Here is a 57,671-nt window from a genome sequence, read left to right on the forward strand (position 1 = left end):
AAGCGCGTTTTTGTTGCGCTGCAAATTAAGCAGCAGCAACGACATTAACCACCAGTTTAGCAACAACGTCGCTGTGAACCTGGAAATTAACTTCGTATTCACCGACAGAGCGCAGAACGCCTTCCGGTAAACGCACTTCGCTTTTAGCAACTTCAACGCCAGCCGCAGTCACTGCGTCAGCGATGTCGCGTGCGCCGATAGAACCAAACAGTCTGCCACCGTCACCGGCTTTAGAATTGATGGTTACAGTACCCAGTGCATTGATTTTCTCTGCACGGGCGTTGGCAGCAGCCTGAGTTTCAGCTTGTTTAGCTTCCAGCTCAGCACGACGAGCTTCGAAAAACTCGATGTTGGTTTTGGTTGCAGGGACAGCTTTACCCTGTGGAACCAGGAAGTTACGAGCATAGCCCGATTTTACGTTAACCTGATCACCCAGGTTACCCAGGTTTGTTACTTTATCAAGCAGAATAACTTGCATTACCTTATCCTCTCAAAGTCGTTAATGGACAGTGGCCGATTACTGATGACGATCAGTGTACGGCAGCAGAGACAGGTAGCGCGCGCGCTTGATAGCACGGGCCAGCTGACGCTGGTATTTTGCGCGAGTACCGGTAATACGGCTCGGTACAATTTTGCCACTTTCAGTGATGTAGTTTTTCAGCGTTGCGATATCTTTATAATCGATCTCTTGAACGCCTTCCGCGGTGAAACGGCAGAACTTGCGACGACGGAAATAACGTGCCATTAGGCTAGTCTCCAGAATCTATCAATTCAATCTGCTCGGCATGTAACACTATTCTGCTTTGTCCTGTTTTTGCCTGATGGCAATGCAGGAAACCGTCAAGAATGAGTGACGTGCCGACCGTTATATGTTGAGTAATCTGCAGATGTTCAGTACCACTGATAATGACAGGGATACGACACCGTGCATGCCGGGATAATCCGGCTTCCTCCTGCAGTGACTGGTGCTCAAGCACGAACTGACAGTGAGGAATTCCTGAGGGGCTGGTCTTTCTGACAACATTGCCACAGACAGTGCCGGACAAGCGCAGATGATTAGCCGCCGTCATGGATTACTCTTCAGAATCCTCAGCATCTGAGTCATCAGAGGTTTCGTTAGCAAAGTCTTCACGACGATCACGACGTTCTTCTTTTGCTTTAACCATTGGTGACGCTTCAGTTACCGCGTTTTTAACGCGCATAACCATGCTACGGATAACGGCGTCGTTGAAGCGGAAGTTAGTTTCCAGCTCATCGATAACACTCTGCGGTGCTTCAACGTTCAGCAGAACGTAGTGTGCTTTATGCAGTTTGTTGATCGGGTAAGCCAGCTGACGGCGACCCCAGTCTTCCAGACGGTGGATCGTGCCTTCAGCACCGGTGATAGCACCAGTGTAACGCTCGATCATACCTGGAACCTGCTCGCTCTGGTCAGGATGGACCATAAATACGATTTCGTAATGACGCATCGGTTGCTCCTTACGGATTATTCAGCCTCCTGTCAGGGTCAGCCGCGGCCCATGGAAGCAAGGAACGTTTTTAAGTGCGGCTGAAAAATTGACGCGTAATAATACTGGCCGGGCGGGTGAAACTCAAGCAAATAAATCAGTCTAACGACAGAAAACAGGTGACTGGCTGACAACAAGCGGCTGAAGCCACATCATTACAGGGCACGCAGTTCCGTTAGCCTCTCTGCAGGCCACCATAAGCAACGCCAGCAGGTGAAAAACGCGCCAACGTGCTATGATTTTCGGGTCACCCACAGCAATTCAGAAATGGCTGCTGACTAAACAGGAGTAAGTGATGAATATGATATTCCGTAAAGCCTGTGCAGTCGCACTGCTCTCTGCGACTGCCCTGCCCGTTGTTGCACAACCGCTGCCAGGTCTCAGTTCCCTTATCGATAGCCAGCAAGGTCGCCGGGCCTTTTCACAGCTGATTGCCGGACAGCATTTACCGGGCTGGATAAAGAAGGGAGGAGTCGAAACGCCGATGCAGGAAGTGACTCTCAACAATACCACTTACCAGGTTTACTACAGTTGCAAACCCCATGACTGTGCCGCAGAACGTTTTGCCCTGATCTATTCACCGGCAGACAATAGCATGAGCGGATTATGGTCGCGTAATGATGAAAAACATAACAAAGAGCAACTGCGATGGTTAAATATCAGTGATAAATTTTCAATAGATGGTAAGACCGTACTTTATGCAGCCATTAGCGGCAGTCTGGCTAATCATCCGCATGACTTTAATTTTTCCAACCAAAACTAAGCCCACTTTTCCGCAGTGCGGCAGCAGATTCCTGCGGCCGCCACTGGATAACCGCAAGCCACACGGTGATTGCTGCCATTTGTTCTGCCAGGGTGAGTGATAAAATGCCGCTACGTGTACTGTTCATATTTTCTGCGCTACTGCTGAGTAGCTGTGCTCTGGTCAACCCCACGCCGGTGCCACGTCCTCCGCTAAAGCCTTATGCCCAGGAACTGAGTCTGGCCCAGACGCTGGATTTGTGTAAAACAGCCAATGTGCACGTCACTGTCTACGGATCGCCGGATGATGCCGAACGGACAATTCATGCCATGGCTAATCAGGCCGGAGTTCGCTGGTATCGGATTATTATGGTGAGTGATACGGTAGTACCAGGCAGGTGGTATAGTGAGGCAATCTTTTACAGTACTCACCCCGCAGCCCGCAGTGCCGGGAGCACAACGGGCGGGGGCTGCTAATCAGGAAGTCTGGCGCTGGCGCACGGCTTCAAACAGACAAATGCCGGTGGCGACCGACACATTCAGTGACGATACGCTGCCTGACATAGGAATACTGATCAGTTCATCGCAATGCTCGCGGGTCAGGCGGCGCATACCATCGCCTTCTGCCCCCATCACCAGTGCCATCGGCCCGGTCATTTTACTTTGATACAGGTTGTGGTCTGCTTCACCCGCAGTCCCCACAATCCAGACGTTATACTCCTGAAGCAGACGCATGGTACGCGCCAGATTGGTAACCCGAATCAATGGCACAGACTCTGCGGCGCCACTGGCTACCTTTTTGGCGGTCGCATTCAGTGAAGCGGAGCGATCTTTCGGTACTATCACAGCGTGAACTCCGGCAGCATCAGCACTCCGCAGACAAGCACCAAGGTTATGCGGGTCAGTGACGCCATCAAGAATCAGCAGGAATGGCTGTTCGATTTTTTCCAGCAGATCGGGCAGATCCCCTTCCTGGTAATGACGGCCGGGCTTCACATTGGCAATGATTCCCTGATGTACCGCCCCTTCGGCTTTGCTGTCCAACCACTGACGCGTAGCCACCTGCACCACAATACCCTGCCCCTCCAGTGCAGTGACCAACGGCTGCAGACGACGATCATCGCGTCCTTTCAGAATAAATACTTCCTGAAAACGTTGGGGATCACGCTCCAGTAAGGCCTCGACGGCATGAATACCAAAAATAATTTCGCTCATAACTCAGTTCAATGGTTGGACGTTGAATAACAGACATCTGTCGGGGGAGCGACAGATGTCCTGGAATAAAGGCCGTTAGTCAGCTTTTTTAGCCGCCGACTTTTCCTTTTTAGCTGCACGTTTCGCTTTAGTGGCAGCGGCGATTTTACGTGTTTTCTCCGAGACTTTTTTGACTTTCTTTACCGGAGCCTCAACATTACTGCTGTTTTGCGCGGTTTTCTTTTTTGTAACCGCGCTTTTTTGCCGGTTTCTTACTGTCGGTGCGGAAAGCACTGTCGGGTTCGAAGTTAGCCGCAGAACGGACTTCGCGACGACGTTTACCGGCAGCCCCGGTGGAGGACGTTTTTTTCGCTTTTTCGCGGGCGGTTTTACCGGCCCCACGGGGCTGACGCTGGCTCGAGACTAACGCAAAGTCTATCTTACGTTCATCCATATGCACGGCTTCAACCCGAACTTCGACAATATCGCCCAGCCGGTAGGTATGGGCACCGGACTCACCGATCAGCCGCTGCCCAATCGCATCAAACCGGTAGTAATCATTATCCAGCGTCGAAACATGCACCAGACCATCGATAAACAGATCATCCAGCCGTACGAAGAAACCAAACCCGGTGACACTGGAAATGACACCGTTGAAGGTATTACCGACCTGGTCCTGCATAAAATCACATTTCAGCCAGTCAGCGACATCACGGGTCGCTTCATCAGCACGACGTTCAGTCATAGAACAGTGCTGACCCAGTTGTAGCATCTGTTGCAGATCGTAATGGTACCCCCCGGTCGGGGTCGTATTCCCTTCAAGCTCACCGGCATTTTTCGCCAGTAAATACTTAATCGCACGGTGCAGCAGCAAATCGGGATAACGACGGATAGGTGAAGTGAAATGTGCGTAAGAAGTCAGGGCCAGGCCAAAATGGCCGCGGTTTTCCGGATCATAAACGGCCTGCTTCATGGAACGCAGTAGCATAGTCTGAAGCATTTCGGCATCCGGCCGATCGGCAATTTTTTCGAGCAATTCTGAGTAATCCAGAGGTGCTGGCTTAGTACCGCCGGACAGGCTGAGTCCAAGTTCGCTCAGCACAGTGCGAAAACTTTTAATGCTGTCATCAGACGGACGGTCATGATCACGGAACAGTGCCGGTTCCTGATATTTTTCGACAAATTTCGCCGAGGCAATATTGGCCAGAATCATGCACTCTTCAATCAGCTTGTGCGCATCATTACGGGCTGTACGTTCGACCCGCTCAATCCTGCGCTCGGCATTAAAAATAAATTTCGCCTCTTCGGTCTCAAACGAAATGCCACCGCGTTCGGCCCGCGAAGTTTCCAGCACCTGATACATACGATGTAATTCTTCCAGGTCCCCAACCAGGGGCGCATATTGTTCCCGCAGTTCCGGATGGCCCTGCAGAATGCTCCACACCTTGTTATAGGTCAGACGGGCATGGGAATTCATGACAGCTTCGTAGTGCTTATAGCCACTGAGTTTTCCTGAAGCAGAAATGGTCATTTCGCAGACCATACACAGGCGATCCACCTGTGGATTCAGTGAACAAAGACCGTTAGACAGTACTTCCGGCAGCATTGGAACGACCTGCGAAGGGAAGTAGACCGAGGTTCCGCGCAGCTGAGCTTCATTGTCCAGTTCAGTACCAGGGCGCACATAATAGCTGACATCGGCTATGGCCACCCATAACCGCCAACCACCACCACGTTTTTTCTGGCAATAGACGGCATCATCAAAATCACGGGCATCTTCACCGTCGATGGTGACCAGAGGCAGCTTGCGCAGATCAACACGACCGGCTTTGGCTTTTTCCGGGACCTGCTCACTCATGGCAGACATTTGCTGTTCAACAGCTTCCGGCCAACTATGAGGAATTTCATGGGTCCGCAGTGCCATATCCACAGCCAGACTGGTGCCCATGGTATCGCCAAGAATCTCGATTACCCGACCGATAGCTTTGGTACGGCGGGTCGGACGTTTCTCCAGCTCCACCACGACCACCGCCCCCATCCGGGCATTGAGGGTAAACTCCGGTTCAATCAGAATATCGAAACTCAGACGGCTGTCATCCGGCACCACAAAACCAGCGCCGGCATCGACAAAATAACGCCCGACAATCTGGCTGTTACGGGGTTCAAGCACCCGTACGACCCGTGCTTCACGGCGGCCTTTACGGTCAGCGCCTCCCGGCTGAGCCAGGATAACGTCGCCGTGCATACAGAATTTCATCTGTTCGGCCGATAAATAGAGGTCGTCTTTGGAATTTTCTATCCGCAGAAAACCGTAACCATCACGGTGGCCAATAACTTTGCCACGTAACAGGTCCAGACGCTCCGGTAAGGCATAGCACTGACGGCGGGTAAAGACCAACTGTCCGTCACGTTCCATGGCTCTCAGACGGCGACGCAGAGCTTCTGTCTGCTCTTCGCCACTGATATCCAGTTCGCGGGCCAGCTCTTCGCGGCTGGCAGGTTTTTCCCTTTTATCTAAATGGGCAAGAATAAATTCCCTGCTAGGGATCGGATTTTCATATTTCTCCGCTTCCCGTTGCTGAAAAGGATCTTTTGACATAGGTTCCTCCAATGTCATGAATGTGTATTTACCACAGCGGCATCCGTGATAAGAATCTTATATAAATTGTCGTTATTTCGAACGATATCCGCCAGCGTATAGTTATCCAGTTCGCTCAGAAATTGTTCCATTGCACTATTTAACGCTGCTTTCAGGCGGCAAGCCGGGGTAATAGCACACTCCTCACAATTCACCAGTTGCAAAGGTTCCAGTTTCCGCACCACATCACCAAGATTAATCGCCTCTGCTGGCATTCCAAGGCGGATCCCACCATTTTTGCCCCTGCTGGCACGGACAAAGCCTTCACGACTTAACTGATTAATAATTTTAACCATATGGTGCCGCGAAACACCATAGACATCCGTCACCTCAGTGATACTGGTCATCCGGTGTTCCGGTAACGCCGCCATAAAGATGAGTGCCCGTAGGCCATAATCTGTAAAGCTGGTGAGCTGCACTGTTTCCTCGTCGTTTCTGCCGGACAAAAACTGTGTAGTGATTAAGAAAAAACCTCTGTCTACTGATAATAAACCAGAGCGCGGGGTTACGGAGAATTATTTAAAAAACCAGAGAACCAGGTCAGCAAACGGGGAGAAAAGGAAAATGCTGGCAGGAAAGACAAAGGCCGGAAATATTCCGGCCTGAGTATGATTATGCATCAAACGGGTCGCGCAAAATCATAGTTTCACTGCGGTCAGGACCGGTTGAAATAATATCAACCGGAACGCCAGTCAGTTCTTCAATACGGCGGATATAATCATGTGCTGCTTTCGGCAGACCTTCCGGTGTTTTCACACCAAAAGTACTTTCACTCCAGCCAGGCATGGTCTCATAAATGGGTTCAATACCTTCCCAGCGTTCAGCAGCCAGTGGCGTTGTCGTGACTTCACGGCCATCCGGCATACGGTAACCGACACAAATTTTCACGGTTTCCAGGCCATCCAGCACATCCAGCTTGGTCAGACAGAAACCAGACAGAGAGTTGATTTGCACTGCACGGCGTACCGCAACCGCATCCAGCCAGCCGGTACGGCGGCGGCGGCCAGTAGTTGCACCAAATTCGTTACCTTTTTGACCCAGGAACTCACCGATGTCATCAAACAGTTCTGTCGGGAACGGACCTGCACCCACACGGGTAGAGTACGCTTTCACGATACCCAGTACATAGTCAACATAACGTGGACCCAGGCCTGAACCGGTCGCCACGCCACCCGCGGTAGTATTAGAAGAAGTAACATACGGGTAAGTACCGTGGTCGATATCCAGCAGGGTCCCTTGAGCGCCTTCGAACATCACCAAATCACCGCGTTTACGCGCATTATCCAGCAGTTCAGAAACATCTACCACCATACCGGTCAGGATATCCGCAATCGCCAGCACATCATTCAGGACAGTCTGATAATCAACCGCTTCCGCTTTGTAGTAATTCACCAGCTGGAAATTGTAATACTCAACAATCTCTTTCAGCTTGGTGGCGAAAGTTTCTTTATCGAACAGATCGCCAACACGCAGACCACGACGGGCAACTTTATCTTCATAAGCAGGACCAATACCACGTCCGGTGGTGCCAATGGCTTTATCCCCACGCGCCTTTTCACGAGCCAGGTCCATCGCAACATGGTATTGCAGAATTAACGGGCAGGCTTCAGATAACAGCAGACGTTCGCGTACCGGTATCCCGCGATCTTCCAGGCCTTTCATCTCTTTCATCAGAGCTTCAGGTGACAACACTACGCCGTTACCAATAATACTGGTGACGTTTTCACGCAGAATACCTGATGGAATTAAGTGGAGGACGGTTTTTTCACCGTTGATGACAAGTGTGTGACCGGCATTGTGGCCACCCTGATAGCGAACAACATATTTCGCACGTTCAGTCAGAAGATCTACGATTTTACCTTTGCCTTCGTCACCCCATTGGGTGCCAAGTACGACGACGTTCTTACCCATTTTCCAAAACCACCGATTGCTTAAAAAAGGATTCTACCATCTGAAAACCGCTCTTTCAGCATTTTTAGCATACGATTGCGCACTTTTTTTGCCCGGTTTTTGCCCGGCAGCACAAAACTCAGTCAGGCCGGTCTGTTTCGAAAAAAGTTTACCGGGTCACCATGTAATAAATAACAATACCCGCGACCACCAGACCGCCGCCAAACCGTCGCAGCATGGTGTCCGGGAGTTTAGTCATAGCCGCGATAAATTTTCGCCATGCCCCGGGATAGAGCATCGGCCCCAGGCCTTCCAGCACTAATACCAGTGCTAACGCCATCCAGACTGTTGTATTCATTCCTGATATTCCATAAAAAAGGCCGACTAACGCCGGCCTGCCATGATTAATCGCTGATTAATGTGCCGCTGCCGCCGGTGGTTTCATAAAGCGCAGGAAATCGTTATCAGGGCTCATAACCATCACGTCCTGATTCCCTTTAAAGCTGTTTTCATACGCAGTCAGACTTCTGACAAAAGAATAGAAATCCGGATCTTTGCCAAAGGCATCGGCAAACAGTTTCGCTGCCTGAGCATCACCTTCACCGCGAATAATCAGTGCCTGACGTTGTGCTTCTGCCAGAGTCGTGGTGACCTGGTAGTCCGCCTGAGCACGCAGTTTTTCCGCTTCTTCCTGACCTTGTGAACGCTGACTACGGGCGACCGATTCACGCTCTGCACGCATACGGTTGTAGATAGCGTCCGACACTTCCGCCGGCAGATTGATCTGTTTAATCCGCACATCGACTACATCGATTCCCAGAGCGGCCATACTGTTAGGGTTTACGGCAGCCACTTTTCCCTGAGTCTCCTGCTCTACCCTTGCCGCTGCACTGGCTATCGCATCATCAGCCGCCGGAGTCTGCACGTCATCATCATTACCAGCGCTGCCGGTGTTAAGTGCATCGCGCACATCCGTGGTCAGCCGCCCGCGGGAATCAGTGACGATATCCCGCACATCCAACCGGCCAATCTCGGAGCGCAGACGGTCACTGAACTTACGTTTCAGCAGCAACTCGGCCTGGGAGATATCACCGCCACCGGTCGCCAGATAGTAACGACTGAAATCGCTAATCCGCCACTTAATGTAGGAATCGACAATCAGGTCTTTTTTCTCTTTCGTCACAAACCGGTCGGCCTGGTTATCCATGGTCTGAATCCGGGCATCCAGTGTCTTAACCGTCTCAAAGAAAGGCATTTTAAAATGCAGTCCCGGGGTATAGACCAGTGGTTTATTTTCGTTGTCCCGCAGTACCTTACCAAAGCGCACCACAATACCGCGTTGCCCTTCCGGGACCACAAACATAGAGGTGAATAACAACACCAGCACGACAACGATCGCTACAATTACAGAATTACGCATTACTCATCTCCTCCATCACGCTGGCCATCATTGCGAAGCGCATTTGCTCTGCGCTGGTCCAGGACACTTTCCGGTGAATAACCAGAACTGCTCTGGCGCATGCTGACATCAGAAGATGTGTAAGATGAGGGCTTCAACGGGGTCACCGGCGTCGCGGTCTTACCCGATGTCGCGGCCGCTGCGGCGCCACCTTTCAGCAACTGGTCGAGTGGCAATACCATCAGGTTATTGCTTTTATCACTCACGATGACCTTACGGGTATGCGACATCACCCGTTCCATCGTGTCCAGATACAGACGCTCTTTAGTAATCTGCGGAGCAGCTTTGTATTCCGGTAAAATTTCGGCAAAGCGGGCAACTTCCCCCTGTGCTTCCAGCACTGTCCGTTCTTTATACGCCCTGGCTTCTTCCAGAATACGCTGCGCCTGGCCGTTGGCTCTTGGCTGAACTTCGTTGGCGTAAGCTTCGGCTTCGCGGACATACTGTTCACGGTTTTCACGCGCCGCAATAGCATCATCAAAAGCGGCTTTAACTTCTTCTGGCGGACGAGCCGCCTGGAAGTTCACATCCAGTACGCTAATCCCCATATTGTAAGGACGAATTGTCTCCTCGATCTCTCGCTGAGTTTCACTGCGCACGACAGTCCGCCCTTCCGTCAGTACCCTGTCCATGGTCGAGCGGCCAATCACCCCACGTAATGCACTGTCAGTCGCCTGACGCAGGCTGTCGTCTGCATCGGTGACAGAATACAAATAACGTTCAGGATCAGTGACACGGTACTGGACGTTCATTTCCACGCGCACGACGTTTTCATCCGAAGTCAGCATCACCCCGGAAGTGGCCAGTTCACGCACGGCTTCCACATTCACCGCACGGACCTTATCGATAAAGGTTGGCTTCCAGTTCAACCCTGGCTCCACCAGGTGACTGTACTGACCAAAACGGGTAACAACCCCCCGCTCTGCTTCACCGATAGTGTAAAAACCACTGGCGGCCCAGACCACCACCGCAACGGCCACCACAACTGCGGCAATTTTTCCGCCGTGCTGACCCTGTCCGTCAGATTTTCCGCCACCGAATCTGCCCAGCTTACTGCTGAGCTTGCGGAAAATATCATCCAAATCAGGAGGTCCCTGATCGCGACCCCCACGATTATCCCCGGAATTGCCGCCTTTATTATTGCTGCTTCCCCAGGGGTCGCGGTCCTGTCCGTTATTACCGGGCTGATTCCACGCCATGCTTATACTCCATTTATAGTAGTGCGGTGATAATTTAACGTATGTGCGGTGGTATCTGATGCTGCGATACGAGTTAAGGTATTAATAAAAATCAGACAATATAATCAATTACTGAAGGTTCCTGTTTACACATTCTCCGCCAGTCAACAATAGGCATCCGGATTTGCATTCCGGTGCTGCCATCTTCTTCGTTCCACTCTCTTTCTATCGCCTGCAACTGATAAAAACGGCTGCGTAATTTCCCCGCCCCCGGCGGCAGACGTAGCTCATAACTGGCAATTTCCCCGGCCAGACGTTCAGACAGTGCCTGCCACAGCAAGGGTACCCCGGCCCCGGTCTGTGCAGATAACCAGACACGGACGGGCATATTTTCTTCATTACGATCAATACGCGGCTCGAAATCTTCCAGCATATCGATTTTATTCATAATCAATAATGTTGGAATTTCATCGGCTTCAATTTCAGCCAGTACCTCATTCACCGCATCAATATTTTCGTTCACCCGCAAATCTGCAGCATCTATCACATGCATCAGTAATGACGCCTGTCGGGTTTCCTGCAATGTCGCTTTAAAAGCCGCGACTAAATCATGAGGCAGATGGCGAATAAAACCGACCGTATCCGCCAGAACAACTTCTCCGACATCCGTAATCTGTAGCCGACGCAGAGTCGGATCCAGAGTAGCAAATAACTGATCCGCAGCATAAACATCGGCGGCGGTGACGGTATTAAACAGGGTCGATTTTCCGGCATTGGTATACCCCACCAGCGAAACCGTGGGAACATCGGCTTTCGCCCTGGCCTGTCGTCCTTGTTCACGCTGTTTTTCAACCCTTGATAACCGCGATAATATCAGGCTGATACGGTTACGCAGCAATCGACGGTCAGTTTCCAGCTGTGTTTCACCGGGCCCACGTAAGCCTATTCCGCCTTTCTGACGCTCAAGGTGAGTCCAGCCTCTGACCAGTCGGGTCGCCAGATGGCGCAACTGGGCTAACTCAACCTGGAGTTTACCTTCATGAGTACGCGCTCGTTGTGCAAAAATATCCAGAATCAGCCCGGTGCGATCAACCACCCGGCATTGACATAAACTTTCAAGATTTCGTTCCTGGGCAGGTGATAACGCATGATCAAACAGGACCACTGAGGCCCCTGTTGCCTTCACCACATCAGCAATTTCTTGTGCTTTGCCTTCACCAACGAAATATTTGGGATGGGGGGCTTTACGGCTTCCGGTCACTACCTGGAGTGATTCAACACCTGCTGAAGAGACAAGTGTTTCGAATTCCTGTAAATCTTCAACATCCCGGTCCTGTGTAAACCAGATATGGACCAGTACGGCCTGCTCGCCGGCATCATAACGCTCAAACAAGCGACAACCTCTCTTAAAAAAAGACCAGGGTGGGGGACAACACACTCGTCACCGACCCTGGCATTGCGGATTACTAATTACTCTGCGTTGTCACCGTCTTGTTGTGACTGAGCCGGTGCTGACCCGTTGTTATGATAGTTACTGCTACCTGCCGGTGCATTAGTATGATGGGAGACCGGACGGGAAGGAACTACCGTCGAAATTGCGTGCTTGTAAACCATCTGGCTCACGGTGTTTTTTAACAGAATGACAAACTGATCAAATGACTCAATCTGACCTTGCAATTTAATGCCATTCACCAGATAAATTGAAACCGGTACACGTTCGCGACGCAATGCGTTTAAAAACGGGTCTTGTAATGATTGCCCTTTAGCCATTCTATCTTTTCCTTATATGCTTGTTGTTTATTATTGCAGAACCAACAGTGTAAAAATTGCGAAAAATTTTGCGCACGGTAACCAATCAATTGTACACATTCACCGAATGTTAGCACTAACTACCTGCATAATCGCATCTTGTGCTAATAAGGGCTGTTCACTGTCAAGCCAGTGAACATTTTGCCAGCCGCGCAACCATGTCATCTGTCGTTTTGCCAGCTGGCGGGTCGCCACAATTCCGCGAAAAACCATCTCATCGTAATCGGTTTCACCCGATAAATAAGACCACATTTGGCGATAACCTACGCAACGAATTGAAGGCATATCGGTATGCAGATCACCTCGCGCGAATAATTCCCGCACCTCAGTCTCAAATCCTGACGCCAGCATCTGTCGAAACCGCAACTCAATACGCTGATGTAACAATTCGCGTGTCACAGGTGCAATAGCAAATTGTATGACATCGTAAGGCAGCGCTTCTCCGGAAACTTGTGTCAGCTCTGTTAAAGTTTTACCTGAAATAAAAAAAACTTCCAGTGCCCGCGAGAGTCTCTGTGGATCATTCGGATGAATACGCATTCCCGATTGCGGATCAATCTGGCATAGGTCACGATATAGTGACTCCCAGCCTTCGTTTCTGGCTCTTTCTTCAATATGCTGACGGACTTTGGGGTTCGCCGCCGGTAACGGCGACAATCCCTCAAGCAGCGCTTTGAAGTACAGCATAGTCCCGCCGACAAGCAACGGAATACGCCCCTGCTGTACAATCTCATCCATCTCTTTCAGCGCATCACGGCAAAAGTCCGCAGCCGAATAAGCCTCATTTGGATCACGGATATCCAGCAACCGGTGAGGTGCCTGCGCCAGCTCCTCTGCCGAAGGCTTTGCCGTACCAATATCCATACCTTTGTAAATCAACGCAGAATCGACACTGATGATCTCGACCGGTAATTTCTGACGTAACGCAATCGCTTGTGCTGTCTTACCCGAGGCGGTAGGCCCCATCAAAAATATCGCCTTCGGCCGGTCAGCCAGGTTTATATTACTCATGTTCCAACGCTTCAAAGATATTATCTAAATTCACTGCCTGTAATAATCCGGCAGGAGGAGCTGACACCAACGCGGGTGTCAGGCGTTCCAGCTCAGCCAACAGAGCAATCGCCTGGGTGTGATTCCATTCGGGATGCGCAGTATGGCAACGTAAGGCCAGCCATTGTGCGAGGTGATCTGCACTGCTTTCTGCCTGCAGGGAAAGATAGCCTAACAGTTCAGGAATCAAGATTTGTAAATTTTGTGTGCGCAATGGTAAAGGCACCCCACGCAAAGTGACATGCTGAGCCTCCACCGCAAAATCCAGCCCAAGAGCCTGCAAACTTTCGGCATGACGCGCTAAACAGTGACGTTCCTGTTTTTCTGCTTTCAATCGTACCGGAATCAGTAATGGTTGCGAACGTAACGCTCCGTCAACAGGTTGTAACTGAGCTCTGACCAGCCAACGTGCGGCCACACTTAGCGAAATGACACTCAGTCCGCCAGGCCCTTCTGTCAACGCATACGACTGCCTGAGCACACTTAACACCCGGCCAAAACTTTGCTGGTGAGATGTCAGAGGTGGCGGATCTGGTTCCCTGACGGCGGATTGTGTCCGGGAGGCCGTGCTCAACATCTGCTGATACAGTGCACCCTGTTTAGCCTGATATCCCGGTGTAGTGAAAGCGGACGCCGGAACAGCACCGGAAGCATTTCGGTTCCCTGTCACATCTCCGGAGCGTGGTACTGCAGATGACAATGGCCTTGATTCAGTGGCTGAAGGTACTGTCGCCGAAGGCAATGAAAACCGGTTACTTCCGGCAGCACTTCGGTTGGCCGGGGCATACATCCCTCCCTCCTCAGGGGCGGAGGGTTCATCGGGCAACACCTGCGCTGCACTTTGCAGTGCACTCAATACCCCCTGATAGATAAAATCATGGACCAGCCGGGATTGATGAAAGCGGACTTCATGTTTGGCCGGATGCACATTCACATCCACCTGATGCGGATCAATCTGCAAATACAGGACATAGGCAGGCTGTTGATCTTCTCCAAGTTTATCCTGATAGGCCTGACGGATGGCATGATTAATAAGCTTATCCCGCATCATGCGGCCATTCACGTAACAATATTGCAGGTCAGTGACTTGCCTGGCCCCTGCGGGGTCTGCTACCCAACCGGTCAGGTTTAGTGCATCGTGTTGCCATTCAAGATGCAGTGCATGCTCCAGAAAAGCCGAACCACAAATGGCCGCTAAACGACGTTCCCGTTGTCGTTGGTCGGTCGCAATCCGGTAATGTCTGACCGTTTTACCGTTATGGCTTAGCATTAACTCCACATCAAAACGAACCAACGCAATCCGGCGAATGATTTCATCAATGTGGGCAAATTCGGTTTTTTCGGTACGCAGAAATTTCCGCCGGGCCGGGGTGTTATAAAACAGATCCAACACTTCGAGCGTAGTCCCACACGGGTGTGCTGCGGGCTTCAGTGTGACTGCCATGTCCCGGCCTTCGGCATAAGCCTGCCAGGCGCCACTCTGCTCAGCGGTACGTGAGGTGAGTGTCAGTCTTGACACCGAACTGATACTGGCCAGTGCTTCACCGCGAAATCCCAGACTCATGATGGCTTCAAGATCATCCAGACTGGTGATTTTGCTGGTAGCATGACGTGCCAGTGCCATCGTCAGTTCATCTTTGGCAATCCCCGCGCCATTATCCCGAATGGAAATCCGCTTTGCGCCACCTTTTTCAATATCAATTTCAATTTTTGTCGCGCCTGCATCCAGACTATTTTCCACCAGCTCTTTAACCACCGATGCCGGGCGTTCAACCACCTCACCGGCAGCTATCTGGTTAGCCAGTTGCGGCGGTAATATTTGTATTGCCATCGCCGTTCCTCACAAAAAAAGCGTCCGGACAACCTGCCGTTACCGGAACATTTAAGGCTGCGAAATAGTCAGTGTCTGGCCCAGCATGACATTTTCTGAGCGCATATGGTTTTGCTGCATAATGGTTTTGCTACTCACACCATAGCGCGAGGCAATACTGCTTAGTGTATCCCCCCGTACCACTTTATGTTTGACCACCGCAGGTTTGCGCACTCCCGTGCCCGGAACAGTTTTAGCACCAGCCATGACTTTCAACCGCTGCCCTACCCAGACACCAGGTTTCTTCAGTTTGTTCAGTTCTGTCAGCTCACCAACGCTGACACCATAACGTTGTGCAATCCCTGATAAGGTTTCACCACGCTGTACCACATGGATCCGGAGTGAAGCACTACTGGCGGGCTGTGCCCGGGTGACCGGCAGAGCTTTATTCTCTTTCCCCGGAATATTTTGCATAGGGTGAGCTTTAAAATAGTTATACAGTCCGTGATAAATCGCTTTCGCTATTTTATCCTGGTAGGCATTGCTCCCCAGCAGCCGTTCCTCATTACGATTACTGATAAATCCGGTCTCTACCAGCAATGAAGGGATATCCGGCGAACGTAAAACCCCCAGGCTGGCATGTTCCGGTAACCGTTTATGCATCGGCGTCACTGCCCGCAGTTGCTGGATAACTTTAACCGCAACGTCATATCCCACTCGTTGGGAATGACCAAACTGCAGATCCAACACGGCCTGGCTGAAATAGGGATCTGACTGATTATTGGCCAGTAAATCCCCTGCCCCCCCCAGTAGTTCAGACTGATTCTCGGTTTTTTCCAGCCAGCGGGCCATCTCAGAATTCGCCCGCCGGTTAGAGAGTACCCACACCGAAGCTCCGGTCGCGCTGTGGCTGGGTGCTGAATCGGCATGAATAGAGACCAACAGATTAGCATTCTCCTTACGAGCCACCTCAGACCGTCCCATCACCGAGACATAGTAATCGCCTGTACGAGTCATGACGGCTTTAAACATCCGATTAGCATTAAGCAATTTCTGTAATTTACGGGCAATAGAGATGGTAACGTTCTTCTCTTTCAGACCATTTTGCCCAATAGCCCCGGGGTCCTGACCACCATGTCCGGCATCAATAGCCACAATCACCCGATCGCTTGTGGCTACGCGGCTTACCGGGGTAGGCGCGGCAACCTGAGTAGCGGTATTGACGGGTGGGTTAGCAGAAACTGTCGCTGCCGGGGGGGTAACTGCGCCCTTGCCACGCAGTGAAAATATGACCTGATACAGATTGCCTTTTTGTGCCACGCGCACCACATTGCTGGCTGGCGTTGCCAGTTCAAACACCAGGCGAAAACTTTGCTTATTTACCGGCCGGCTGGTACGAATTCGTTTGACGAGATTCTGGCCACTGAAGTTGAGCGGCAACCCGTTCATCGTCCCTGCCTGGCGAATATCCAGAACGATCCGTTCCGGATTATGCAGAGGAAACCACGTATAGCCTGGTTTACCGTTAAAATTAAGCGTCACAGTCGTCAGTGACTGACCGTTATCTACCTTGATATCAGACAGGGAAGCCGCAGACGCCAGCCCTGGTAACAGTAAAAGTAACAGTGTTAATCCATACCAGCATCGGCACTTCCATGTCATGCGTTTTTCCCGTCTGTAGTGAGCTTATCCATTAGCGTCTGACCATACGTATTTCCCGCAGTAATCTCTGCCTGGCGGGCATCGCCGTCATAGCTCATCGTTACGATTAAATCTGGCTCAGGAAGAAAGCCCTGCCCCTGCTGCGGCCATTCCACCAGACAAACAGCGTCCCCGCCAAAATAGTCGCGGACGCCCATAAATTCGAGTTCTTCAGGATCTGCCAGACGATATAAATCAAAATGATAAATTGCCCGTTCATCAATCACATAAGGTTCTACCAGAGTATAAGTCGGGCTTTTCACATTTCCCCGGTGACCAAGTGCCTGAATAAAACCCCGGCTGAAAGTGGTTTTTCCGGCGCCAAGAGAGCCGTGCAGATAAATGACGGTTGCCTGATGACAAACCTGAGCCAGAGCAGCGCCTAAAGCGAGCGTTGCAGATTCTTCAGGTAAAGAGATGACAGTGGTATTCATTATTTGTTTTAGATTCATTCCGGATTAACTAATCGCCTGAGCGGTTCAAACAGATCGCTGGCTAACATACCCCGCATTCCATGCTTGCGGGCTACCCAATCGGCGGCACCTCCATGGGCGACCACTCCTGCACAGGCTGCATCATAAAGAGAGAGTTTCTGACCAGCAAGTGCAGCAATAACACCACTCAGTACATCTCCCATCCCACCGGTCGCCATTCCCGGGTTGCCGACATCGGCAATGACTGTTTCCCCGTCGGATGAACTGATAACAGTTCCGGCGCCTTTCAGTACGACCACACCGCCATATCGTTGGACTAACTGACGCGCAGCCAGCAAACGATCGTTTTCAACACTCTGCACCGATGTGCCTAATAATCTTGCAGCTTCTCCCGGATGGGGAGTAAGAATCCGATTCTGACGTGTATCGGGATCGATTGCCAGAAGGTTGAGGGCATCAGCGTCCCAAAGTGTCTGTTTTTTACTTTTTTTACCTGGCTGAAGACGTTTTTTCCCCAGGCCTGCTGTCCCAGCCCGGGTCCGATGACCACGGTATCGGCCCATTCCAGACTTTCTTCAAGCTGTTGTTCAGACAGCGCTGCGGTCATAAGTTCCGGTCGTGCCGTCACTAATGCAATGACGTTATCCGGATGTGTCAAAACCCGCACCAGACCGGCCCCACTCCGCAGTGCCGCTTCTCCCGCCAGACGGATAGCCCCGCCAGTGCCCTTATCACCCCCAATAAGCACGAGTTTTCCATGATCGCCTTTATGTGCCGTCGCATTGCGAGAAGGCAACCAGCCAGCCAGATGACTAACATCCTTGCGCCATACCGGGGGATTGACATAGGTTCCTGCCAGATCAGGCCCTAAATGATCTGTCAGGATCGTTCCACAATAATCACGGGCTTTGCCGGTAAGCAATCCGGCTTTCAGGCCAATAAATGTCAGCGTGACATCCGCTTTGATCGCCACACCAGGGACTGTGCCGCTATCGGCCAACACCCCGGAGGGGATATCCAGAGCAAATACCGGCACGGATCGTTCCCGTACTTTCCCGATCAACTGTCGGTAAGGATCTTCCGGTGCGCGGTTCAGGCCGATCCCCAGCAGTGCATCAACGATCAGATGCTCTTCACCGATCCAATCACTGTCAGCCGGCAGACATTCACCACCACAGGCCAGCCATTGCTCACGGGCATGCAGTGCCTCTTCCGGTAATCGCGCGGCATCACAAGCAATCACTGTCACCCGCAAACCAGCCTGCTTAGCCAGACGCGCCACGACATAACCATCACCACCGTTATTCCCGCTACCACAGAGAATCCGCCAATGGCTGGCCTGTGGCCATAACCGGCAGATTTGCTGAAAAGCCGCATGTCCCGCCCGCTCCATCAATGTCCGCGTAGATATCCCGCAGAGGCTACAGAGCTGCTGTTCGAGTGATGGAAATTGACTGGCTGGCCAGACGGCCCCGGAAAGTGACAACAGGTTGAGGGTATTCACAGACATTGACCACCTCTGACCAATAAAAGGAAAGGAGTCACAATATCATACCAAAAATCAAAAAGGGGTTTAGCCGGGATTATCCTGACAACCGTGATACACGATATTTTCGTCCGGGTCAGAAACTCATCTCAGAGCCTGACAGGTCGTTTTTTTCTGCTGTGGATAAAAAATAAAAAAGCTCAGACATTCAAAGGCTACGAACGAAATATGACCGGGGTCACATTCAGCAGCACTGGAAAATATAAATAATTAAATCAATATATTATATCGTTCTTATCCATCAGGGACTGAAGAGAATTAAGATGAAGAAAATTAGCCGTAACTGTGGATAACTCTGTTTACAGACCACAGAATAAAACCACGGTTTTTATCCGATTTCAGGAGATTTATCCGCAAAAAATAACCCGCTGAATGCTGTTTCGCACGGGTGGCCTCTGTCGGTACCTTTCGGGGAGGCGCATTATGCAGCTATCCCCCCCTGATAGCAATCAGCAAATCTCCTGCCACAGACTGTTTGCTTAGTCTCTGTACAATAGCCGACATCTGTTTGGTGCCTGATCCGGCAATCACAGTAGCAAAAAAAATAGAAGGATCAGCAGGATACACAGAGGATCGAGGATCCTTTCATCGTGACCCACGATCCCGCTACGAATCACTGGTCATCTCACAAAAAAGATCGCGATAAAATCATCCCGCAGGAAACTATTCAGCCCGCCATATTTCTTGGTATGCTGCATTTAGCTGTTGTTCTAACTGGTAAATACTTTCCATACGAAACAGTTTCGATAAAAATTAAATAAGCAACCTGGAAAAAAACAATGAATAGTCGCGAAATCATTTGGTTTGATGGAGAGTGGAGTACAACGGACAAGCCGGTTATTGGATTAACCGATCATGCACTATGGATGGCTTCTGGTGTGTTTGATGGCGCACGCTCTGTCAAAAGCTATCTGCCCGACCTAGAACCACATTGCCAGCGGGCGATCCGCTCCGCAATCACTATGGGTATGGCGCCTAAGATTTCTGCGGAACAGATAGCTGATTTGGTGCGTGAAGGACTGAAACAACTGCCTCATGACACGGATTACTATATTAAGGTCCTGTTCTACTCTCCGGGCGGTTTCCTGTTGCCCGATCCAGATACCACGACTTTCGCATTACATATTTTTGAAACCGCCCTGCCGGAAGATAACGGTTTCAGTGCCACCTTTAGCCCGTTCCGTCGTCCGGATGCCACTATGGCCCCAACCGAAGCAAAAGCGTCCTGCCTGTACCCGAATACTCAGCGTATTATCCGTGAAGCTAACCAGCGTGATTTTAATACCGCTGCAGTATTGGATGCAGAAGGCAACATTGCTGAGTTTGCCGCGGCTAACCTGTGGATGGTTAAAAATGGAATCGCCTACACTCCGGTACCCAACGGTACGTTCCTGAACGGGATTACCCGCCAGCGTGTGATTAAACTGCTGCGTGAAGACGGAATTACCGTCGAGGAAGTCACTCTGACTCCGGAAGACGTTCTGAATGCCGATGAAATTTTCAGTACCGGTAACCACGGAAAAGTTCTGCACTGCAACCGCATTGAAGATAAAGTATTAACCCGTGGCCCTGTGAGTGCCCGCGCCCGGGAACTGTATCAGGAGTTTACTCTGCAATCAGAGAAAATTGCCGGATAATGCACAAAGCATATCTGTTAAGGCCGGCGTTGATACGCTGGCTTTTTTTTATGCCCGGATATTTGTCAGAGATGAGAAATTACGCCAGATCAGTAGAAAAAAAAGCAGATAGTGATAAAAACCAGAAGTTACCGAAAAACTGGAGCGGGAAACGAGACTCGAACTCGCGACCCCGACCTTGGCAAGGTCGTGCTCTACCAACTGAGCTATTCCCGCATTGGAAGGTGTTACTGCTAAATTCCTGTGACTATCAACTTAGCGGAGAATGTTGACTAACCCTTTGATTGAAAGGTGTTTTTTTGTTCTCCGTAACAGGATGGACAGTATTATGGACTAACTTTTCGGTGACGGCAAGCCTCATGCCATCTTTTTTTTCTTACCGGTTTTAATCACCCTGGCCGCCTGATTCAAAGTCGTTGGCGATAAACCACCCCGCTCCGATTTATTGTTCCACTGGCTGAAATTTCCAGTATGCCGGGCTGCCAAATTTATCGGCGAAAAAGTCGATGACCGTACGTACATTCAGCGGCATAAAACGCGCGTGCGGGTAAAGCATAGCAATCACCAGTTCCTGCTGGCTGATGGCGACCTGGTAGCCAGGCAGCAACCGCACCAGCTGGCGTTGTTTCAGTAATTCGCCAATTAACCAGTCCGGCATGGCGATAATGCCGGCTCCCTGCAATGCTGCATTAAGCAAAGTCTCCGCATTGTTAGATAACAGTACCCCGCGCGGAGCCTGAATTTCCGTCGCCTGACCTGGTTTGGTGAAAAACAGCCGTTGAGCCCCCATGACTCCTTTGTAGACAAGGTATCGGTGATCCTCCAGCTCATCCGGCGCTTGAGGTGTACCATGACGGGCAAGATATTCCGGGCTGGCCGCCAGATGATAGACAGAAGTATCCACCACCCTGACGTGCAGACCAGAGTCCTGTAACGGCGCAATACGAAACAGCAGATCAGCAGCATCACTCAGCGGATCGATAAAATCGTCGGTCTGAGTCAGTTCAATACGCAATCCGGGATATCGGTCAGTCAGCTCTGCCAGCCACGGGGCAATATGCCGGTATCCAAAAACTACCGGAGCATTAATCCGTACCAACCCTGCCGGCTGACGCTCACGATCCAATAGCTGCTGAGTCGTACTGCTAAGTTCATCCAGAACCCGACGAAAAGTATTGCCATACAATCGTCCGGCCTCTGTCGGGACAATCGTCCGCGTATTGCGGAACAACAGCTGTAATCCCAGTTCATCTTCCAGCTGGCTGATAATGCGCGATACCGATGAAGGTGACATTGATTCCCTGCGCGCCACTCCTGAAAAATTGCCGGTATCAAGAACTGCGACGAACAACTGCATTGCCCGGGTGCTAATACTCATCATGATCTATCTGTGCATAAATTGCATAAGTGTTATGCAATCTTCCCTGTTTTTAGAAAATCACTCAAATATTATTATTGGTTTTTTCTGATTATCTGGAAGCTAAACACCATGAAATTAGCCGCAATCATGCTGGTGATACTGGCAGGGATGGGACTGTCCGTAGAAGCCGGTATTCTCGGGCCGCTGGGTGAACGTGTAGGACATTACTGGGCAAGCCTGAGCCTGTTTGGTGTTGAAGCCGCGCTGACCTGGCTGCTGATGCTGTTTTGGGGGCCCAGAAACCCTCAGCCCTTCCTGGCTTCACCTGGCTGGCAACTAACAGGGGGTATCTGGGGCCCGATGTACGTCATTATTCTGACGGTCGCCACTCCGGTGACTGGAATTACTCTGCTGATGACCGGAGTGCTGGCCGGACAAGTCAGTAAAAGCCTGCTGATTGACCATTTTGGCTGGTTTGGTGCACAGCGTCGGCCAGTAAACGTACAGAGGCTAACCGCTCTGCTGTTGGTGGCTGCGGCCCTGATCCTGATTGCCGGAGGCAAATGATAATGATTATTTTGATGGTGATACTCGCCATTATTGGCGGTGCGTTACTCAGTGTTCAGGCCGCGGTTAACGGGAAGCTGGGGGCGACACAGGGGGCTATTCGTACCACCTTTCTCACCTTCCTTTGTGGGACAGCAGTCAGTGCCCTGCTGGTCATATTTCTGGAACCTGCACACAGCACCAGCCTGTTCGAGGTTCCGAAATGGCAGTTGACCGGGTCATTTCTCGGTCTTGCCTATGTACTGACCATGGTTTTTGCCGTGCAGCAAATTGGCACTGCCGTCGCCACTGTGGCGGTAATTCTTGGACAACTGGCGATGTCCATGATGATTGACAGCTTCGGCTGGCTGGGCAATCAGGCCATTCCCCTGTCGTGGAACCGTATCCTGGCAGCGGTTTGTCTGGTGATTGCGTTAGGGTTTATCTACAGCGGAAATAAAACGGCAGCTTCTGCCAGCCAGAAAACTCATTCTGACTAACCTGCGGTAGCCTTGTCCTGAACGTCGGTTTCGGGACAAGGCACTGCACCATCGGGAGTGACTGTCATGCTAAAGGGTTCCTGCGAAACACAGAAACGAAAAAAGGACCCGAAGGTCCTTTTTTCTGTGACAGACAGAGGCAATTACCGGTCTGTCTGTCTGAATCTGGAGCGGGAAACGAGACTCGAACTCGCGACCCCGACCTTGGCAAGGTCGTGCTCTACCAACTGAGCTATTCCCGCAGGGTGGTACTTTTACATCGTTAATTTTACATCTTAATCTGGAGCGGGAAACGAGACTCGAACTCGCGACCCCGACCTTGGCAAGGTCGTGCTCTACCAACTGAGCTATTCCCGCACCGGTAACGTATAAAATTCTTCATCGTTACGGGGTGCGAATTATACGAGAATAATTTCCCGGCGCAAGCCCCGCAGAGGATATTTTTCCTGCCTGGTGACTGACTGCTGCTTTAATCGTCAGGTTGATGGCAGATTAGTCAATTCAGCTTAAAGCTTAAGAAAATTTTCGCGATAGTAACGTAGTTCAGCGACTGACTCACGAATGTCGTCCAGCGCCTGATGGGTACCGGCTTTTTTAAAGCCCGGCAAAATCTCCGGTTTCCAGCGACGCGCCAGCTCCTTGAGCGTACTGACATCCAGTGCCCGATAATGGAACCAGGCTTCCAGCTCCGGCATATATTTATATAAGAAACGCCGGTCCTGACCAATACTGTTGCCACAGATAGGCGAGGCATTCGCTGGCACCCACTGTTTTAAAAACTCCAGTGTCGCCAGCTCTGCCGCGCGGTCGTCATACTCGCTGCGTTTTACCCGCTCCACCAGACCACTGCCGGTGTGAGTACGAACATTCCAGTCGTCCATCAAAGCCAACTGAGCATCTGACTGATGAACGGCAATAACCGGTCCTTCGGCCAGAATATTCAGGTCAGCATCGGTGACCAGTGTGGCGATTTCTATGATCCGATCCTGCTCCGGCTCCAGGCCGGTCATTTCAAGGTCGATCCAAATCAGGTTATTTTCACTTGCTGTGGACATGGGTATTTCTCACCGTTGCTAAAATCGTCTATTGAACGCTATTAATGTTATCATAGCCGTTTTGCATCGTCGGGTCGAAGTCCGGCAAGTCATGAGAGGATGTGTGAGCAAAAATAAACTGTCAAAAGGTCAGCAACGCCGTGTCAATGCGAATCATCAGCGGCGCCTGAAACCACGGGTTGAGAAAGCCGAGCCGGATGACAGCCTGTTTGGCGAACCGCAGGAAGGCATTGTAATAAGCCGCCTGGGAATGCATGCCGATGTGGAAGACAGCGAAGGTCAGATACTACGCTGTAATCTCCGCCGTACGCTTCGTTCACTGGTAACCGGTGACCGTGTGGTCTGGCGAGCGCCAAAGAGTGGTACCGGTAAAGGTATTGTTGAAGCGGTGCATGAGAGAACCTCCGTACTCAACCGTCCTGACTATTATGATGGTCTGAAACCGGTGGCCGCGAATATTGATCAGATTGTTATCGTTTCGGCCATCCTGCCTGAGCTGTCACTGAATATTATCGACCGCTACCTGGTTGCCTGCGAAACACTGGGGATTGCCCCGCTACTGGTCCTGAATAAAACCGACCTGCTGGATGATAAAGCCCGGCAGTTTGTCGACAGCCAGATGGATATCTATCGCCAGATAGGCTACCCGGTACTGATGGTGTCCAGCCATAGCCAACAGGGTTTGCAGCCACTTGAGCAAGCACTCACTGACCGGATTAGTATTTTTGCCGGCCAGTCCGGGGTGGGGAAATCAAGCCTGTTGAATACACTGCTGGGGCTGAGCGTCGAAAGTGAGAATGAAATTCTGACCAATGATGTTTCTGATAACTCAGGCCTGGGGCAACATACCACCACGGCAGCGCGCCTCTACCATTTTCCGAAGGGTGGAGATGTGATCGACTCTCCGGGAGTGCGTGAATTCGGTTTATGGCATCTTGAGCCCGAACAAATCACCCGCGGGTTTGTCGAATTTAATGACTATCTCGGCCACTGCAAATTCCGCGACTGTAAACATGACACAGACCCGGGATGTGCCATCCGCCAGGCCGTGGAGCAAGGAAAGATCAGTGATATTCGTTTCGACAGTTATCACCGTATTCTGGAAAGTATGGCTTTAGTTAAAGTCAGAAAAAATTTTTCTGTCAGTGAGGACTGACTGACATAACGGCGGGTTCGCCAATGCACTCAGGCATCACTATGTTTCGCCTGATTATTTTAACGTCGTGATTACGCAGGAGGCAAAATGCTGGATCGTATCAAACTTGGCATTAATGCAATTTTACCCAAAAAACATTTAACCGAACTGGCCGGATGGGCAGCCAGTCGTCGTGGTGGCTGGCTGACCCGCGCCGTAATCGATCTTTTTGTCTGGTATTACAAAGTCGACATGACGGAAGCTAAACAAAAAAATACCACTGCCTACCCGACGTTTAACGACTTTTTCGTGCGTCCGCTGAAAGAAGATGCCCGTCCCATTGATCAGGATCCTAACCATCTGATTCAACCGGCCGATGGTGCTGTCAGCCAGGCAGGACGCATCGAAAATGACCAGATATTCCAGGCCAAAGGTCATTACTATTCCCTGGAAGCTCTGTTGGCAGGCAACGATCAACGGGCCAATGCCTTCCGTGACGGACAATTTATTACCACCTACCTCGCGCCGCGCGATTATCACCGCGTGCATATGCCATGTAACGGGATTTTACGTGAAATGGTATATGTTCCGGGCGATCTCTATTCGGTCAACCCCCTGACTGCGCGAAATATCCCTAACCTGTTTGCCCGAAATGAACGCGTGATCTGCTATTTCGATACCGATTTCGGACCAATGGCACAGATTCTGGTGGGTGCGACCATTGTTGGTAGTATCGAAACCGTCTGGGCCGGCACTATCACGCCGCCACGGGAAGGAGTTATTAAGCGCTGGCACTATCCGGACGCGAATGCCGAAGGGGCCGTGGTCCTGCTGAAAGGCGCAGAAATGGGACGTTTCAAACTCGGTTCTACGGTAATTAATCTGTTTGCCCGCAATAAAGTTATTTTCAGTGAGTCACTGGAAGCGGAATCCAAAACACGCCTCGGTCAGCCACTGGCGACACCGTTCACGGCAGACAGCGCTGACAGTTCTGTCACTAGCTAATCCGGAGAACAATACCGTGCGCTCGATTGTGGTTTTACTGCTGGGCTTTATGCTCAGCTTTTCACTGTATGCCGCCGCTCTCCCGGACGGCACACAGTTAAAGCAGGCACTGGAAGAGGCCAAAAATGCTAAAAACAGTGCCGCACAGACCGAACAGATACAGTCACTGCAGTCAGCACTGGAATTTGTCGATCAGCGCACAGCCTCCATCGAACAGGCCCGTCAGTACCAGTCGGTGATTGATAATTTTCCTAAATTATCAAAACAATTAAGACAGCAGATCGCTGCTGTCACCGATACTCCAAAAACCGTCAATACCTCACTGAACAGCAGTGAGCTGGAGCAGGAAATCCTGCAGGCCAGCAGCCAGCAGTTAGAGGAAGGCCGCCAGGCCCAGCAGGAACAGGACAGAGCACGGGAAATCAGTGACTCTCTGGCACTTTTACCACAGCAACAGACCGAAGCACGACGGGCTCTGGCCGACAGCGACCGCCGTCTGCAGGGATTACAAACCCCTCCCACGGCTTTGGGGCAGGCTAAAATCTGGGCCAGAGAGACCGGCAATGCGGCTAATAAAGCCAGAGTTACCGAGCTGGAACTGGCTCAGTTATCAGCCAGTAACCGTCTGGAACTGGCACGTCTGCGGGCTGAACTGCATCAGAAAACCATGACGCAGCTGGATGCCTATCTTCAGGCGCTGCGTAATCAACTGAATACGTTACGTCAACAGGAAGCTCAGCAGGCGCTGGAACGTACCGAACAGTTGGCAGAAAACAGTGGTGAACTGCCGCCGGGTATCAGTGATCAATTCAATATTAACCGTGATCTCTCCTCTGACCTGAATGCGCAGGCGCAGCGAATGGATCTGGTAGCCTCCCAACAACGCCTGGCTGCCAACCAGACCCTGCAGGTACGTCAGGCACTCACCACCTTGCGAGAACAGTCGCAATGGCTGGGGGAATCTAACTTACTGGGAGAAGCCCTGCGTGCCCAGGTCGCCAGGTTACCGGAAGTCCCTAAATCTCAGCAGATTGACAGCGAGATGGGAGAACTACGGGTGCAACGTTTGCACTACGAGGATTTACTTAACCGCCAGGCAAGTTTGCACTCACTTACCCAGGAAAACGGGGCAGCACTGACCAGCGACCAGACACGTATTTTGGATGAACAACTGAAAACACAGCGGGAATTACTGAACTCGCTGATTTCGGGATGCGATTCCCTGATCCTCGAAATTACCAAACTGAAAGTTGCCAATACGCAACTTCAGGATGCATTAAACGAAGTTAAAGATGCCACCCATCGTTATTTGTTCTGGACTGCCGATGTCGGTCCCGTCACGTTGCACTATCCGGTACAGGTCGTTCAGGACCTGTCGCGGCTGATTTCGCTGGATACCTTCAGCCAATTGGGTAAAGCGTTGATCATGATGTTTACTACCCGTGAATCCATCCTTCCGGTGATTGGAGCCTTATTTCTGGTGGCGGTCAGTATCAGCTCACGCCGCCATTACCGTGCCTTTCTGGAGCGGGCTGCGGCAAAAGTGGGCAAGGTGACGCTGGACAGCTTTAGCCTGACTGTCCGGACGGTTTTCTGGTCTATCCTGGTGGCACTGCCACTGCCGGTACTGTGGGCGGCGCTGGGGTACGGGTTACAGCATGCCTGGCCCTATCCTATCGCTGTCGCGATAGGCGACGGGGTGACTGCCACCCTGCCGGTATTGTGGGCCTTTATGATCAGCGCCGCATTTGCCCGGAACCACGGATTGTTTATTACCCATTTTCGCTGGCCACAGGCCAGTGTTGCCAGGGCGATGCGTTATTACTCGCTGACCGTCGGGGTGATCGTTCCGCTGATTATGGTACTGATTACGTTTGATAACCTTGAGGATCGACAATTCTCGGCTTCACTTGGTCGTCTGAGTTTTATCTGTATCTGTATTGCTCTCACTGTGGTGACCAACGCCCTGAAACGTGCCGGACTGCCACTCTACTTTGACCGGCAGGGCAACAGTGACAATATGACCAATACCCTGCTCTGGGATGTGATGATGGCCATCCCACTGGTCGCCGCCCTTGCCTCCTGTGTCGGTTACCTGGCGACTTCCCAGGCACTGCTTGCCCGGCTGGAAAGTTCACTGGCTATCTGGTTTGTGTTGTTGGTTGTCTATCATATTATCCGTCGCTGGATGTTGATTCAGCGACGCAGAATCGAATTTGACCGTGCCCGGCAGAAGCGTGCCGACAAACTGGCCAGCCGTGCCCGTAGTGGTGAGGAAGAAAAAGAGCATTATGTGGCCGGCACCGAAAGTTACGAGATTGAAGAACCGGTAGTCGATCTGGATACCATCAGCGCACAGTCACTGCGTCTGGTACGTTCGCTGCTGACCCTGATAGCCCTGGTTTCGCTGATCCTGTTGTGGTCTGAATTACATTCAGCCTTTGCATTCCTGGAGAACATTCCACTGTGGGAGGTCTCTTCCTCGCAGGGCGGCGAAAATATTCAGTCGGTTACCCTGGGAGCTGTTCTGATTGCTATTCTGGTGCTGGTTATCACCCTGCAACTGGTGAGAAATATGCCGGCTCTGCTGGAACTGGCAATACTGCAGCACCTTAGCCTGACTCCTGGTACCGGTTACGCCATCACCACACTGACCAAATATGTACTGATGGTCCTCGGGGTGATGACCGCCTTTTCGATGCTGGGTATCGACTGGGCTAAACTACAATGGCTGGTCGCGGCCCTGGGTGTCGGGCTGGGCTTCGGGTTGCAGGAAATTTTTGCTAACTTTATTTCCGGCCTGATCATTCTGTTCGAAAAACCGATCCGTATCGGTGATACGGTCACCATCCGTGAACTGACCGGTACCATTTCCCGGATAAATACCCGCGCCACTACGATTACCGACTGGGACCGCAAAGAAATTATTGTGCCGAACAAGGCGTTTATTACTGAGCAGTTTGTTAACTGGTCACTGTCCGATGCCGTGACTCGTGTGGTTCTGACCATTCCGGCACCTGCTCACGTGAACAGTGAGCTGGTCACGGAAATACTTAAGCAGGCCTCTGAACGTTGCAGCTATGTACTGGATACCCCTGCTCCGGAAGCCTTCCTGGTCGATCTGCAACAAGGAATACAGCTGTTCGAATTGCGTATTTATGCCGCGGAGATGGGACACCGGATGCCATTGCGCCATGAACTTCATCAGCTGATTTTGCACGGCTTCGGGCAGAATGATATCGAAATGCCTTTCCCGCCGTTCCAGGTCAGGATGGAAAAAGTAGGTAGCGCATCCCCGGCTACTCAGGGAACGCCAGCCACCAAAACCTATAAATCCGGTGGATTATAACGGTTAAGTGTAAAACAGAGATCAGCAACAGAGGGTCCTGCCGGAGGGCAGAACCCGAAGGATCAACAGCGATCGACCGGGAAGGCAATCACTTCGCTCAGTGATTCTGCTTTCAGTGCCAGCATAATTAACCGGTCAACCCCCAGCGCGACGCCTGAACAATCGGGTAATCCGTGTTCCAGTGCATCCAACAGAAACTGGTCAATCGGCTGTTGTGGCAGGCCTTTCTCTGCACGTCGCCGGTTATCCTGCATAAAGCGCTGACGTTGCTCACGGGCATCGGTCAGTTCACGGAAACCATTTGCCAGTTCAATACCTTTGTAATAGACCTCAAAACGTTCGGCAACACGATGATCTTCGGTACTGATCTCGGCCAGTGACGCCTGAGAAGCTGGGAAATGGTAGACAAATGCCGGCTTATCCTGACCAATCTTCGGCTCCACCCCAAGCATAAATAACAGTTGTAGCAGGGTGTCACGGTCCTCCTCTGCAGCAGCCAGATCACCCACCCCCAGCGTTTCAGCAACTGTCACCAGCGCCTCTTTTTCAGCCGATAGCGGATCGACGTTCAGACACCGAATAAAGGCCTGCTGATAAGAGAGTGTCTCTGCGCTGTCGCACTCAAGGATCTGTTGTAACAGATCGTCTACCTCATTCATCAGCCGGTACATATCGTAATGCGGACGGTACCACTCCAGCATAGTGAACTCAGGGTTGTGGTGACGGCCCGCTTCCTCGTTACGGAAACTGCGGTTCATCTGATAAATCGGACCACTGCCGGCAGCCAGCAGACGCTTCATATGATATTCAGGGCTGGTCATCAGCCATAAATCCAGTCCCTGCGAAGCCCCCGGGCCAACAAAACGGGTTTGGAAAGGGACCAGATGAATATCGGTAACCGTGGCCTGGCTCATCGCCGGAGTATCAACTTCAAGGACACCGCGATCTGCGAAAAAGCGTCGGATATCCGCTAAAATAGCCGCACGTTTAAGTAGATTAGCAACAGGGGCACTGGGTTGCCAGGTTGCGGTTTCGTTCATGTCTGGTACTCCGGATCTCACAAAAGTGAGGAAGTCTACATGCAACTTAACCGACAAACAATGGCGGTCTGACAGGCACTAGTGTTCTGTCGCAGGCCGCCGCCGGACCGTTACAGGTAGTGATTCAGTGGTAGTGACCCTTAAGTCACTCAGAAGAAAAGAAAACCAGTGGAAGAATGACTCAGAAGAGGGGCCGGCAGCGCCGTCCCCGTAACACAGAAAGAATATTACGCTTTACTGGGCTGTGCGTTGAATAGCTTTCCCCCCGGCTTCAACATCTTCACCAACACCACGGGTGGTATTACAAGCCGTCAAAACAGAAGAAAGCAGAATGACCGAAACCAGAGCTAACACGCCTTTAGCAATCATATAAATTCCCTCATGACAGAAATGACAACAAAATGACCAGCAACTAAAGCATAGCTGCTATTTGGAAATTTGTGCGCCAACTGAATGAGGTAGTTCACAAAATTTAGTTTTTAGTTCGCAGCCCTGGCGATGGCATTACCCAGATGAGAAACGTCCTCACCAAAACCATGGAAAGTATTACATCCGCTCAGTGCCGATGCCAGTAAACAGAGCAGCAGCAGCTTCCAGAATCGCTGTTTCATTTTCTTCCATCCGTGATTCAGGCGCATCCCGGGGATGCGCCTGACAAGGCTTATTTAACGCGGGAAACGTATTCGCCGGAACGGGTGTCAACTTTAATAACTTCACCAATCTGTACGAAAAGTGGAACTTTAACCACGGCACCGGTAGACAGAGTCGCAGGTTTACCCCCTGTACCCGCAGTATCACCTTTCAGGCCAGGATCGGTTTCGGTAATTTCTGCTTCGATGAAATTAGGCGGGGTAATGGTAATTGGGTTACCGTTCCACAGAGTAACGATACATTCCGCCTGATCCTGCAACCATTTGCCATTTTCACCGACGGCTTTTTCATCCGCGGCCAGCTGTTCAAAAGTACTGTTGTTCATGAAGTGCCAGAACTCACCATCGTTGTACAGGTAAGTCAGGGTAACATCGACAACATCAGCACCTTCTGCGGTGTCGGTCGATTTAAATGTCTTTTCAATCAGTTTACCGGTCAGTAGACGACGCATTTTTACACGCGCAAATGCCTGGCCTTTACCTGGTTTAACAAACTCACTCGCTTCGATGGCATAAGGTTCGCCATCTAACATAATTTTAAGACCGTTACGAAAATCGTTGCTAGAATATGTTGCCATGAAGGCCCTCGACAAATGGATACTGGACTAAGCCAAAAAAATGGCAAACATTGTAACCCTAAATACCCCTTCCAGAGAAGATTGGTTGCATCAACTTGCGGAAGTTGTTACCGAACCCAATGAATTACTGAAACTTTTAGATCTGGAACATCTGCCGGCATTACATGCCGGAGCGGACGCACGCCGGTTATTTGCCTTACGGGTACCACGCGCCTTCATCCGGAGAATGGAAAAAGGTAATCCTGACGATCCGCTATTACGTCAGGTGATCACCGATCAGGAAGAGTTTGTCGTCACTCCGGGTTACAGTACCGACCCGCTGGAAGAGCAGCAAAGTGCGGTGCCGGGTCTGCTGCATAAATACCGTAATCGTGCACTTTTGTTGGTGAAAGGCGGCTGCGCAGTAAACTGTCGTTACTGTTTCCGCCGCCACTTCCCGTATCAGGACAATCAGGGCAATAAACGAAACTGGCGTACCGCTCTGGACTACATCAGCCAGCATCCGGAACTGGATGAGATCATTTTTTCCGGCGGAGACCCGCTGATGGCTAAGGATCACGAACTGGACTGGCTCATCACTGAACTGGAAGCTATCCCTCATCTTCGCCGCTTAAGGATCCACAGCCGGTTACCGGTAGTCATTCCGGCCAGGATCACTGATGCACTGTGCCGCCGGTTAGCGGAATCCCGGTTACAGGTCATTATGGTGACCCATATCAACCATGCTAATGAAATAGACAGCTCACTGGCAGAAGCCATGGGACGTCTGAAACGAAGTGGTATCACCTTACTGAACCAGAGTGTATTGTTGCGTGGGGTAAATGATAACGCCGCAACGCTGGCTGAACTCAGTAATGCGCTGTTTGATACCGGAATCATGCCTTACTACCTGCATGTGCTGGATAAGGTACAGGGTGCAGCCCATTTTTATGTTTCTGATGTTAAGGCCCGGCAGATTATGCGCCAACTGCTGAGCATGGTTTCTGGCTATATGGTACCTAAACTGGCAAGAGAGATTGGTGGAGAGCCCAGTAAAACCCCGCTGGATTTACAACTCAGACAACAATGAAAGGCCAAAATTACTGATCCAACGCAGCTAAAACTCTGCAACAAACCACTATTATCTGGTGATTACTGTCAGACCGACGCAGCGGCCCGACAGCGTTATGAGTGATTATTGTTGGCACCCCAGGATAAACCCTATCAAAGGATAATTTATGCAAAAGACATTGACCGCATTAAGTATGACCCTGATTGCTTTGCTGGCCATTAATGCAGCCAGTGCCGCTGAAACCTGTGCCGAAAAACGTGACGCGATTGAAAAACAAATGAGTTATGCGCGCCAACATAACAACAGTTCCCAGCTGGCAGGGTTGCAGAAAGCACTGGATGAGGTGAAGACTCATTGTACACCGGAGTCAGTGCGGGATGATGCGCGTCAGGAAATCACCCGGGCAGAAAAGAAACTCGCCGATAAAAAACAGGATTTGCGTGAAGCAGAAGACGATCTGAACCAGGCTGTTGCCCGAGGAAACAGCAGTAAGATAAAGAAATATCGGGAAAAAGTGGCAGAGAAAAAACAGGATGTTGAAAAACTGAACCGTCAGCTAAATCAGGCTAATCAGGACTTTACACGCCTGAATTAAACAGCACAGGCAGGAAAGCCTTTCCTGCCTGTCGCCACCTGACCCACGGTGGATACAACAGCCACCGTCGGGCTAACTGAATTTTAAGGGCACTTGTAGATCTGACCAGACATTTTGGTCGCCACTGGCACGAAACTGGAAATAATAGACAGCCCCGGAGTGCTGGCGCCATAGATCACATTACCGCCCATTTCGGCCGCTTTGTTACGTAAATCATTGGCTGCTCCGCGCATCGAGTTCCCGCCTTCAGCGCCCTGGTTAGACAGCCAGTTACTCTGTTCTCCGGTGGCGGTTCCCAGGTATTTACACTGTGCTGCGGGTTGCTGATCCACAAAACGTACACTCTCGCCACTGGAAGTCAGTTGATTACCGGTAGAACTACATCCCGTTAGCATTGCAGCGGCAAAAAACAGCCCTGCAGAGATTTTTAAACGCATATTCTTCCTCATTATTTTCATTATGCCAGAACTGACAACCGTGGCAGCTTTCAACCAGAGAGTGGGAAATATAATCCGCAAATCAGATTAACACCATAGCGCCGGTAAAATTAAAAAACCAGCCACGAAATACTTTGCCGCGAAATTGTTACATGATGCCTGTTCTGAATGTATTAACACACCCGTCTTAAGAAAAAAAAACGACCCGGTTCCTGAGGATACCGGGTCCGGGGAGAAATGATGCGACAGAAGGCAACCTGGACCGGTTGCCATTCTGTTTGTGCACTTAACAGAGTAAGTGCAACGTAAATTACATCATGCCGCCCATACCGCCCATGCCGCCCATACCACCAGCAGCACCTAAGTCAGCTTTGTCATCTTTAGGCAGATCAGTCACCATACATTCGGTGGTGATCATCAGACCAGCAACAGAAGCTGCGTACTGCAGAGCAGAACGGGTCACTTTAGTTGGGTCCAGGATACCGAAGTCAATCATGTTGCCGTATTCTTCAGTAGCAGCGTTGTAACCGAAGTTACCTTCACCGTTTTTCACTTTGTCAGCAACCACAGAAGGTTCTTCACCGGCGTTAGCAACGATTTGACGCAGTGGAGCTTCCATCGCGCGCAGAGCAACACGGATACCCACGTTCTGGTCTTCATTTTGACCGGTCAGGCCAGCTATCTGTGCAGCCACACGAACCAGCGCCACACCACCACCAGCAACCACACCTTCTTCTACCGCAGCACGGGTCGCATGCAGGGCATCTTCAACGCGGGCTTTTTTCTCTTTCATTTCAACTTCAGTTGCGGCACCCACTTTCAGCACAGCAACACCGCCGGCCAGTTTAGCTACACGTTCCTGCAGTTTTTCTTTGTCGTAATCAGAGGTCGCTTCTTCGATCTGCTGACGGATCTGAGTGACGCGGCCTTTGATGGCAGATTCTTCACCAATACCATCGATGATGGTGCTGGTATCTTTGTTGATCACAACGCGTTTAGCCTGACCCAGATCTTCCAGGGTAGCTTTTTCCAGTTCCATACCGATCTCTTCAGAGATAACAGTACCACCGGTCAGGATAGCGATATCCTGCAGCATTGCTTTACGACGGTCACCAAAGCCAGGAGCTTTAACCGCAGAGACTTTAACGATACCACGCATGGTGTTGACTACCAGAGTCGCCAGCGCTTCACCTTCAACATCTTCAGCGATAATCAGCAGAGGTTTACCTGCTTTAGCTACCGCTTCCAGAACTGGCAGCAGTTCACGGATGTTAGAGATTTTCTTGTCAGCCAGCAGGATGAAAGGCTGCTCCAGTTCAACAGAACCCGTTTCTGGTTTGTTGATGAAGTAAGGGGACAGGTAACCACGATCGAACTGCATACCTTCAACCACGTCCAGCTCGTCCTGCAGGCCGGTACCTTCTTCAACGGTGATAACACCTTCTTTACCGACTTTTTCCATCGCCTGAGCAATCAGAGTACCGACTGATTCGTCAGAGTTTGCAGAAATAGTACCAACCTGAGCCACTGCTTTAGAGTCTGAGCAAGGCACAGACAGAGCTTTCAGTTTTTCAACCGCAGCAACGACTGCTTTGTCGATACCACGCTTCAGGTCCATTGGGTTCATACCCGCAGCCACAGCTTTCAGGCCTTCGTTCACGATAGACTGGGCCAGAACGGTTGCAGTAGTGGTACCGTCACCGGCAGCGTCGTTAGCTTTAGAAGCCACTTCTTTAACCATCTGGGCTCCCATGTTTTCGAACTTGTCTTCCAGTTCGATTTCACGGGCAACAGAAACACCATCTTTAGTGATGGTCGGTGCACCAAAAGATTTATCCAGAACAACGTTACGGCCTTTCGGGCCCAGGGTAACTTTTACTGCATCTGCCAGTACGTTCACACCGCGCAGCATTTTTACCCGCGCGTCACTACCAAATTTTACGTCTTTAGCTGCCATTTGAAATATTCCTTAAATTGAGTTCGTTGGTGGAATAGGTTGCCAGATTACTCTGTCACAACGGCCAGGATGTCGTTCTCTGAGATGATCAGGACTTCCTGATTATCAATTTTCTCAGCTTTTGCACCGTAACCTTCGTTGAAAATCACAACGTCACCCACTTTCACATCCAGTGGTTTAACTTCGCCGCTTTCAAGGATGCGGCCATTGCCTACGGCCAGCACTTCACCACGGGTCGATTTGCCCGCAGCAGAACCGGTCAGAACGATGCCGCCAGCAGATTTAGCTTCTACTTCTTTACGCTTGACGATAACGCGATCGTGCAATGGACGAATTGTCATTTGATAGCTCTCCTTTGAAATGCCCAGTCACTGGTTTATTGAGGTTGAATACCGGCACGATACCGCCCGGCTTCGTGCTTTCAGAGATAAGGTCAGGACAAAGGCCTTTCAAGGGTAAAAAAATAATTTTTTTTAATTCGACAACAACCACTCTGGTAAAGGCAATTTCGGGGGGATTGTGCTGAAACGGAATGTGTCTCAAAAAGGAAATTATTCAATAGTGCAGTCAGGACAGAAGTCTGCGTCATCAGCAGACTGTGTTACCTGTGGGAGCAGATGACCGGCAGCATCAGTCAAAGATGGTGAGCTGCCGGACAGAGTTAAGGCTTGCGGGAGGAACTATCATCCTGATGTTCAATCACGTCCTGCGACTTACGTTCATACTCCCCTTCAACGGTGAAACCACTGTCATTAGCAGCCCCCGGGCCGCCCCGCCACACCTTCAGATACGGCATAACTTTCAGTGTCAGATGTTTCTGCACCGGAGGCAGTAGCAGTAAAAGTCCGAGAAAATCGGTAAAAAACCCCGGTAATACCAGTAAAAAGCCAGCGATAATTAAAGACACACTTCGGGTCATCTCAGCGGCCGGATTTTCGTGACGGGCCAGCTTTTCCTGTAATAACATAAAATTTTTCATGCCCTGATTTTTGACCAGGGAAATGCCAACAGCAGAGGTAAAAATCACCAGTATCAGCGTCAGCAGAACGCCAATCACATGAGCGACCTGAATAAATATCGAAATTTCGATCCAGGCGAGCAGAAAAAAGAGAATAAACGGTAACCAGCGCACGGCGGTCTCCTGTAAGTGAAGGCCCCGCCATGTGGCAGGGCAGCGAAATCAGTCACATCGTAATGATGATAAAATTATAGATGGGTATAACAAAAAGTGATTTCAACCGCGCGACGGTAATTCGTTATAACTAGCCCTGCGGCTGTTCGTATTATCACTATTTCATAAATCGGGCCACGTTGAGCTGTTATGTTAAATAGAAGTGATTGAAAAGTGATCTGCATTGCTTATTTAATCTATAAACAGAAGATGATCGTGCTGATAAACTGATATGCAGATAAAATCTCGGCATCAGACACTCACAACAAAATGATCACATAACCTGTGACACATCGCTTCAGTAAGAAAGCACACACAAGAAGGTTAACATGGCTAACAATATTCGTATCGAAGAAGACCTGCTCGGCATGCGAGAAGTTCCGGCGGATGCTTATTACGGAATTCATACGTTACGTGCAATTGAAAACTTTTACATCAGCAGTAATAAAATCAGTGACATCCCTGAATTTGTCCGTGGCATGGTAATGGTGAAGAAAGCGGCAGCCATGGCCAACCGGGATCTGCAAACCATCCCCCGTAATATTGCTGATACGATAATCAGAGCCTGTGATGAAGTACTGAACAATGGTACCTGTATGGATCAGTTCCCGGTCGATGTCTATCAGGGCGGTGCGGGAACCTCGGTAAATATGAATACCAATGAGGTGCTGGCGAATATCGGTCTGGAGCTGATGGGCCATAATAAAGGTGAATATCAGTATCTTAACCCCAATGACCACGTCAATATGTGTCAGTCAACCAATGACGCCTACCCGACCGGATTTCGTATTGCGGTGTATAACTCGCTACTGAAACTGGTGGATGCCATCAATTCGCTGGCGGATGGTTTCCAGCGCAAATCAGAAGAATTTAAAACCATCCTGAAAATGGGCCGTACCCAGCTTCAGGATGCGGTCCCGATGACACTCGGCCAGGAGTTTAATGCTTTCAGCATACTGCTGCGGGAAGAGACCCGCAGTATTCTGCGCACCGGCGAGTTATTGCTGGAAGTGAACCTCGGGGCCACGGCTATTGGTACCCGCCTGAATACACCTGACGGTTATCAGCCACTGGCCGTCAGGCATCTGGCTGACGTCAGCCGTCTTCCGGTCGTGGCTGCCGAAGACCTGATTGAAGCGACCTCTGATTGTGGTGCCTATGTGATGGTCCACTCGTCATTAAAACGCCTGGCGGTGAAGTTGTCGAAGATCTGTAATGATCTGCGGTTGCTTTCTTCCGGTCCCCGTGCCGGGTTAAACGAAATTAACCTGCCACAGTTACAGGCAGGTTCATCCATCATGCCGGCTAAAGTGAACCCGGTAGTGCCGGAAGTCGTCAACCAGGTCTGTTTTAAAGTGATTGGCAACGACACCACCGTGACCATGGCTGCAGAAGCCGGACAGCTACAGCTGAACGTGATGGAACCGGTGATTGGTCAGGCTTTGTTTGAGTCCATCAGCATACTGAGTAATGCCTGCTTTAACCTGCTGGAAAAATGTGTCGCCGGCATTACCGCTAACCAGAAAATCTGTGAGTCATACGTATTCAGCTCTATCGGTATTGTGACCTATCTGAACCCGTATATCGGCCACCACAATGGTGATATTGTCGGGAAAATCTGTGCTGAAACAGGTAAAAGCGTCCGTGAAGTCGTACTTGAACGAGGGCTTCTGACAAATGAGCAACTGGATGATATTTTCTCGGTCGATAACCTGATGCACCCGGTGTACAAAGCTAAACGTTATACCGAAGATAACGAATAACGGCTTCCTGGTCCGGCCTCAGCTGCCGGACCAGAGCTTCCCTGCCCACCCTCCCCCTGAATTTTTCTGTTACGGTCTGCATTCTGTTGTTGCCGAAAAAAAATGCTATCATGCCAGCCTGACTCAGGAGTGCGCAATGAATCCATCCTCTGCCATTATTGTGTTATGCACCACCCCCGATAAAGTGACGGCAACGGCTCTGGCGCGACTGGCCATTCGCCGTAAACTTGCGGCATGCGTTAATCTCCTGCCTGGTATGACCTCTATATATCACTGGCAGGAACAGCTGGAATGTTCCGAAGAAGTACAACTGATTTTTAAAAGTGATACGGAGCATCAACAGGACTTATTGTCACTGCTGAAACAGGAACATCCTTACGATGTCCCTGAATTACTGGTGATCCCTGTACAACACGGAGATAGTGAATACTTGTCATGGTTGCACGCCTCACTCGCCTGATTATACTGGCACTGACTCTCTTCAGCCTGCACGCGCAGGCGGGCTTATTCGACAGCGGATCATCGCCACATTTTGTGACGGTGAATCAGGCCTTCGGTTTTGATTTTAGCCAGAATAACCACAATGTTGTGCTGCGCTGGAAGGTGAAACCCGGTTATTACCTGTATCGTCAGCAATTCAGTATCACCGGCACCAATGCGGTGATTGCCGGGATTGCTCTGCCTTCAGGCCAACCCCATGAAGATGAATTCTTCGGCAAAAGTCAGATTTTTCCTCAGGATGTTCAAATTCCCGTAACTCTGAAGAGCACCCTTCCCGGAGCGACCCTGAAGATCAGTTATCAGGGATGTGCGGCAGCCGGATTCTGTTATCCTCCGGAAACCCGTGAGGTTCCATTATCGCAGGTCAGCACAACCCGCAGCGAGGCCCCGGCAACGGCGGCTGCCACACCTGCACCCGTACCGGAACCTCAGAGCGGCCCCGCTGTGTCACGGTTACCTTTTTCACCGTTGTGGGCGCTGCTGATCGGCATCGGTATTGCCTTCACCCCGTGCGTACTGCCGATGTACCCGCTAATTTCGGCCATCATCCTCGGTGGACGCCGTGATGTCAGAGCATCGCGAATTCTGTTGCTGGCTTTCGTCTATGTGCAGGGCATGGCCCTGACCTATACCTTGATGGGTATCGTCGTCGCGGCTGCCGGGCTGCGTTTTCAGGCAGCACTGCAAAGTCCTGTCATATTACTGAGCCTGTCTGCGGTATTTATCCTGCTGGCTTTGTCGATGTTTGGACTGTTCTCACTGCAACTGCCCTCATCTCTGCAAACCCGGCTGACACTCTGGAGCAACCGCCAGCAGGGCGGTTCACTTAGCGGTGTATTCCTGATGGGGGCTTTAGCGGGATTAATTTGTTCGCCCTGCACCACTGCGCCGCTGAGTGCCATCCTGCTGTATATCGCCCAAAGCGGTAACATGCTGGCCGGTGGCGGTACTCTGTACCTTTACGCCCTGGGGATGGGGCTGCCGTTGATTATTGTGACGCTGTTTGGCAATAAACTGCTGCCAAAAAGTGGCCCGTGGATGCAGTCGGTGAAAGAGGGTTTTGGCTTTGTTATCCTGGCATTACCAGTATTTCTGATCGACCGCGTCGCCGGTGATCTCTGGGGAATGAGGCTCTGGAGCCTGTTAGGGGTGGCATTCTTTGGCTGGGCGTTTGCACTCAGCCTGAAAAGTCCAAAAGGCTGGATGCGGGTATTACAGATTGTCTGGTTGCTGGCCGCCCTGGTGGCCGCCCGTCCTTTGCAGGACTGGGCCTTCGCAACCCCGGGTGTAACGGCATCACAGGAGCAGGCCCTGCCATTCCAAAACATCGGCACGGTGGCTGATCTGCAACAGCAACTCAGTCAGGCTCAGGGAAAAATCACCATGGTTGATTTATATGCTGACTGGTGTGTAGCCTGTAAAGAGTTCGAAAAATATACCTTTACCGACCCACAGGTACGACAGGAGTTTTCTCAGTTCCGGCTGGTACAGGCCAACGTCACGGCCAACAGTGCACAGGATAACGCCCTGCTGACACACCTGAATGTGCTGGGGCTACCGACGTTACTGTTTTTTGATGCCAACGGACATGAAATCCCTGATTCACGGGTCACCGGCTATATGAACGCCAGCCAGTTTTTGGCCCATCTGCGGAAACTGCGCGCTGAATAACATAACCAACTGCACCGGCTAACGACCGGTGTGGAACTCACGGAGGTTAATGTGTCTCAGGAAAAAGTACATGAGCAGATACTACTCATTCTGGAACAGCAAGGCCTGGCCGTTACCGGCAATCTGAAACAGCAATTGCAGCACCGGGGGATTACCGCGGATGAAGCACTTTCTGAAGAAATATTGCTGCGGGATGCACTGGATTTTCATGGTCGCCAGATAGGCGAATGGCGAAAGCAGATTGAACACAATACTGAACTTAGCCAGATTCAAAAATTACTGATGCGTTACACTCTGCTGGAAGAGCATGTGCAGCGCGGTCGTTTTCCCGGCTGCCTGTTTATCGCCGCCTGTAGCGTGTTTCCCGCGCCTCACCACCCGATTCATCAGGTGGCCGAGCAACAAAAACAGGCTTCCTGGCAATATACTCACCAGAACCTGATAGCTCTCGAACTGGATAACCCAACCATGGTGGCCGATCAGCTGGAACTGGTGCTGGAAGGCTGCCTGAGCAAATTACTGGTAAAACGTAACCTGCAGGATATTGCTACCGCGCGACGGTTAGCAGAAGATATCCTGCAAATGGCGTTATGCCGACAGAACGGTGCCCTCAGTTAACCCCGTCACCGGGCCTGCTGGCCCGGAGTCAACCTTGTTAGTCAATCAACTGCCCTTTCTCATCATAAAATGGCCAGGGTCCCGGATAGCTTCCAACGGGCAGATAATGCGTCACCAGTGGCTGTAACGGCTGCCAGCGATGCACCAGAAAGCCTGCTGGCTCCAGCACAAAACAGGCGGCGCCGTCAGCGCTGAAATCCGGCGCGACCTGATGAGAGGTACCGGGGGCCGTGCATACCAGCGTGTTTCCAAGACTACTGACCATATAACGGTGAACATGGCCACACAGCAGGCGAACCACCTGCGGATGCCTGCTGGTAATCTTCTGTAAATCATCAGGATTTTCCAGGCGCTGCCGGTCCATATGGCCGATTCCACTGACAAACGGTGGGTGGTGCAGCATAACCATCGTGGGTCTGTCAGGCGCCTGCTGTAATATCTCATCCAGCCACTGCAATGTCCTGGACTCAAGCCTGCCGCCAGGTTTCCCGGGAATCGTTGAATCGAGGCCAATCAGTCGTACCGGAAAATTGTCGCTCACCCAGTTCAGTGCGGGTGCCGGAAGCGGACACCATGACTTGTCAGCAAAAGCACGATAAAAGGCCTGTCGGTCATCATGGTTCCCCGGAATGGCAAACCACGGCATCTGTAGTGTATCCAGCAACTGCCGCACCTGACGGAATTCATCATCGCGGCCAAAATCGGTTAAATCCCCGGTGATCACTACCGCATCCGCTGCTGGCCGCATCCGGTTAATCTGATCAATTACCTGCTGCAACGCATGATAAGTATCTACAACTTTATAGGTCAGCTGACCCGCAGCTTTAATATGTAAGTCACTGATTTGCACCAACGTGAATGGAGTATCTGTCATGCTGTTCACATCCTTTTCCCTGCCCTGAATAATGCCTCTCCCGCCAGATGCAAACCGACATGCTGCCCCGCATGCCATTGTTCACGCGGCGGGCAATCAACACTGACCTTATGCTGGCTGCCGGTATCCACGGTAACCCTCAACACCTGCCCGAGAAACACGCTCTCCACCACCTGACCCGTCAGTGTGGCTCCGCTGATACTGCCCAGACGAATGTCCTCCGGCCGGCAATAATGATCGCCGATTCGGTTTACGGCACCGATAAAGTCGGCCACGAACGCCGTTTCCGGATGGTGATAAATTTCTCGGGGAGTTCCAATTTGTTCAATACGCCCCTGATTCATCACCGCAATCCGGTCTCCCAGCGCCATGGCTTCTTGCTGGTCATGGGTGACATAAACGGCAGTGATAGACAGCCGGTTGAGTAACCGACCAATATCATCCCGTAACCGGTCACGGAGCTGTGCATCCAGGGCCGCCAGAGGTTCGTCGAACAACAAAACACCGGGTCTGGCAGCCATCGCCCGCGCCAAAGCAACCCGCTGTTTTTGTCCCCCGGAGAGCGCCTGTACCGGACGCTGAGCCAGTGCGCTCAGATCCACCATCTCCAGCATTTCTGCCACCCTTGAGCGGATGACCTCAGAGGGCAGCTTTTGGATCTTCAGGCCATAGGCAACGTTCTGCGCCACATTCAAATGAGGAAACAGTGCGTAATTCTGAAACACCATACCCACATGACGCTTTTCGATGGCGACATTCGTGACATTACGATCACCAAACCAGATTTGACCACCAGCATCGCACTGTTCCAGTCCACTGATAATCCGCAGAGTCGTGGTCTTGCCACATCCGGAAGGGCCCAACAGCACCAGGGTTTCTCCCGGGATAATCTCCAGGCTGAGCGGGTGCAAGGCAATATGTTGATTAAAGGTCCGGGAACAATCGGTTAACCGGATACCCACAGGCTGAGACATCGTCTCTCTCCTCTATTTATTGTCCCGAAAAAATCGTTTTTGCAGTCGGGGTAAAGCATACATAGCCGTCAGTAGCGGCATGATCATGATCAGGAATAAGGTGGTGTACGAAGAACCGTTTTCCAGCCGCATTGAGGCATAGCTGTCGGCCAACCCGACCGGCAGAGTTTTGGTGAGCGGCGTGTGCAGCATCCAGGTAATATTGAATTCGCCAATCGACAAGGTAATGACCATAAATGCCCCGGCAATAATCCCCGACCAGCAGTTAGGGATCACCACCGTCATCAACCGGTACAGGCTGCCGGCACCCAGGCTGGATGCCGCCTCTTCCATCACCGAAATTCCTGATGACTTCATCACTGCCAGCACCGGACGTACCATAAACGGCAGGGTAAACAACACGTGACCGCTCAGAATAAACAGCCAGCTAGCGCGAAAATCATGAAACCGGCCATACAGCAGCAGCATACCCAAAGCCGTCGCCAGCCCGGGAATGGCAACCGGCAGGAGCAGACACTCTTCAATGACTGTCTGCTGGCGCCGTGGTAGTTTCAGTAATCCCCAGGCCGCCGGTATCCCCAGCACCAGGTTACATACCAGGCAAGCCAGCGCAATTTTCAGCGTCAGCCAGAAGGTACCGGAATACATCGACCATACATCCGTCAGCCAGTGAAGCGTGAATCCACCGCTGATACCGCGAAATGCATTCTGCATAAATCCGGTCATCACCGACATCACCACCGGGACTATCAGAAACAGGCATACCAACAGGGTCAGCAATGCCTGGCCGCCAGATAATAGTTTCTTCATGCTGAACCTCCCGCAGGGATTTCCGCCAGACGCCTGGCCAGCAGTAATACGCCCCAGGTAATCGCACCGAGAATCACCGACAATGCGGCGGCGGTGGCAAAATTGGCATAATTGGTGAATTCACCATAAATCGTCAGCGGCAGCACGTTTAGCTGGGTTCCCAGGGTAAAGGCGGTTCCAAAAGCACCGACACTGGTCGCAAAACAAAGCGCGGTACTGGCAATCAGTGCCGGAGCTAGCCCCGGTAAAATAACATCACGGGTGATCTGTAATGGCCCTGCCCCCATGGCCCTGGCCGCTTCTTCCAGCGAGACATCCAGTTTTTCACAGGCGGCATACAGGGTCATAATGACCCGTGGAATCGAAAAATAGAGATAACCGAGGAATAATCCACCCAGGCTATAAGCAAAGGTGAGCCGCTCCCCCGTCAGCAGAACACTCAGTTGCGCCAGTAATCCCTGACGTCCTCCCAGCATCACCATCAGAAATCCGACCACCACTCCGGGAAATGCTAACGGGAAAGTCAGCAGAGCCAACAGAACCCCTTTACCGGGTACTGCATGGCGGGCCAGATAACAAGCCACCACCGCACTGATAGCGACGGCCACCACTGAAACTACTGCCGATAACAGCAATGTGCTGCCCAGACTGCTCAGATAACGTGACCGCGTGAGGACCGTCAGATAAGCATTTAGATGGGTGCTGTTATCCGGTTCTGTTCCCATCACGACCAGATAAACAAAGGGTATTGCCCAGAAGGCGACGAATACCGTCAGTGCCGGTGCCAGCGCATAGATCCGCACGCCCGGCCGTAACCTTCTGGCTGACAGCCCCCGTCGTGCAGGGGACTGTCCGGCGAACAACTGCCGCATTTAGTGAACCTCACTCAGATATTCTGCAGAAAATGCCTTTTGTACATCCGCCATTTGCTGGTAATTCACGGTATGTGCCCTGGCATAATCGCTGTCTGGCAGGAAACCTTTTTTACTCATTCCGGCGGTTTCTATCACCGGACGTAACCAGGCATTTGCCCACAACTGCTGCCCTTTTGGCGACAGAACATAGTCAATAATCTTCTTGCCTTCAGCCAGGTGCGGGGCATTTTTAACCAGACTTATCACATAAGGTACCTGGATGGTCCCTTCCTGAGGGATCACAAACTGTACATTGGCTTTATCGGTATAACGTGCCCGGTAGGCATTAAAGTCATAGTCCAACAGAATCGGAATCTCACCGGAAAGTACCCGTGCATAAGCTGTCTGTTTCGGCACGATCGGGCTGTTTTTACTTAACTCCTGAAAGTAGTGAATTGCCGGGCTGAAATTATTTAATGAACCGCCCATTGCCTGATTCACGGCTACTGCGGCGGCATAACCCACAAAAGCACTGGCCGGATCCAGATAACCGATCATTCCTTTATATTCCGGCTTCAGCAGATCTTTCCAGGAATGGGGAACCGGCAGTCCTCCCAGCGCATCTACATTCACCATAAAGCCAATAGTCCCTGAATGAAGTGCAATCCACTTCCCATCGGGATCCTTCATATCTTTGGGGATCTGATCCCAGTTGGCCGGCTTGTAACCTTCCACCACTCCTGATTTTGCCGCCTGGATACCAAAGGTAATGCCCAGATAAGCAACATCGGCCACCGGATTATTTTTTTCTGCCACCAGTTGTGCCAGGGCCTGGCCGGAGTTTTTATCGTCCTGCGGCACCTGAATCCCCAGGTCCTGACGGATATGTTTGAGCTGGGTTCCCCAGTCAGCCCATTCCGGCGGACAGTTGTAACAGATGGCGGTCGATACAGCGGCCTGGGCCTGGGCGGTGATAACCAGCGAAGTCGCCAGCAAAGCACTGCGGACAAAAACAGATTTATTCATAATTTCCTCTGGTGTGGGCAATATTCCGGGGGGCAGCCACGCTTTCCCCCTGACGAATTTCAAAATCCAGCTGACGTGATACCGTCTGCTGGCCCTGAATCAGTTGTAAGAGAGTACTGACAGCACAGGCACCCAGTGCTTCACGCGGCTGTACCACCGAACACAATGACGGTGTCACCATCTGCCCGAGGGCGATGCCATCGAAACCGACCACCGACAGATCACGGGGTACATGGATTCCACGCCGTTGCAGTTGGCCGATCAGACTGATCGCCAGCAGATCGTTTGAACACAACACCGCAGTCAGCGGTTGTGGGCTATCCAGTAACTCCTGCAGATAACCCGCATCACTGCGGGTATGTTCCGGCATTTCGATCAATGGAACGGGAACCAGTCCGGCCTCAGTCATTGCCAGGCAGTATCCCTGATAACGCCTCGCTGCCCGGTCAGACTGCTGCAACGGCCCGGCGACCATGGCAATCCGCGTATGCCCTTGCTGTTGCAAATAACGGGTGGCTTCGGCCATGGCACGGCAGTTATCGATACTCAGGCAGACCACTTCTCCGGCAGCAGACTCGTTGTGCACCAGTACCACCGGCAACGGCGGCCAGCCACTGCCGGATTCGCTCAACTGCTCTCCGCTGCTGGCTACCGTCATTACCAGTCCGTCGACCTGACGTGACAGCATCTGCTCAAGGGTTTGCTGCTCACGCTGTGGGTCATAGCCGGTGGTGGCGACCAGTAATGAATAGCCTGCCTGACGAGCCACTTGTTCCATGGCACTGAGTTGTTCGTTAAATACCGGGTTATCGAGAGTCGGCACCATCACACCAATCAGATGAGTCGTGCTGGTACGCAGCTGCCGGGCGACCAGGTTGATACGGAACCCCGACTGCTGCGCAGCGGCATAGATTTTTTCACGGGTCGCCGGCTGTACCATTTCGGGGCTGGAAAATGCCCGGGCCGCTGTGGCCCGTGACACACCGGCCAGTCTGGCGACGGTATTCAGATTACTCATCACTTCTCCACCACTAATGAGATCGATCTCATGGCGGCAAGCCTAAGCGGAGAAAATGACAGTAATGTGTCATTCCGGTGAATTTGCAGACACGCGGTACGGAAGATGTCTCATCGTTGAACTGTGGCTGGTATCACAAAATAAAAACCCTGATAGGCGAGGCAGCGGTGTTTACCGCAGGAAAAAACAACAAAACGAGGGTTTTCGTATAGAAAGCAATCAGTCAGTGGTATTTTTACATTTCACCCGGTAAAAAGTGTTGACGAGCCAGGGCCATTACGGTTTAATGCGCCCCGTTGCCCGAATAGCTCAGTCGGTAGAGCAGGGGATTGAAAATCCCCGTGTCCTTGGTTCGATTCCGAGTTCGGGCACCACTTATTTAGAAGAACCCGCCTCTGGCGGGTTTTTTGCTTTGGAAAAGCCGAACTCTCCACCGAACAAGGTTCGATATACTCGCCTCATCCCTGAGGCTCGCCCCTGCGGGGTTGCGCTGGCGCGCAATACAACTGTGTTCCCGACACATTTGTCCGGGTTCGGGCACCACTATTGGATAACGGGAAATTGTTTATTTGCAAGACATGGAAAACTCAAAAAGTGTCTGGCACTAAAACAGATATACTTAAAGCATCATACCTCAATTTTTTCAAACCGCACTATACCCCTGCTTCGGGTCATTCTTATACTGTGGAAACGCCAGCTTCAGTACTCCCTGGTCCACCAGCGGTTTTAAGTACTGCTGACGCAGTGCATTAGGGTTACGACTGAGGATCTGCCCCAATGCAGCAACGGAAATATAATGCCCATGACACACATTCAGGATCACACTCTTCATCATCTCCTTGTCCCCAAGACGCAGCCTTTTACGCGGAACCGCTGCTAAAATAAACAACGAATCCCGGAAAGAATTGGTGAGATTTTGAACATCATCAATATAAGGTCTATCGATAAAACGGTTGAGTAAACGTCCATACTCATCTCTGGATGCAGGCTGATCGTCCTCAGCGTTATATGTGGAGTGATCCTCGTTATGTGTGGACCTATGCTCGTAATATGCGGAGTTCGCCTCGTTATGTGTGGACTTCTGCTCGATACATGCGGTGTTCCCCTCGTTATGTGTGGAGCTCACAACCGCACCTAACGAGAAAACCTCATCCGGTGTCATGACCGATACGCCGGGCAAAGTGAAATGTTTGCTTTTTTGCTCACCGCCTGCTACCAAGAATCCTTTACTCTCCAGTCGTGGAAGCGTCAACGTTACTTCGCGGGGATGCCGGGTTGTTAACTGGCAAGCACGTTCATGATTGACCCAGCCTTCAATAACTGCTGTTGCAATAATCACCTGTTCAAAATCATCAAGCTGATCAAAGGCCTCGCCAAACCGCTGATGCAAATCATCCAGAACATGTTGCGGGATCAGGCTGGCTGTAGAAAGCTCTAATAGCGTCTGAGTAGGAAACGTTTTTTCCCAAAGTTTGGGGGTTCGCCAGTTAGCCGATTTCCAACCGCTGAAGATCTTCGGTATCCCTGAACCTGCTTTCTCACCCAAACCAATCAGCAAAAACATCTGGTGCAACAATCTGTTGCGGCAATCACTGACGCCCCCCGCGATCACATCCTCCAGTGGCAGGCGCATCAAGCCAGGATTGCGAAAGCCAAACATATCGGGACGTTTGACAATCAGAATAGAAACCCGGTCGGTAAAATCAGCATGGACCAGCGTGTTGACCAGCGCTTCACGCAGCGCGATATGTACTGGTGTATCCGTTTTTCGCTGACCTTCTTCAAGGGTAAATGGGACTTTCAGATCGGCGACCAGCTTTTGGTATACCTTGCGATAAAAATCAAACAAGTTCCCTGACCATGTCCCATCCGGACATACCCGATCCACCCAACGAAGTTCCGTTTTAGCCTCGGGGCGTTCCTGATAGTCCACCATGTAGTTGGGCGCTGCGGCAATAATCGCATCCCATTTACCAAACATGAGAACGCCAGCCAGCGTTATGCCCTCTTTTCCAGTCTCCCTATCTTTACGCCATCCACCAACCATTTTGAATAGCTCAAACGGCTCACAGGCCAGATAAGGATGCTGTGGATTATTTGCCGATAGCAGATTGCGATAGACTTTCAGGCTGTCCAGATCTATATCGTCCTGAAAGTTATAGTGTCCGGAAAGCACTTCATTATCCCGGCTGTCGTGGATCTGCTCAGCAAGCATCCGCTTTACGGTCATATCATCACAAACGCGATCGCCTTCATGCAGACGTTGATAGGTGTTACCAAATGGGGACTTTTTTAGGTGAACCGGCTTTTGTTTACGCATCGCTTGCGGAATATGGATCGCCAGCACATCCACTCCCTGTAAAGAGACCTGTTGCACATCGTTCTCTGATCTCAGCACATTCGAACTAACCCGTTCGCGATCGTTTAACTGATTAAACAGATCGGTCTTAATTTTTTCGGGATCAGCAATACCGACTGGTGTAAATTTTCCAGCTTGTTCTTTTACACCGAGAACTATCCAACCACCCCTACCATTCGCCATGGCGGAATAGGTAGGCCAGAAGTCTTTCGGTAACTCGCCTTTGCCGTCTTTTCCCCCTGCCAGTTTAAACTCTACCTGCTCCGACTCGACAAGGGTTTGCAGATCTATAATATCTTTTATTTGCAAAGGCATAGGGGTTCCTCTGGCGAAAAATGTCCTGCTATATGATATCGCATCTAACGAATATCCGGTAGGTTGCTAAGGGTACTGACGGCTCTTTCAACCTTACTTTTAATCCTTTCCGCCATCAGTTCAGCGCCTTTTCCACTTCCCCGCAGGCAAAATTCCTGCTCAAAATAACCACGCTGCAGGCAAGTGAAGTAGCGATAAAAATCAGCCTCTTTATTAAGCACCCCATCGGGTATTGCTCCCTGTACTTTTACCGGCTCAGGAACAGAGCTAAGACTGGCATATTACTCAAAAAACTCACAGTTTATGAGCAAGGCATCAAGCGTCAGGCAACAGAGCCAGGTCCTCGCCGGCATCTATAGCCCCCTGGCTATCCATATAGCCCCAATAAGTAACGTGTTTTCATCCAGAACCGAGCTGGATAACCATTGCGCATCAAGATCGCACCCTAAAATCGCGATAGTATTTAATAACGCTGGAAGTTGGTGTAGACAATGTTCATCTTCAATTACCAATACACGTGACACAGGCAATGGAATTTGCGCCAGTTACGGCTTCGTTACCTGACATTTTTTAAAAGGAAGCAAGCCCGGTGATAACGGTACAACCAGAACCCAGTGGCTTGATTCATGAACGGTATCAAGAAAAGCCGTCAATCGCTGCTCGCTAGCTTCGCCTGAAAAACGCTCATCCAGCCGTCGGATTAATAACGAAATATTATTCCCGATAAATTGGTACCCACTACTGCTCAGAAGTATGCGATAACCTCTTCGCTATATCAGATACGTCTACGACGAAGCTCTGTTATTTCCGCAAAAGAGCATTTATCTCACATGTTCCTGATCAAAATCGAATGACCCAAGACTTCACTCAGCCGCCAGCGACTCTGGCTGCCCGTTGGCGACCAGTGCCGCCTTCACAGATCCGCTCTGTTTTTTACGCAGAATAAAATCACTGACATAAGCTGCGGCGGCTGTCCGCAGTCGGGGGACCGCCATCGCCTGATGAATATGGGTAAAATCGTCTACCGTTAACCGAAACCCACTGTTTTGTTGCGCATAAGCCTGGAGCTGATAGCGTAATCCCGCCACCGCATCCACCTCGTGAGCCATAAATGCCTCAATCGCTAACGACGCAGTATCAACCCTGTTAATTTCCGCATGCTGCAACTGGCGGCTAAGAAACAAATCATAGGCAGCGCCACGCTCGATAGAGATAGTCACTCCTTGCTGGTCCAGATCGGCCACCTGCTTAAAATCTGAACCGGCTGGCACCAGATAAGTCCCTGAAATGGTGACATAGGGCTGGCTGAAAGCGATTTTCTCTGCCCGTAACGAATCGATAGCCAGAAAGGCAATGTCCCAGCAATCATCATCCACGGTGGCAAAGACCCGCCCGGCAGCATCAAATGCAATCCATTCAACAGACAGACCCAGTTCCTGCGCCAGCTCTCCGGCAAGCTTTGCCGAAATCCCCTTCGGCTGCCCGGCTTCATCCTGCTGTGCTAGCACAGGGTTTCCGTAATTAATGGCCACCCGCAGCCGGCCGGTGGGCGCAAGTTCATCGATTATAGATTTTTCTGTCATTGCTATGGTCCCCTTCAGGCACCTGCCCGGTGGAAGAAAGTTTTAAAGAATACATCAGTTAAACCACAGGCCGTGCGCCCTTTTCCCCCCACCGCCGCCAGGGTTGGAGCTGCCGATATGCCTGTTCGAGGTTATCAAGCTCTTGCTGTAGAAAACCGTAATCCTCGTGATTATCCAACGGTTTTTTTGGATTTTCAGACTGCAGCAGTTCATTAATACGACAGGAAATTTGCTGGTACTGAGCCTCATTCAACGGAGCTTCATGGTCATCTGGCGTGAGTTGATCGGTGGTATAGCTGGCGGCAGCTAATAATTTCCATGACAGCGTTTTGCTGGCACTTACCGCCTTTACCAGCGGCTCTATTTTGAGATGACGCAATTTCGCGGCATCAACATCGTCATCGGCGGTCTGCTGAAGTGAAAGCAACCGGCGACGCAAGCTAATCCTGCGACTCAGCACCGATGAGGTTAAGTGATTTTCCTGCGACAGACTTTCTGCTAAACGCTGAGCGGCCATCAGTGTCGCGCGCATTTCAGCAAAAACCTGGTAAAGAGCAGTACACGGCAGCATCAGCATAAAGACTGCAATCGCTACACCACAACCGATGGCCGTATCCAGCGCCCTGGCTCCCAGCAGCTCATTGAGTTGCTGCAAGCCACCCCCACCGAGTGTTATCAACATACTAAACGTTGTAATAAAAATGGCAGCTATCGCATACTGGACCACCACAAATATTTGGATAATAAATTGCAGTACCCCAACTATCAGGGCTATCCATAATCCCTCAGGATGAAGTGACAGAACTCCCCAGGCCAGTACAATTCCTGCCAAGGTACCGACCACCCGATAAATTGCACGCCGGGTTGTGCCAGGCCAGCCATAAGGCTGATTAAGCACCACCACCACGGCTGCCATTACCCAGTAAGCATGATTGAGACCGAGCCAGGCTCCTGCTGCCCCAGCAACCAGTGTTGCCAGACAGACACGTAATGCCATCTGGAAGGGAACAGACCAAAGGAACAGATTCTCCTGACAAAAACGCAAGCCAGACTGAACCTCAGGCAATACTACCGGGGTATCCATCTGCAGGCACGTTTTGGAAGCTGTCGTCGCAGACTGAGCAATCTGTTTTGCCTGTTGTGACAAAATATCATCCCCGTTTTTGTCTGCAACAAAAGTCATTTCAGCCCTGGCGATAATCGGGCTAAGTTGCTGAGTCAGCGAGATTAAATACTGAATACAGGGAGTTTTCCTGGTCTTAACGGACTGCCGGTTTAGCAATGTCATCCAGGCATTGTCGATCTTCTGAGAGGCATCCAGTCTCAACTGTATACGCCGTTGAACATCCCGACAGGCCGCAAACTGACTGACGGCATTTGCGGCCCCAACCACTGCCGTTTGCTCCGGTTTGTAACGGTGAAACAGGGCTTCTGACATGTGAACAACCCAGGATATCCCCCCACCTAACAGCACCCACAAACCACTTTGCCAGGGATTTGATGACACAGCCGCTATTCCGGTACCGCTGGCACAGGCCAGAGCAAACATATAAGCCCCGGGAGCCCCTACACGGGTAGCATTACATACGAAAGTAGCGATGGTCGAAATCGCTGACACAACCAGTACCGCGGCCCAGGGCGAATTCCCGGGCACCATCCCCAGCATCACTACCACCGCCAGTAACAGAGCCACCACGGCCAGATACCAGCCACGGTTGATAAAAGGGCGATCACTGCCATAGAGTGCCGTGAACGAACCCAAAGTGGCCAGTAACCCCAGGTGAATATTCCCCGCAAAATAGCCAATCATTACCGGTAAACCACAGCAGAGACCGACACGTCCCGCAAAAGGTAAACGTTGACGCACGACGGGTGATAGCATTGTCAATAACGGGAACTTACTGGTTTTGGACATTATTCCGGACAACCCTCTTCTTCTGGTAAGCAACTACCACTGTAGTGGATTACGCAGTTTTGTCACCCGTGTCCGTCTGTTGTATTTGCCAGGCTGACGTATCCGCCAGCCGATTGTCACCATTTTCTCAGTATTTACCCTCGGGCCTGTTCCAGAGCATCCTCCAGAAAACGAACGGCATTACACAGTGCTTTGTCTGCTTCCGGGAGTATACCGGCGAACAAGTGCCAGACATGAAACATCTCTGGCCAGACTTCGAGTGTGGTACGGACCCTTGCTTCGGCCAGATTCCCCGCCAGCCGGATGGCGTCACTGAGCATCACCTCGTTTTCACCTGCCTGAATCATTACCGGTGACAAGCCGTGCAGATTCGCATATACCGGAGAAGCATCCGGATGAGTCGGCAGTTCTCCTGCAAGGAAAGTTCGCGCCAGAATATTCAGGAAATCAGTACTACATAGCGGATCCAAGCCATCCCTGACGCTGGCAGACTTGCCACTATGAGTCAGATTGGCCCAGGGAGAAAATGCCACCCCTGCAGCCGGTAAAGGAATACCGGCATCGCGGGCTTTACGCATCATCGTCACTACCATCGCTCCTCCGGCGGAATCTCCCACCAGCACCAGTTTATTTGCCTCTGCTCCCCCTGAAATCAGGGCCCGGTAGACGGCAAACACATCCTCTAACGGCACCGGGAAAGGGAAATCCGGAGCCTGACGATAGTCGGGCAGATATACCGTGGCTGACAGCTGGCGGGCAAGCCGGCCAGCCAGGCCACAGTACGCTTCGGTACCGCCATGCACGTAGCCACCACCATGAATATACAGTACCACTGTGTCACTGATGCTCTCTTCAGGGATAACACTGAGTACCGGCACCTCTCCCAGCGAGCTATTTTGATAAACTACGCCACTTACCGCCGGAAACAACCGGCTCAACCCACTCATATACTGACGTCGAACCTCCGGCCACTCCATCTCTGTTTCACCATTTAGTTTTTGTACTACCGGGGCTGCGGCCTCAACCCAACCTGCCAGGGCTTTTTTTGCTTGTTGCGGGAGCATTTGCTTACCTTCTGGTTTAATATTCAACAATCCTTATCATATGGCCTTAACTGGCGAATGTGCTTCCCCAATGAGCGTATCAAAAATCCCCAAATCCGCTATGTTATCCTCTGAGCTCGATCTGAAAGCCGTGCGGATATTTATTGCCGTAGCTAAGGCCGGAAGTTTTGTCGCAGGAGGTGCCTCTGTGGGGCTGACACGCTCTGCCGCAGGTAAAGCTGTGACACGGCTTGAAACCTGGCTGCAAACCCGCTTATTCCACCGAACCACCCGAAAATTGTCGTTGACCACGGAAGGAGAAGAGTTTTTTAACCGCTGCCAGCAAATTATTGAAAGCGTGGAAGAAGCCGAAGCCAGCGTGCGCCAGGGTTCTCAATCCCCACGCGGCATCCTGAAACTGACAGTGTCTGAGGGCTACGGAAAAGCGATCATTATTCCGTTTCTTAGCCAGTTTCTTTCCGCGAATCCCTGGCTGAAGGTCGAGATCAGTTTTACCGATCGGATAGTTGATCTGGCAGAAGAAGGATTTGATCTGGCAATCAGGGTGGGAGACGCTCATACCAGCACGGAATATATTAGCCGGGTCATTGAACGCTCAAGGCCAAGGCTTTTTGCTTCCGCCAGTTATCTCGAAACACAGGGAGTGCCTCAAACAATTGCCGAACTCGATCAGCACCGGAGGCTGGTTTACGGGCTGGGAATCTCCCCCACTCAGTGGACTTTCACTGACCAGCAAGGCCATTCAGTGAATGTTCAGGGCAACCATTATTTACGCTTTGACAGTGGCGATGCCATCCGGATTGCGGCCACAGAGGGACTAGGTATCGGGCTGTTACCCACTTTTATTGTTGAACGTGAGCTGCAGGAAGGCCAGCTTCTGGAAGTATTACCTGAAATCGGAACTGCTGAGATTGCTGTACATGCCATTTACCCGAGCCGAAAATTTTTGCAGGCCAGGGCACGGGTCTTTATTGACGAGTTACTGAAATACACGGCTGGTACTGTGGGTAACTCCACAGCCAGCCACGACTAATTCCAGCCTTGCACCGGAGCATTAATCACCACAGACTGCCTGAAACGAATGGCTGTCTGCTGCGGCGCGCGTAGAGATCCAGTCGCGAAAACGGCGATTTACCGGCAGTAACAGTGCTGACTCATCACAGACCAGAAAATAAGCCAGAGGAGAATCAACCGGCCTGAGTAACGGGCAAATCAGTGTCCCGTCACTCAGTTCCTCAGTAATCAATGTCCGGCGGACCAAAGCTATGCCTCTACCCGCTTTAGCAGCCTCAATCACCCCGTTGGAATCGATAAATACCGGCCCACGTTCAGCCTGCTCTCTGCCAATACCGCAGGCTTCAAACCACAGGGCCCAGTCGGCCCGGTGTTCATCATGTAACAACGGATAACCGCTAAGTTGCTCAGGACTGATGCGTAAATCCTGTGAAGAGAGCAGTTGCGGGCTACATACCGGCCATAATGGATCATGAATCAGGCATTCACTGACCAGCCCCGGATAATTTCCGATGCCATGACGGACCACAAAATCAACACCTTCAGAGAGCAGATCGACCTTCCGGTGAGTAGTATTAATCACTATTTCCACCCCCGGATTTGCCGCTTCAAACTCCGGCAGACGCGGCAGTAACCACTGAACCGCAAATCCGCTGGTACAGCTAAGACTGATTCGTTGCTGCCGGGACTCTTCGGTCAAACGTTGGGTGGCCTCTTCTATCTGCAAAAATGCCGGACGGATGGCCCGCAAATACACACGTCCTTCCGTGGTCAGTTCCAGCCGTCGTGGGCTACGGATAAACAAGCGAACGCCGGTGATCGCTTCCAGTTTTGCCACCTGCTGGCTGACTGCACTGGCCGTCACAAACAGCTCTTCGGCAGCTTTAGTGATACTCAGATGTCGCGCAGCCGCTTCAAAACACACCAATGCATTCATAGGAGGCAGTTTCATTATTCACTCACCGATAATGAATTAGAAAAACTTAATTATAAAAGAAATTCTGGTTTGTCGCCGTCAACACTCTGACGCTAAAGTGCAGTACCGGCTCCGCTCTGTACCAGAGTTTCGCCCATTTATATGACATAACGAGGTGCAGCTATGCGTATTACTGATTATTGCCGCTTATTTCTGTTGGCCGCATTGTGGGGAGCCAGTTTTCTGTTTATGCGTATTGCGGTACCTCAGTTCGGTGCCATTAATACCGCTTTTTTGCGGGTGCTATTTGGGCTGGCAGGTCTGACGGTAATACTGCTACTAAGTAAATCGTCGTTTAACTTCTGTGGTAAATTATTCGCCTCACTATTGCTCGGAGTGGTTAATTCCGGGATTCCTTTTCTGATGTATTGCCTGGCCGCAGATCGTTTACCTGCCGGCTACTCAGCTATCCTGAACGCCACTACCCCGCTGACCGGAGCGATAATTGGCTTTTGCCTGTTTGGCGAACCAATGACGGTGCGAAAGTGGCTGGGGGTGTTGTTGGGAATCGGCGGAGTGATGCTAATCACGACGACAGATCCCGCCAGCCAGGTGGGTGGGGCTATCACCGGGATTTTGCTTTGCCTGGTCGCCACCAGTTGCTATGGTCTGGCGGGATTTCTTGCCCGTCGCTGGATTGCCGACAAAGGCGGTCTGGCTCCCGAAATGGTTGCCTGCGGCAGCCAGTGGGGCGCCTTATTGTTCCTGCTGCCATTTTTTATCGGCGACATCAGCTCCGGAGCTCCGGCACATTGGGGAGAGACCAGTGCGTGGTTGAGTGTGGTTGCGGTAGGGCTTTTCTGCACCGCCTGGGCGTATATTCTCTATTTCCGGTTGCTGGCAGATATCGGGCCGCTACGCTCGTTTAGCGTTACGTTTTTAATCCCGCCTTTTGCGGTTCTGTGGGGGTATCTGGTGCTCGGTGAAACCATCAACCGGGGGTTTATCGCTGGGGCAGTGATTATTGGCCTGTCAGTCTGGATGATGGTCGGATCCCCCGTCCCACCACGACAGCGCGATATCAGTGCTTCCCGTTAAAACAGGGCACAGGCCGGAATGAGCTATTCTCAGCTCCGGCCGGGAGGCCGGAAGGGTTAGATCTTCAGCATTTTCACCGTAGCATCGATATCAATCTCATCTTCGGTGAAAATCAACGTCGAGCCCTGAAAAGTGGTGATCGCCAGTTTTTTCAATGACCGCATGGCCCCGGGAGGCACATCAGATTTTGGCCGGATACTGTTCATCAGCGCGCCGACTGACAGTACGGTGTTTTCTTTATCAATCCCGGCATCTGCGGGCACTTCTTCGCTGT

Annotated in this window: 56 protein-coding genes, 4 tRNA genes and 2 pseudogenes (1 of these 62 running past the window's edge); 17 read left to right on the forward strand and 45 right to left on the reverse strand. The window is 51.2% G+C overall.

Annotated elements, in window-relative coordinates:
* Window positions 1–25 precede the first annotated feature (25 nt).
* From rplI to rpsF, 4 genes are read right to left on the reverse strand one after another with little or no spacing between them, the layout of a single operon-like run.
* Window positions 26–478: a 50S ribosomal protein L9 gene (rplI, locus tag HA49_RS15515; protein ID WP_038023510.1), complete on the reverse strand. Its 453-nt coding sequence runs from the start codon at window positions 476–478 to the stop codon at window positions 26–28.
* Between the two features lie 39 nt (window positions 479–517).
* Complete coding sequence (rpsR, locus tag HA49_RS15520) at window positions 518–745, reverse strand: 30S ribosomal protein S18 (RefSeq protein WP_000135199.1); 228 nt, start codon at window positions 743–745, stop codon at window positions 518–520.
* Between the two features lie 4 nt (window positions 746–749).
* Window positions 750–1,070 (reverse strand): primosomal replication protein N, encoded by a 321-nt coding sequence (gene priB, locus HA49_RS15525; RefSeq protein ID WP_038023512.1) that lies wholly within the window; start codon window positions 1,068–1,070, stop codon window positions 750–752.
* A 3-nt stretch (window positions 1,071–1,073) separates the two neighbouring features.
* Window positions 1,074–1,469 (reverse strand): 30S ribosomal protein S6, encoded by a 396-nt coding sequence (gene rpsF / locus HA49_RS15530; RefSeq protein WP_038023514.1) that lies wholly within the window; start codon window positions 1,467–1,469, stop codon window positions 1,074–1,076.
* A gap of 334 nt (window positions 1,470–1,803) precedes the next feature.
* Here rpsF and HA49_RS15535 point away from each other — a divergent pair, with 334 nt between their 5' ends.
* Complete coding sequence (locus tag HA49_RS15535) at window positions 1,804–2,271, forward strand: Ivy family c-type lysozyme inhibitor (protein ID WP_245610220.1); 468 nt, start codon at window positions 1,804–1,806, stop codon at window positions 2,269–2,271.
* A gap of 104 nt (window positions 2,272–2,375) precedes the next feature.
* Complete coding sequence (bsmA, locus tag HA49_RS15540) at window positions 2,376–2,726, forward strand: biofilm peroxide resistance protein BsmA (protein ID WP_038023888.1); 351 nt, start codon at window positions 2,376–2,378, stop codon at window positions 2,724–2,726.
* On the opposite strand, the gene rlmB is transcribed toward bsmA, so the two are convergent.
* From rlmB to nnr, 14 genes and pseudogenes are all read right to left on the reverse strand, one after another.
* A complete protein-coding gene (rlmB, locus tag HA49_RS15545; RefSeq protein WP_038023517.1) occupies window positions 2,727–3,464 on the reverse strand; it encodes a 23S rRNA (guanosine(2251)-2'-O)-methyltransferase RlmB in 738 nt (245 codons plus the stop codon).
* A gap of 75 nt (window positions 3,465–3,539) precedes the next feature.
* Window positions 3,540–6,042 (reverse strand): annotated as a pseudogene (gene rnr, locus HA49_RS15550) (ribonuclease R).
* A 14-nt stretch (window positions 6,043–6,056) separates the two neighbouring features.
* A complete protein-coding gene (gene nsrR / locus HA49_RS15555; protein WP_038023521.1) occupies window positions 6,057–6,500 on the reverse strand; it encodes a nitric oxide-sensing transcriptional repressor NsrR in 444 nt (147 codons plus the stop codon).
* Between the two features lie 193 nt (window positions 6,501–6,693).
* Window positions 6,694–7,992: an adenylosuccinate synthase gene (locus tag HA49_RS15560; RefSeq protein ID WP_038023524.1), complete on the reverse strand. Its 1,299-nt coding sequence runs from the start codon at window positions 7,990–7,992 to the stop codon at window positions 6,694–6,696.
* A 148-nt stretch (window positions 7,993–8,140) separates the two neighbouring features.
* Window positions 8,141–8,329 (reverse strand): DUF2065 domain-containing protein, encoded by a 189-nt coding sequence (locus tag HA49_RS15565; RefSeq protein ID WP_038023527.1) that lies wholly within the window; start codon window positions 8,327–8,329, stop codon window positions 8,141–8,143.
* Between the two features lie 57 nt (window positions 8,330–8,386).
* Window positions 8,387–9,391, reverse strand: coding sequence for a protease modulator HflC (gene hflC / locus HA49_RS15570; protein ID WP_038023528.1), 1,005 nt, complete (start codon window positions 9,389–9,391; stop codon window positions 8,387–8,389).
* On the reverse strand, window positions 9,391–10,629 hold the full coding sequence (hflK, locus tag HA49_RS15575) for an FtsH protease activity modulator HflK (protein ID WP_038023531.1): 1,239 nt from the start codon (window positions 10,627–10,629) through the stop codon (window positions 9,391–9,393). Before hflK ends, hflC begins: the two co-directional genes overlap by 1 nt.
* A 91-nt stretch (window positions 10,630–10,720) precedes the next feature.
* Window positions 10,721–12,001: a ribosome rescue GTPase HflX gene (gene hflX, locus HA49_RS15580; RefSeq protein WP_038023534.1), complete on the reverse strand. Its 1,281-nt coding sequence runs from the start codon at window positions 11,999–12,001 to the stop codon at window positions 10,721–10,723.
* Between the two features lie 77 nt (window positions 12,002–12,078).
* Window positions 12,079–12,378 carry an RNA chaperone Hfq gene (gene hfq / locus HA49_RS15585; protein WP_038023537.1) on the reverse strand — a complete coding sequence of 100 codons (300 nt, stop codon included), beginning with the start codon at window positions 12,376–12,378 and terminating at the stop codon, window positions 12,079–12,081.
* A gap of 99 nt (window positions 12,379–12,477) precedes the next feature.
* Entirely contained in the window at window positions 12,478–13,428 is a 951-nt protein-coding gene (gene miaA, locus HA49_RS15590) for a tRNA (adenosine(37)-N6)-dimethylallyltransferase MiaA (protein WP_038023539.1), read from the reverse strand.
* Window positions 13,421–15,298: a DNA mismatch repair endonuclease MutL gene (mutL, locus tag HA49_RS15595; protein ID WP_038023540.1), complete on the reverse strand. Its 1,878-nt coding sequence runs from the start codon at window positions 15,296–15,298 to the stop codon at window positions 13,421–13,423. Before mutL ends, miaA begins: the two co-directional genes overlap by 8 nt.
* Before the next feature lie 51 nt (window positions 15,299–15,349).
* Window positions 15,350–16,939 carry an N-acetylmuramoyl-L-alanine amidase AmiB gene (amiB, locus tag HA49_RS15600; RefSeq protein WP_084706442.1) on the reverse strand — a complete coding sequence of 530 codons (1,590 nt, stop codon included), beginning with the start codon at window positions 16,937–16,939 and terminating at the stop codon, window positions 15,350–15,352.
* Window positions 16,936–17,412 carry a tRNA (adenosine(37)-N6)-threonylcarbamoyltransferase complex ATPase subunit type 1 TsaE gene (gene tsaE, locus HA49_RS15605; protein ID WP_038023542.1) on the reverse strand — a complete coding sequence of 159 codons (477 nt, stop codon included), beginning with the start codon at window positions 17,410–17,412 and terminating at the stop codon, window positions 16,936–16,938. The genes amiB and tsaE overlap by 4 nt, the downstream gene beginning before the upstream one ends.
* A 14-nt stretch (window positions 17,413–17,426) precedes the next feature.
* A pseudogene (nnr, locus tag HA49_RS15610) lies at window positions 17,427–18,922 on the reverse strand (bifunctional ADP-dependent NAD(P)H-hydrate dehydratase/NAD(P)H-hydrate epimerase).
* Window positions 18,923–19,737: 815 nt separating this feature from the next.
* On the opposite strand from nnr, the gene HA49_RS15615 reads away from it, so the two are divergent.
* Entirely contained in the window at window positions 19,738–20,595 is an 858-nt protein-coding gene (locus HA49_RS15615; RefSeq protein ID WP_038023545.1) for a branched-chain amino acid aminotransferase, read from the forward strand.
* A gap of 140 nt (window positions 20,596–20,735) precedes the next feature.
* Here HA49_RS15615 and HA49_RS15620 read toward each other — a convergent pair.
* Together HA49_RS15620 and HA49_RS15625 are read right to left on the reverse strand one after the other, a co-directional pair.
* Window positions 20,736–20,811 (reverse strand) — tRNA-Gly (locus HA49_RS15620).
* Window positions 20,812–21,037: 226 nt separating this feature from the next.
* A complete protein-coding gene (locus tag HA49_RS15625) occupies window positions 21,038–21,976 on the reverse strand; it encodes a LysR family transcriptional regulator (protein WP_038023548.1) in 939 nt (312 codons plus the stop codon).
* Between the two features lie 108 nt (window positions 21,977–22,084).
* Between HA49_RS15625 and HA49_RS15630 the strand changes: the two genes are divergently transcribed.
* Both HA49_RS15630 and HA49_RS15635 read left to right on the forward strand, forming a co-directional pair.
* Window positions 22,085–22,522 carry a DMT family transporter gene (locus HA49_RS15630; RefSeq protein WP_038023550.1) on the forward strand — a complete coding sequence of 146 codons (438 nt, stop codon included), beginning with the start codon at window positions 22,085–22,087 and terminating at the stop codon, window positions 22,520–22,522.
* 2 nt (window positions 22,523–22,524) lie between these two features.
* Entirely contained in the window at window positions 22,525–23,001 is a 477-nt protein-coding gene (locus tag HA49_RS15635; RefSeq protein WP_038023553.1) for a DMT family transporter, read from the forward strand.
* 166 nt (window positions 23,002–23,167) lie between these two features.
* Here HA49_RS15635 and HA49_RS15640 read toward each other — a convergent pair.
* The 3 genes from HA49_RS15640 to orn all read right to left on the reverse strand — a co-directional run bounded on the left by HA49_RS15640 (window position 23,168) and on the right by orn (window position 24,056).
* Window positions 23,168–23,243 (reverse strand) — tRNA-Gly (locus HA49_RS15640).
* Window positions 23,244–23,282: 39 nt separating this feature from the next.
* Window positions 23,283–23,358: transfer RNA gene (locus HA49_RS15645), tRNA-Gly, on the reverse strand.
* Window positions 23,359–23,507: 149 nt separating this feature from the next.
* Window positions 23,508–24,056 (reverse strand): oligoribonuclease, encoded by a 549-nt coding sequence (gene orn, locus HA49_RS15650; RefSeq protein WP_038023555.1) that lies wholly within the window; start codon window positions 24,054–24,056, stop codon window positions 23,508–23,510.
* Between the two features lie 103 nt (window positions 24,057–24,159).
* Between orn and rsgA the strand changes: the two genes are divergently transcribed.
* From rsgA to mscM, 3 genes are all read left to right on the forward strand, one after another.
* Window positions 24,160–25,212 carry a small ribosomal subunit biogenesis GTPase RsgA gene (gene rsgA, locus HA49_RS15655; protein ID WP_038023558.1) on the forward strand — a complete coding sequence of 351 codons (1,053 nt, stop codon included), beginning with the start codon at window positions 24,160–24,162 and terminating at the stop codon, window positions 25,210–25,212.
* A gap of 87 nt (window positions 25,213–25,299) precedes the next feature.
* Window positions 25,300–26,196, forward strand: coding sequence for an archaetidylserine decarboxylase (asd, locus tag HA49_RS15660; RefSeq protein ID WP_038023560.1), 897 nt, complete (start codon window positions 25,300–25,302; stop codon window positions 26,194–26,196).
* Window positions 26,197–26,212: 16 nt separating this feature from the next.
* Entirely contained in the window at window positions 26,213–29,545 is a 3,333-nt protein-coding gene (gene mscM / locus HA49_RS15665) for a miniconductance mechanosensitive channel MscM (RefSeq protein ID WP_038023564.1), read from the forward strand.
* Between the two features lie 62 nt (window positions 29,546–29,607).
* Here mscM and epmA read toward each other — a convergent pair whose 3' ends face one another.
* The 4 genes from epmA to efp all read right to left on the reverse strand — a co-directional run bounded on the left by epmA (window position 29,608) and on the right by efp (window position 31,813).
* The gene (epmA, locus tag HA49_RS15670) at window positions 29,608–30,585 is read right to left on the reverse strand and encodes an elongation factor P--(R)-beta-lysine ligase (RefSeq protein WP_038023567.1); all 978 of its coding nucleotides are present in this window, start codon (window positions 30,583–30,585) and stop codon (window positions 29,608–29,610) included.
* A 234-nt stretch (window positions 30,586–30,819) separates the two neighbouring features.
* A complete protein-coding gene (locus tag HA49_RS15675) occupies window positions 30,820–30,954 on the reverse strand; it encodes an entericidin A/B family lipoprotein (protein WP_038023569.1) in 135 nt (44 codons plus the stop codon).
* Between the two features lie 110 nt (window positions 30,955–31,064).
* Window positions 31,065–31,196 carry an entericidin A/B family lipoprotein gene (locus HA49_RS21010; protein WP_072055972.1) on the reverse strand — a complete coding sequence of 44 codons (132 nt, stop codon included), beginning with the start codon at window positions 31,194–31,196 and terminating at the stop codon, window positions 31,065–31,067.
* Between the two features lie 50 nt (window positions 31,197–31,246).
* Window positions 31,247–31,813, reverse strand: a complete 567-nt coding sequence (gene efp / locus HA49_RS15680) for an elongation factor P (RefSeq protein ID WP_038023571.1) — start codon at window positions 31,811–31,813, stop codon at window positions 31,247–31,249.
* A 40-nt stretch (window positions 31,814–31,853) separates the two neighbouring features.
* Here efp and epmB point away from each other — a divergent pair, with 40 nt between their 5' ends.
* Together epmB and HA49_RS15690 are read left to right on the forward strand one after the other, a co-directional pair.
* The gene (gene epmB, locus HA49_RS15685; RefSeq protein WP_038023573.1) at window positions 31,854–32,882 is read left to right on the forward strand and encodes an EF-P beta-lysylation protein EpmB; all 1,029 of its coding nucleotides are present in this window, start codon (window positions 31,854–31,856) and stop codon (window positions 32,880–32,882) included.
* 148 nt (window positions 32,883–33,030) lie between these two features.
* The gene (locus HA49_RS15690; protein WP_038023575.1) at window positions 33,031–33,459 is read left to right on the forward strand and encodes a DUF1090 domain-containing protein; all 429 of its coding nucleotides are present in this window, start codon (window positions 33,031–33,033) and stop codon (window positions 33,457–33,459) included.
* Window positions 33,460–33,542: 83 nt separating this feature from the next.
* Here the strand turns inward: HA49_RS15690 and HA49_RS15695 are convergent, their stop codons facing one another.
* The 4 genes from HA49_RS15695 to HA49_RS15710 form a co-directional block, all read right to left on the reverse strand.
* Window positions 33,543–33,896 (reverse strand): DUF4156 domain-containing protein, encoded by a 354-nt coding sequence (locus HA49_RS15695; protein ID WP_038023579.1) that lies wholly within the window; start codon window positions 33,894–33,896, stop codon window positions 33,543–33,545.
* Window positions 33,897–34,206: 310 nt separating this feature from the next.
* Window positions 34,207–35,853, reverse strand: a complete 1,647-nt coding sequence (gene groL, locus HA49_RS15700; RefSeq protein ID WP_038023581.1) for a chaperonin GroEL — start codon at window positions 35,851–35,853, stop codon at window positions 34,207–34,209.
* A gap of 47 nt (window positions 35,854–35,900) precedes the next feature.
* On the reverse strand, window positions 35,901–36,194 hold the full coding sequence (locus HA49_RS15705; RefSeq protein ID WP_029686522.1) for a co-chaperone GroES: 294 nt from the start codon (window positions 36,192–36,194) through the stop codon (window positions 35,901–35,903).
* Between the two features lie 320 nt (window positions 36,195–36,514).
* The gene (locus HA49_RS15710; protein ID WP_038023585.1) at window positions 36,515–36,985 is read right to left on the reverse strand and encodes an FxsA family protein; all 471 of its coding nucleotides are present in this window, start codon (window positions 36,983–36,985) and stop codon (window positions 36,515–36,517) included.
* A 368-nt stretch (window positions 36,986–37,353) separates the two neighbouring features.
* Here HA49_RS15710 and aspA point away from each other — a divergent pair, with 368 nt between their 5' ends.
* From aspA to dicD, 4 genes are all read left to right on the forward strand, one after another.
* Window positions 37,354–38,787 (forward strand): aspartate ammonia-lyase, encoded by a 1,434-nt coding sequence (gene aspA / locus HA49_RS15715; RefSeq protein ID WP_038023588.1) that lies wholly within the window; start codon window positions 37,354–37,356, stop codon window positions 38,785–38,787.
* Between the two features lie 136 nt (window positions 38,788–38,923).
* Complete coding sequence (gene cutA, locus HA49_RS15720) at window positions 38,924–39,247, forward strand: divalent cation tolerance protein CutA (RefSeq protein ID WP_038023590.1); 324 nt, start codon at window positions 38,924–38,926, stop codon at window positions 39,245–39,247.
* Window positions 39,223–40,959: a protein-disulfide reductase DsbD gene (locus tag HA49_RS15725; protein ID WP_038023593.1), complete on the forward strand. Its 1,737-nt coding sequence runs from the start codon at window positions 39,223–39,225 to the stop codon at window positions 40,957–40,959. The genes cutA and HA49_RS15725 overlap by 25 nt, the downstream gene beginning before the upstream one ends.
* A 51-nt stretch (window positions 40,960–41,010) precedes the next feature.
* A complete protein-coding gene (gene dicD, locus HA49_RS15730; RefSeq protein WP_038023595.1) occupies window positions 41,011–41,577 on the forward strand; it encodes a division control transcriptional repressor DicD in 567 nt (188 codons plus the stop codon).
* Window positions 41,578–41,614: 37 nt separating this feature from the next.
* Here the strand turns inward: dicD and HA49_RS15735 are convergent, their stop codons facing one another.
* The 6 genes from HA49_RS15735 to HA49_RS15760 are packed head-to-tail and all read right to left on the reverse strand — an operon-like array spanning window position 41,615 to window position 47,133.
* Entirely contained in the window at window positions 41,615–42,451 is an 837-nt protein-coding gene (locus tag HA49_RS15735) for a phosphodiesterase (protein WP_038023892.1), read from the reverse strand.
* A 5-nt stretch (window positions 42,452–42,456) separates the two neighbouring features.
* Window positions 42,457–43,425 (reverse strand): ABC transporter ATP-binding protein, encoded by a 969-nt coding sequence (locus HA49_RS15740; protein ID WP_038023598.1) that lies wholly within the window; start codon window positions 43,423–43,425, stop codon window positions 42,457–42,459.
* A 12-nt stretch (window positions 43,426–43,437) separates the two neighbouring features.
* Entirely contained in the window at window positions 43,438–44,235 is a 798-nt protein-coding gene (locus HA49_RS15745; RefSeq protein ID WP_038023601.1) for an ABC transporter permease, read from the reverse strand.
* Window positions 44,232–45,107: an ABC transporter permease gene (locus HA49_RS15750; protein WP_052752530.1), complete on the reverse strand. Its 876-nt coding sequence runs from the start codon at window positions 45,105–45,107 to the stop codon at window positions 44,232–44,234. Before HA49_RS15750 ends, HA49_RS15745 begins: the two co-directional genes overlap by 4 nt.
* The gene (locus HA49_RS15755; protein ID WP_038023602.1) at window positions 45,108–46,115 is read right to left on the reverse strand and encodes an ABC transporter substrate-binding protein; all 1,008 of its coding nucleotides are present in this window, start codon (window positions 46,113–46,115) and stop codon (window positions 45,108–45,110) included.
* The gene (locus HA49_RS15760; RefSeq protein ID WP_038023604.1) at window positions 46,108–47,133 is read right to left on the reverse strand and encodes a LacI family DNA-binding transcriptional regulator; all 1,026 of its coding nucleotides are present in this window, start codon (window positions 47,131–47,133) and stop codon (window positions 46,108–46,110) included. The genes HA49_RS15755 and HA49_RS15760 overlap by 8 nt, the downstream gene beginning before the upstream one ends.
* Before the next feature lie 298 nt (window positions 47,134–47,431).
* Between HA49_RS15760 and HA49_RS15765 the strand changes: the two genes are divergently transcribed.
* A tRNA-Phe gene (locus tag HA49_RS15765) sits at window positions 47,432–47,507 on the forward strand.
* Between the two features lie 269 nt (window positions 47,508–47,776).
* Here the strand turns inward: HA49_RS15765 and HA49_RS15770 are convergent.
* The 6 genes from HA49_RS15770 to HA49_RS15785 form a co-directional block, all read right to left on the reverse strand.
* Complete coding sequence (locus HA49_RS15770; RefSeq protein WP_038023606.1) at window positions 47,777–49,807, reverse strand: RNA-binding domain-containing protein; 2,031 nt, start codon at window positions 49,805–49,807, stop codon at window positions 47,777–47,779.
* A 44-nt stretch (window positions 49,808–49,851) separates the two neighbouring features.
* Window positions 49,852–50,028, reverse strand: a complete 177-nt coding sequence (locus HA49_RS21865) for a hypothetical protein (protein ID WP_245610221.1) — start codon at window positions 50,026–50,028, stop codon at window positions 49,852–49,854.
* A gap of 132 nt (window positions 50,029–50,160) precedes the next feature.
* Window positions 50,161–50,337, reverse strand: coding sequence for a Wadjet anti-phage system protein JetD domain-containing protein (locus tag HA49_RS21870; protein ID WP_281177718.1), 177 nt, complete (start codon window positions 50,335–50,337; stop codon window positions 50,161–50,163).
* Window positions 50,338–50,670: 333 nt separating this feature from the next.
* On the reverse strand, window positions 50,671–51,390 hold the full coding sequence (locus tag HA49_RS15775; RefSeq protein WP_038023609.1) for a transporter substrate-binding domain-containing protein: 720 nt from the start codon (window positions 51,388–51,390) through the stop codon (window positions 50,671–50,673).
* 58 nt (window positions 51,391–51,448) lie between these two features.
* Complete coding sequence (locus HA49_RS15780; protein WP_038023611.1) at window positions 51,449–53,305, reverse strand: FUSC family protein; 1,857 nt, start codon at window positions 53,303–53,305, stop codon at window positions 51,449–51,451.
* 134 nt (window positions 53,306–53,439) lie between these two features.
* Window positions 53,440–54,369 (reverse strand): alpha/beta hydrolase, encoded by a 930-nt coding sequence (locus HA49_RS15785; RefSeq protein WP_038023614.1) that lies wholly within the window; start codon window positions 54,367–54,369, stop codon window positions 53,440–53,442.
* A gap of 70 nt (window positions 54,370–54,439) precedes the next feature.
* Here HA49_RS15785 and HA49_RS15790 point away from each other — a divergent pair, with 70 nt between their 5' ends.
* On the forward strand, window positions 54,440–55,402 hold the full coding sequence (locus tag HA49_RS15790) for a LysR family transcriptional regulator (RefSeq protein ID WP_038023616.1): 963 nt from the start codon (window positions 54,440–54,442) through the stop codon (window positions 55,400–55,402).
* 21 nt (window positions 55,403–55,423) lie between these two features.
* Here the strand turns inward: HA49_RS15790 and gcvA are convergent, their stop codons facing one another.
* Complete coding sequence (gcvA, locus tag HA49_RS15795; RefSeq protein WP_038023618.1) at window positions 55,424–56,335, reverse strand: transcriptional regulator GcvA; 912 nt, start codon at window positions 56,333–56,335, stop codon at window positions 55,424–55,426.
* A 147-nt stretch (window positions 56,336–56,482) separates the two neighbouring features.
* Here gcvA and HA49_RS15800 point away from each other — a divergent pair, with 147 nt between their 5' ends.
* Window positions 56,483–57,397, forward strand: coding sequence for a DMT family transporter (locus HA49_RS15800; protein WP_038023621.1), 915 nt, complete (start codon window positions 56,483–56,485; stop codon window positions 57,395–57,397).
* A gap of 56 nt (window positions 57,398–57,453) precedes the next feature.
* Here HA49_RS15800 and HA49_RS15805 read toward each other — a convergent pair whose 3' ends face one another.
* A protein-coding gene (locus HA49_RS15805) for a cold-shock protein (RefSeq protein ID WP_038023624.1) crosses the window boundary here: on the reverse strand, window positions 57,454–57,671 show its 3' portion. It continues 259 nt past the right edge of the window; only the last 218 of its 477 coding nucleotides appear in the window; the start codon falls outside the window, past its right edge; the stop codon is at window positions 57,454–57,456.

The organism is Tatumella morbirosei (genome assembly GCF_000757425.2).
GTDB classification, from domain to species: domain Bacteria; phylum Pseudomonadota; class Gammaproteobacteria; order Enterobacterales; family Enterobacteriaceae; genus Tatumella; species Tatumella morbirosei.

Bases quoted from the DNA above. Each gene is read 5' to 3' on its own strand.
- rplI (WP_038023510.1), bottom strand. From the start codon at position 478: ATGCAAGTTATTCTGCTTGATAAAGTAACAAACCTGGGTAACCTGGGT.
- rpsR (WP_000135199.1), bottom strand. From the start codon at position 745: ATGGCACGTTATTTCCGTCGTCGCAAGTTCTGCCGTTTCACCGCGGAA.
- priB (WP_038023512.1), bottom strand. From the start codon at position 1,070: ATGACGGCGGCTAATCATCTGCGCTTGTCCGGCACTGTCTGTGGCAAT.
- rpsF (WP_038023514.1), bottom strand. From the start codon at position 1,469: ATGCGTCATTACGAAATCGTATTTATGGTCCATCCTGACCAGAGCGAG.
- HA49_RS15535 (WP_245610220.1), top strand. From the start codon at position 1,804: ATGAATATGATATTCCGTAAAGCCTGTGCAGTCGCACTGCTCTCTGCG.
- bsmA (WP_038023888.1), top strand. From the start codon at position 2,376: ATGCCGCTACGTGTACTGTTCATATTTTCTGCGCTACTGCTGAGTAGC.
- rlmB (WP_038023517.1), bottom strand. From the start codon at position 3,464: ATGAGCGAAATTATTTTTGGTATTCATGCCGTCGAGGCCTTACTGGAG.
- HA49_RS15560 (WP_038023524.1), bottom strand. From the start codon at position 7,992: ATGGGTAAGAACGTCGTCGTACTTGGCACCCAATGGGGTGACGAAGGC.
- HA49_RS15565 (WP_038023527.1), bottom strand. From the start codon at position 8,329: ATGAATACAACAGTCTGGATGGCGTTAGCACTGGTATTAGTGCTGGAA.
- hflC (WP_038023528.1), bottom strand. From the start codon at position 9,391: ATGCGTAATTCTGTAATTGTAGCGATCGTTGTCGTGCTGGTGTTGTTA.
- hflK (WP_038023531.1), bottom strand. From the start codon at position 10,629: ATGGCGTGGAATCAGCCCGGTAATAACGGACAGGACCGCGACCCCTGG.
- hfq (WP_038023537.1), bottom strand. From the start codon at position 12,378: ATGGCTAAAGGGCAATCATTACAAGACCCGTTTTTAAACGCATTGCGT.
- miaA (WP_038023539.1), bottom strand. From the start codon at position 13,428: ATGAGTAATATAAACCTGGCTGACCGGCCGAAGGCGATATTTTTGATG.
- mutL (WP_038023540.1), bottom strand. From the start codon at position 15,298: ATGGCAATACAAATATTACCGCCGCAACTGGCTAACCAGATAGCTGCC.
- amiB (WP_084706442.1), bottom strand. From the start codon at position 16,939: ATGACATGGAAGTGCCGATGCTGGTATGGATTAACACTGTTACTTTTA.
- tsaE (WP_038023542.1), bottom strand. From the start codon at position 17,412: ATGAATACCACTGTCATCTCTTTACCTGAAGAATCTGCAACGCTCGCT.
- HA49_RS15615 (WP_038023545.1), top strand. From the start codon at position 19,738: ATGAATAGTCGCGAAATCATTTGGTTTGATGGAGAGTGGAGTACAACG.
- HA49_RS15625 (WP_038023548.1), bottom strand. From the start codon at position 21,976: ATGATGAGTATTAGCACCCGGGCAATGCAGTTGTTCGTCGCAGTTCTT.
- HA49_RS15630 (WP_038023550.1), top strand. From the start codon at position 22,085: ATGAAATTAGCCGCAATCATGCTGGTGATACTGGCAGGGATGGGACTG.
- HA49_RS15635 (WP_038023553.1), top strand. From the start codon at position 22,525: ATGATTATTTTGATGGTGATACTCGCCATTATTGGCGGTGCGTTACTC.
- orn (WP_038023555.1), bottom strand. From the start codon at position 24,056: ATGTCCACAGCAAGTGAAAATAACCTGATTTGGATCGACCTTGAAATG.
- asd (WP_038023560.1), top strand. From the start codon at position 25,300: ATGCTGGATCGTATCAAACTTGGCATTAATGCAATTTTACCCAAAAAA.
- epmA (WP_038023567.1), bottom strand. From the start codon at position 30,585: ATGAACGAAACCGCAACCTGGCAACCCAGTGCCCCTGTTGCTAATCTA.
- HA49_RS15675 (WP_038023569.1), bottom strand. From the start codon at position 30,954: ATGATTGCTAAAGGCGTGTTAGCTCTGGTTTCGGTCATTCTGCTTTCT.
- HA49_RS21010 (WP_072055972.1), bottom strand. From the start codon at position 31,196: ATGAAACAGCGATTCTGGAAGCTGCTGCTGCTCTGTTTACTGGCATCG.
- efp (WP_038023571.1), bottom strand. From the start codon at position 31,813: ATGGCAACATATTCTAGCAACGATTTTCGTAACGGTCTTAAAATTATG.
- epmB (WP_038023573.1), top strand. From the start codon at position 31,854: ATGGCAAACATTGTAACCCTAAATACCCCTTCCAGAGAAGATTGGTTG.
- HA49_RS15690 (WP_038023575.1), top strand. From the start codon at position 33,031: ATGCAAAAGACATTGACCGCATTAAGTATGACCCTGATTGCTTTGCTG.
- HA49_RS15695 (WP_038023579.1), bottom strand. From the start codon at position 33,896: ATGCGTTTAAAAATCTCTGCAGGGCTGTTTTTTGCCGCTGCAATGCTA.
- groL (WP_038023581.1), bottom strand. From the start codon at position 35,853: ATGGCAGCTAAAGACGTAAAATTTGGTAGTGACGCGCGGGTAAAAATG.
- HA49_RS15705 (WP_029686522.1), bottom strand. From the start codon at position 36,194: ATGACAATTCGTCCATTGCACGATCGCGTTATCGTCAAGCGTAAAGAA.
- aspA (WP_038023588.1), top strand. From the start codon at position 37,354: ATGGCTAACAATATTCGTATCGAAGAAGACCTGCTCGGCATGCGAGAA.
- cutA (WP_038023590.1), top strand. From the start codon at position 38,924: ATGAATCCATCCTCTGCCATTATTGTGTTATGCACCACCCCCGATAAA.
- HA49_RS15725 (WP_038023593.1), top strand. From the start codon at position 39,223: ATGGTTGCACGCCTCACTCGCCTGATTATACTGGCACTGACTCTCTTC.
- HA49_RS15735 (WP_038023892.1), bottom strand. From the start codon at position 42,451: ATGACAGATACTCCATTCACGTTGGTGCAAATCAGTGACTTACATATT.
- HA49_RS15740 (WP_038023598.1), bottom strand. From the start codon at position 43,425: ATGTCTCAGCCTGTGGGTATCCGGTTAACCGATTGTTCCCGGACCTTT.
- HA49_RS15745 (WP_038023601.1), bottom strand. From the start codon at position 44,235: ATGAAGAAACTATTATCTGGCGGCCAGGCATTGCTGACCCTGTTGGTA.
- HA49_RS15750 (WP_052752530.1), bottom strand. From the start codon at position 45,107: ATGCGGCAGTTGTTCGCCGGACAGTCCCCTGCACGACGGGGGCTGTCA.
- HA49_RS15755 (WP_038023602.1), bottom strand. From the start codon at position 46,115: ATGAATAAATCTGTTTTTGTCCGCAGTGCTTTGCTGGCGACTTCGCTG.
- HA49_RS15760 (WP_038023604.1), bottom strand. From the start codon at position 47,133: ATGAGTAATCTGAATACCGTCGCCAGACTGGCCGGTGTGTCACGGGCC.
- HA49_RS15770 (WP_038023606.1), bottom strand. From the start codon at position 49,807: ATGCCTTTGCAAATAAAAGATATTATAGATCTGCAAACCCTTGTCGAG.
- HA49_RS15775 (WP_038023609.1), bottom strand. From the start codon at position 51,390: ATGACAGAAAAATCTATAATCGATGAACTTGCGCCCACCGGCCGGCTG.
- HA49_RS15780 (WP_038023611.1), bottom strand. From the start codon at position 53,305: ATGTCCAAAACCAGTAAGTTCCCGTTATTGACAATGCTATCACCCGTC.
- HA49_RS15785 (WP_038023614.1), bottom strand. From the start codon at position 54,369: ATGCTCCCGCAACAAGCAAAAAAAGCCCTGGCAGGTTGGGTTGAGGCC.
- HA49_RS15790 (WP_038023616.1), top strand. From the start codon at position 54,440: ATGAGCGTATCAAAAATCCCCAAATCCGCTATGTTATCCTCTGAGCTC.
- gcvA (WP_038023618.1), bottom strand. From the start codon at position 56,335: ATGAAACTGCCTCCTATGAATGCATTGGTGTGTTTTGAAGCGGCTGCG.
- HA49_RS15800 (WP_038023621.1), top strand. From the start codon at position 56,483: ATGCGTATTACTGATTATTGCCGCTTATTTCTGTTGGCCGCATTGTGG.